30 protein-coding genes and 1 pseudogene are annotated in these 40,723 nt (G+C 72.8%); 20 read left to right on the forward strand and 11 right to left on the reverse strand.

Annotated elements, in window-relative coordinates:
* Nucleotides 1-198: 198 nt before the first annotated feature.
* The 6 genes and pseudogenes from ACL02U_RS28065 (at nt 199) to ACL02U_RS28090 (ending at nt 9,727) form a co-directional block, all read left to right on the forward strand.
* A pseudogene (locus ACL02U_RS28065) lies at nt 199-2,116 on the forward strand (glycogen debranching N-terminal domain-containing protein).
* 130 nt (nt 2,117-2,246) lie between these two features.
* Nucleotides 2,247-3,005 (forward strand): NUDIX hydrolase, encoded by a 759-nt coding sequence (locus ACL02U_RS28070; RefSeq protein WP_412793770.1) that lies wholly within the window; start codon nt 2,247-2,249, stop codon nt 3,003-3,005.
* 145 nt (nt 3,006-3,150) lie between these two features.
* Nucleotides 3,151-5,271, forward strand: a complete 2,121-nt coding sequence (locus ACL02U_RS28075; RefSeq protein ID WP_412793771.1) for an ATP-binding cassette domain-containing protein — start codon at nt 3,151-3,153, stop codon at nt 5,269-5,271.
* A 165-nt stretch (nt 5,272-5,436) separates the two neighbouring features.
* Nucleotides 5,437-6,327 carry a FadR/GntR family transcriptional regulator gene (locus ACL02U_RS28080; RefSeq protein WP_412793772.1) on the forward strand — a complete coding sequence of 297 codons (891 nt, stop codon included), beginning with the start codon at nt 5,437-5,439 and terminating at the stop codon, nt 6,325-6,327.
* Between the two features lie 504 nt (nt 6,328-6,831).
* On the forward strand, nt 6,832-8,376 hold the full coding sequence (locus ACL02U_RS28085; protein ID WP_412793773.1) for an RNA polymerase sigma factor: 1,545 nt from the start codon (nt 6,832-6,834) through the stop codon (nt 8,374-8,376).
* Between the two features lie 484 nt (nt 8,377-8,860).
* Complete coding sequence (locus ACL02U_RS28090) at nt 8,861-9,727, forward strand: S1 family peptidase (protein ID WP_412793774.1); 867 nt, start codon at nt 8,861-8,863, stop codon at nt 9,725-9,727.
* A 103-nt stretch (nt 9,728-9,830) separates the two neighbouring features.
* Here the strand turns inward: ACL02U_RS28090 and ACL02U_RS28095 are convergent, their stop codons facing one another.
* Nucleotides 9,831-10,061, reverse strand: a complete 231-nt coding sequence (locus ACL02U_RS28095; protein WP_412793775.1) for a hypothetical protein — start codon at nt 10,059-10,061, stop codon at nt 9,831-9,833.
* Between the two features lie 441 nt (nt 10,062-10,502).
* Here ACL02U_RS28095 and ACL02U_RS28100 point away from each other — a divergent pair, with 441 nt between their 5' ends.
* From ACL02U_RS28100 to ACL02U_RS28115, 4 genes are all read left to right on the forward strand, one after another.
* Nucleotides 10,503-12,626 carry a DNA gyrase/topoisomerase IV subunit B gene (locus ACL02U_RS28100; protein WP_412793776.1) on the forward strand — a complete coding sequence of 708 codons (2,124 nt, stop codon included), beginning with the start codon at nt 10,503-10,505 and terminating at the stop codon, nt 12,624-12,626.
* 195 nt (nt 12,627-12,821) lie between these two features.
* On the forward strand, nt 12,822-13,376 hold the full coding sequence (locus tag ACL02U_RS28105) for a DUF485 domain-containing protein (RefSeq protein WP_412793777.1): 555 nt from the start codon (nt 12,822-12,824) through the stop codon (nt 13,374-13,376).
* On the forward strand, nt 13,373-14,965 hold the full coding sequence (locus tag ACL02U_RS28110) for a cation acetate symporter (RefSeq protein ID WP_412793778.1): 1,593 nt from the start codon (nt 13,373-13,375) through the stop codon (nt 14,963-14,965). The genes ACL02U_RS28105 and ACL02U_RS28110 overlap by 4 nt, the downstream gene beginning before the upstream one ends.
* A gap of 584 nt (nt 14,966-15,549) precedes the next feature.
* Nucleotides 15,550-16,233 carry a maleylpyruvate isomerase family mycothiol-dependent enzyme gene (locus ACL02U_RS28115; RefSeq protein ID WP_412793779.1) on the forward strand — a complete coding sequence of 228 codons (684 nt, stop codon included), beginning with the start codon at nt 15,550-15,552 and terminating at the stop codon, nt 16,231-16,233.
* A 140-nt stretch (nt 16,234-16,373) separates the two neighbouring features.
* Here the strand turns inward: ACL02U_RS28115 and ACL02U_RS28120 are convergent, their stop codons facing one another.
* The 4 genes from ACL02U_RS28120 to ACL02U_RS28135 form a co-directional block, all read right to left on the reverse strand.
* Nucleotides 16,374-16,880, reverse strand: a complete 507-nt coding sequence (locus ACL02U_RS28120; protein ID WP_412793780.1) for a suppressor of fused domain protein — start codon at nt 16,878-16,880, stop codon at nt 16,374-16,376.
* A 257-nt stretch (nt 16,881-17,137) separates the two neighbouring features.
* A complete protein-coding gene (locus tag ACL02U_RS28125; RefSeq protein WP_412793781.1) occupies nt 17,138-19,030 on the reverse strand; it encodes an ATP-binding protein in 1,893 nt (630 codons plus the stop codon).
* 187 nt (nt 19,031-19,217) lie between these two features.
* On the reverse strand, nt 19,218-20,171 hold the full coding sequence (locus tag ACL02U_RS28130; protein ID WP_412793782.1) for a sucrase ferredoxin: 954 nt from the start codon (nt 20,169-20,171) through the stop codon (nt 19,218-19,220).
* A gap of 86 nt (nt 20,172-20,257) precedes the next feature.
* Nucleotides 20,258-21,658: a citrate/2-methylcitrate synthase gene (locus ACL02U_RS28135; protein WP_412793783.1), complete on the reverse strand. Its 1,401-nt coding sequence runs from the start codon at nt 21,656-21,658 to the stop codon at nt 20,258-20,260.
* 109 nt (nt 21,659-21,767) lie between these two features.
* On the opposite strand from ACL02U_RS28135, the gene ACL02U_RS28140 reads away from it, so the two are divergent.
* Entirely contained in the window at nt 21,768-22,946 is a 1,179-nt protein-coding gene (locus tag ACL02U_RS28140; protein WP_412793784.1) for a citrate synthase/methylcitrate synthase, read from the forward strand.
* Between the two features lie 153 nt (nt 22,947-23,099).
* Here ACL02U_RS28140 and ACL02U_RS28145 read toward each other — a convergent pair whose 3' ends face one another.
* Together ACL02U_RS28145 and ACL02U_RS28150 are read right to left on the reverse strand one after the other, a co-directional pair.
* Complete coding sequence (locus ACL02U_RS28145) at nt 23,100-23,339, reverse strand: hypothetical protein (RefSeq protein WP_412793785.1); 240 nt, start codon at nt 23,337-23,339, stop codon at nt 23,100-23,102.
* A gap of 359 nt (nt 23,340-23,698) precedes the next feature.
* The gene (locus ACL02U_RS28150) at nt 23,699-24,262 is read right to left on the reverse strand and encodes a DUF6082 family protein (protein ID WP_412793786.1); all 564 of its coding nucleotides are present in this window, start codon (nt 24,260-24,262) and stop codon (nt 23,699-23,701) included.
* 306 nt (nt 24,263-24,568) lie between these two features.
* Between ACL02U_RS28150 and ACL02U_RS28155 the strand changes: the two genes are divergently transcribed.
* The gene (locus ACL02U_RS28155) at nt 24,569-25,723 is read left to right on the forward strand and encodes a CobW family GTP-binding protein (RefSeq protein ID WP_412793787.1); all 1,155 of its coding nucleotides are present in this window, start codon (nt 24,569-24,571) and stop codon (nt 25,721-25,723) included.
* Between the two features lie 186 nt (nt 25,724-25,909).
* On the opposite strand, the gene ACL02U_RS28160 is transcribed toward ACL02U_RS28155, so the two are convergent.
* Nucleotides 25,910-28,360 carry a DNA gyrase/topoisomerase IV subunit A gene (locus ACL02U_RS28160; RefSeq protein ID WP_412793788.1) on the reverse strand — a complete coding sequence of 817 codons (2,451 nt, stop codon included), beginning with the start codon at nt 28,358-28,360 and terminating at the stop codon, nt 25,910-25,912.
* 342 nt (nt 28,361-28,702) lie between these two features.
* Here ACL02U_RS28160 and ACL02U_RS28165 point away from each other — a divergent pair, with 342 nt between their 5' ends.
* From ACL02U_RS28165 to ACL02U_RS28180, 4 genes are all read left to right on the forward strand, one after another.
* Complete coding sequence (locus ACL02U_RS28165) at nt 28,703-30,097, forward strand: M16 family metallopeptidase (protein WP_412793789.1); 1,395 nt, start codon at nt 28,703-28,705, stop codon at nt 30,095-30,097.
* Nucleotides 30,094-31,482: a M16 family metallopeptidase gene (locus ACL02U_RS28170; protein WP_412793790.1), complete on the forward strand. Its 1,389-nt coding sequence runs from the start codon at nt 30,094-30,096 to the stop codon at nt 31,480-31,482. Before ACL02U_RS28165 ends, ACL02U_RS28170 begins: the two co-directional genes overlap by 4 nt.
* Before the next feature lie 446 nt (nt 31,483-31,928).
* A complete protein-coding gene (locus ACL02U_RS28175; protein WP_412793791.1) occupies nt 31,929-32,681 on the forward strand; it encodes a M23 family metallopeptidase in 753 nt (250 codons plus the stop codon).
* 190 nt (nt 32,682-32,871) lie between these two features.
* On the forward strand, nt 32,872-33,558 hold the full coding sequence (locus tag ACL02U_RS28180; protein WP_412793792.1) for a GntR family transcriptional regulator: 687 nt from the start codon (nt 32,872-32,874) through the stop codon (nt 33,556-33,558).
* Between the two features lie 518 nt (nt 33,559-34,076).
* On the opposite strand, the gene ACL02U_RS28185 is transcribed toward ACL02U_RS28180, so the two are convergent.
* Nucleotides 34,077-34,358, reverse strand: a complete 282-nt coding sequence (locus tag ACL02U_RS28185; RefSeq protein WP_412793793.1) for an HPr family phosphocarrier protein — start codon at nt 34,356-34,358, stop codon at nt 34,077-34,079.
* Between the two features lie 225 nt (nt 34,359-34,583).
* Here ACL02U_RS28185 and ACL02U_RS28190 point away from each other — a divergent pair, with 225 nt between their 5' ends.
* The 4 genes from ACL02U_RS28190 (at nt 34,584) to ACL02U_RS28205 (ending at nt 39,967) form a co-directional block, all read left to right on the forward strand.
* Entirely contained in the window at nt 34,584-37,385 is a 2,802-nt protein-coding gene (locus ACL02U_RS28190; protein WP_412793794.1) for a GNAT family N-acetyltransferase, read from the forward strand.
* Between the two features lie 63 nt (nt 37,386-37,448).
* Nucleotides 37,449-38,045 (forward strand): DUF5998 family protein, encoded by a 597-nt coding sequence (locus tag ACL02U_RS28195; protein WP_412793795.1) that lies wholly within the window; start codon nt 37,449-37,451, stop codon nt 38,043-38,045.
* Nucleotides 38,045-39,238, forward strand: a complete 1,194-nt coding sequence (locus ACL02U_RS28200) for an alkaline phosphatase family protein (protein WP_412793796.1) — start codon at nt 38,045-38,047, stop codon at nt 39,236-39,238. The genes ACL02U_RS28195 and ACL02U_RS28200 overlap by 1 nt, the downstream gene beginning before the upstream one ends.
* A 78-nt stretch (nt 39,239-39,316) precedes the next feature.
* Entirely contained in the window at nt 39,317-39,967 is a 651-nt protein-coding gene (locus tag ACL02U_RS28205) for a thymidine kinase (RefSeq protein ID WP_412793797.1), read from the forward strand.
* Between the two features lie 259 nt (nt 39,968-40,226).
* On the opposite strand, the gene ACL02U_RS28210 is transcribed toward ACL02U_RS28205, so the two are convergent.
* Nucleotides 40,227-40,439, reverse strand: coding sequence for a DUF397 domain-containing protein (locus ACL02U_RS28210; protein ID WP_412793798.1), 213 nt, complete (start codon nt 40,437-40,439; stop codon nt 40,227-40,229).
* Nucleotides 40,436-40,723 (reverse strand): Scr1 family TA system antitoxin-like transcriptional regulator (locus ACL02U_RS28215; protein ID WP_412793799.1); only part of this gene is annotated, 288 nt, incomplete at its 5' end. The genes ACL02U_RS28215 and ACL02U_RS28210, both read right to left, overlap by 4 nt.

Below are 40,723 nucleotides of genomic sequence, written 5' to 3' on the forward strand. Positions count from 1 at the left end.
GTCCCTGAAGCAGCCGTCGCATGACCAGTCCAGGCTTGACGAAGGACATAGAGGCACCCCCGGCCCGCCGGGCCGGAACACCGAGCGCCGCTGCCGGGTCCCGCCGCACCCCTCGCACCGTCCGGCGCCCCGCGGCAAGAACCCCCGACAACACCTCCGCACCGCCCCGGCGAACCGCCCCCCGTCCACGCCGCCCTGATCTGCGTGGCGCTTCCGGACCTGGCGATCTCCACGGAGCACGCGCAACTCACCGGCCGGGGACCCGGAGGGTTCTACCACGCGGGGCGGCGGGTGCTCTCCCGCTGCCAGGTCCGGGTGGCCGGGCGTGAACCGCTCACCCTCCAGGCACGGATGGCCGGCCCCGACCGCGCCTGCTTCGTCGGCACTCTGCGGGTCTCTCCGGAACCCGGCCCCGACCCGGACCTCGTCGTGGAGCGGACCCGCTGCGCGGACGGGACCGAGCTGATCACACTGCGCAGCGCGTCCCGGCGTCCGCTGCGCCTGCCGGTCGAGGTGGCGCTCGGTACGGACCTCGCCGACCTCGCGTCGGTGGCGTCCGGACGTGAGGGGCCGGAACTGCCGGCCGTCGTTCACGGCGCGGGGCTGCGCTGGTCGGGATCCGGTACCCCCGCCTCGGTCACGGCCGAACCGGCGCCCGCGGACGCCGTGGTCTCGGCGGGACTGCTGCGCTGGGACATCACGGTGCCCCCCCGGCGGCAGCGCCGGAGTAAGGCTGCGGATGCGGCCCCACTGGGCCGGTCCGGCCCGGGCGGCGGGTCGGGGAGCGGCCTCCCCGCTGGCAGCGGCATGTGCCGAGGGCGACGATCCGCGCGCCCGCCCCCTGCTCCGCACGAGCATCGAGGACCTGCGTGCGCTGACCCTGCGCGATCCGGCGCACCCCCGCGACAGCCACCTCGCGGCCAGTGCTCCATGGCGCTGCGGGCCGGCCCCGGCGGAGGCGCTCGCCGCGGCCCGGATGGCACTGCCTCTGGGCCCCCGACTGGCGTCGGGCACGCTGCGCATCCTCGCCCGCACGCAGCTCGGTGGCCCGGGCCCGGAGACGGGCATGATTCCGGGACCGCTCCGGGACGCGGGTGTCCACCTGCCCCCGGCGTCCACCGGCACGGAGGCCACCCTCCTCTTCCCCGCGCTGCTGGCCGAGGCCCGCCGCTGGGGACTCCCGGACCGGGAACTGGAGGAACTGCTGCCCGCGGCCGAGCGGTCCCTGTTCTGGCTGCGGTCGGCCCTCGGCGACGGCCCGTACCTGAGCGACCCGCACCCCCGGGCGCCGGTCCGCTGCGAGACCCAGGCCCACGCCCACCGCGCCGCCCTCCTCGGCGCCGACCTGCTCGACGCCTGCGGCCGGCCGGGCGGCGCCGAGCTGCGGGAGCGGGCGCACCGGCTGCGGTCCGCGTTCCGGCGGGAGTTCTGGACCGACGACCCCGGCGGCGGCCGACCAGCCGCGGCGCGCACGCCGGACGGCAGAGTCGTCCCGCACCTGGGTGCGGCGGCCGTCCACCTGCTCGACACCGGTCTGCTCGGCGGTGGGGAGCAGGCACCCGGATTGCTGGACCGGGTGCAGACCGGGCGCCTCGCCCGGCTGCTCGGGAGCCCCGCCCTGGACAGCGGCTGGGGACTGCGCGGACTCGGCGCGAAGGAACCCGGATACAACCCCCTCGGCCACCGCGGCGGCGCCGTCCGGGTCCAGGAAACGGCACTCGCCGTCGCCGGCCTGGCCTCGTCCGGATACGAGCGCGAGGCGGCCGCTCTGCTGCGAGGCGTACTGGACGCCGCCGAGACCTTCGGTCATCGGCTCCCCGAGATGTACGCGGGTGAGCAGCGCTGCGAGGGCGGGGCGCCCCTGCCGCACCCGGCGGCCTGCCGGCCCGCGGCCGCAGCCGCCGCTGCGGGTGTGCTGCTGCTGACCACGCTCGCCGGTGTCCGCCCGGACGTCCCCGCCCGGTCCGTCACGCTGCGGCCGCTGTCCAGCGCCCCCCTGGGGGAGATCTCCCTGACCGGGCTGAGGGTGGCCGGCGCCCCCTTCTCGGTGCGGGTCAGCCGACTCGGCCTCGCCATGGTCGAGGAGGCGGCGGAGGGGCTGCGCCTACGGGTGTGACCTCGAGGGAAAGCGGGCGGACGTACGGACGGCGGACGCAGCGGGTGCGCGCGGGCGCGAAGGGGGATCAGCCATCGATCCGACCGGCGAAGGGAGTGTTTATCGTCAGGCAGACGACTATGATCGCGGCATGCCCTACGACCCGTCAGCCTTTCCACCCTTCGCCGTCACCGTGGACCTGGTCGTGCTGACCGTGCGCCGACACTCCCTGTGCGCGCTGGCGGTGCGCAGGGGTGAGTCCCCCTTCCAGGGGCGCTGGGCGCTTCCCGGGGGCTTCGTCCGCGACGACGAGGACCTCGCGCAGGCCGCCGCACGGGAGCTGTCCGAGGAGACCGGGCTGACGGCGCACGACCCCCACGTGCCCGCGCAGGAGCACGGCGCCCACCTCGAACAGCTCGCCACCTACGGTGACCCCAAGCGGGATCCGCGGATGCGCGTGGTCAGCGTCGCCCACCTCGCGCTGGCGCCCGACCTGCCCGCGCCCCGAGCCGGCGGCGACGCCAGCAACGCCCGCTGGGCGCCGGTGGAGGACCTCCTCCAGCAGGGCGGCTACGGCCGGGACGGGGAACCGGTCGCGCCACTCGCCTTCGACCACGCCCAGATCCTCGCCGACGGGGTGGAGCGCGCCCGCTCCAAGATCGAGTACTCCTCCCTGGCGACCGCGTTCTGCCCTCCGGAGTTCACCGTCGGTGAGCTGCGCCGCGTCTACGAGGCGGTCTGGGGTGTGGCTCTGGATCCGCGCAACTTCCACCGCAAGGTGACCGGAACCCCCGGCTTCCTGGTGCCCACCGGTGGTACCACCACACGTCAGGGCGGTCGCCCCGCGCAACTGTTCCGGGCCGGCGGCGCCACCCTGCTCAACCCGCCGATGCTGCGCCCCGAGGTGTGACGCCCGGAGCGGCCGCCGGACGTCCGCGGCTGCCCTGAGGAGCAGGCGACGCGCGCCGCCGGAACGGCGGCCGGTGCGCCCGCGTGTCCGATCGATAACTCGCAGATGCCCGAAAAGGGCGATTTGGCACGCTATCTTGCTGCGGGTGATCCAGGCCTTCGGACTGACCAGCACCTCCCGCAAGGACCTTCCGCCCGCCGTCGACGACGTCTCCTTCACGGCGCCGGCGGCGCGCGTCACCACGCTGCTCGGGTCGCCGGGCGCCGGCAAGAGCACGGCGTTCAGACTCATGCTGGGACTTCAACGGGGCCGGGGCCTCGCCCACTTCCGAGGCCGTCCGCTGCACCGCATCGCCCACCCGGCGCGGGAGGTCGGGGTGGTGCTGGGGGATGTCCCGGGACATCCGGCCCGTTCCGTGCGCGGCCATCTGCGCATGCTGTGCGCCGCGGTCGGCGTTCCGGTGCGCCGGGCCGACGAGATCCTTGACGCCGTCGACCTGGCCGGCCTGCGCGAAGAACGCCTGGGTACCCTCTCGCACGGCATGGACCGCCGCCTGGGCCTCGCCTGCGCTCTCCTCGCGGACCCCCACACGCTCGTCCTCGACGAACCGGCCCGAGGGCTGTCCGCGGCCGAGAGCCGCTGGCTCTACGGCATGCTGCGGACGCACGCCGCCCGGGGCGGCACCGTGCTGCTCTCCGTCGAGGACCCCAGGGAAGCCGCCCGAGAAGCGGACCGGGTCGTCACCCTCGCACGGGGCAGGCTGGTCGCCGACCAGGAGGTCGCGGACTTCGCCCGCACCCGACTCCGTCCCCGGGTGGCCGTCCGCAGCCCCCAGGCCGCCCGCCTGGCGGCGGTCCTCGCCCGGGAGGCCCGCGCCGCCCGCTGCTCCGTGGAGGTCGTCCCGGAGAGCGGCAACCGCCTCTCGGTGTACGGCAGCACCTGTGCCGACGTCGGCGAGACCGCGTTCCGGAACCGCATCCTCGTCCACCGACTCGCGGACGAGGTGGGCGACATGGGTCCCGGGGCCCCGGACCACCGTCCGCCCGCGCTGTGCGGCGCCGCGGAGGCCCTGACCGTGGAAGCGGGTCCACCGCCCTCCGGCGCCCCGGAGGATCCGGGCGGGCAGGGGGCGGAAACACCCCGGGAGGAACTCCAGGACACCGGCGGTGCGCCGGCGGAGCCGACCCGGCCTCACGCCGGCCGGGAGGACGAGGAACCCGCTCGCGGAGCGCACGACGCCGGCCGCGTTGCCGCTCCGCCCGTCGGGCACGGGGCGCAGGCGGCCGCTGCCGGGGCCACCGGTCCGTCGCCGGCCCCTGCCACGGGAGACGGGAGCGCGCACCCGGCGCCCGTGACGCCGGTACGCGACGCATGCGGCAGTACCGCCGACTTCGACGGGCACGCCTCCGGCTCCCGCTCACGCCGGTCCCATGGACAGCGGGCCCTCGGCTCCGGGGCCGTGCCGTCCGCCCTGCCGCCGATCTCCGTCCGTCCCGCCCCCGGTCCGCTGCGGCCGCTCCGCTACGAACTGCGACGGGCCGCCGGAGTCGGCACCGGATTCCTCACGTCTGCGGTCGTGCTGCTCCTGTCCGCGGTCACGGCCGTGGTGCTGGCGCACCTCGGCCACACGTCGCAGGGGCGGTTGCTGGCCGCCTGGCCCCGGGAGGTTCCGCTTCCCCCGGCCGCCCTCGGCGCCGGACTGCTCGGCGCATGGGCGTTCGGGGACGAGTTCCGCCACCCCGCACTGGCGACCGACCGCGGCACCGTCCCCCGCCGGCTCGGACTGCTGGCGGCCAAGCTCCTCGTCTCCGCTTTCACCGCCCTCGTGCTGGCGCTCCTCGCGGTGGGCTGCGACGCCGAAGTGCTCCACCTCGTCTACGGAGGTGAGGTCTCCCGGATTCCCGTTCAGTGGCCTGCGACGGCCGCGGCTTGGATCGGGCTGGTCATCGGCTGCGCCTGGGCCGGGGCGCTGGCGGCGGGGGTGTTCCGGTCCACCACCGCCGGGCTCGCCGCCGTCATCGCGGTCCCGATTCTCGTGGTGCCCCTGGTGCACAAGGGGCTTGAGGGAGTGGACGTGCGGACGGCGGCCGGACTGCCCGTCCGGGTGCGCGAGATGTTCCTGGGGTTCTGGCCGTTCGGCGGTGAGCGCTGGCTCACCGGCGTGGCGCGCCTGGTCGTCCAACCCGTGGGCGGGGCTCTGACGTTGTCACTGACCGCTCTGCTCTGCACGTATCTGCTCACCACCCTGCGCGGCCGGGTCCGATGACGGCCCCGGCCGGGCCCTGTCGGACCCCGGCCGCCCACAACTCCTCAAGGAATGCCCGATTCTTTCCGATAAGGCGTCAATTACGACGGGGTGAGCGATCACCCTTTCGTGTGCTTTTCACCAAAGCCCTCAAGGGAGTTGGCGGCAGCGCCGACAAACAATCCCGTGAGTACCCTTGCGCACACCATGATGACCGCCGCCCGTTCCGCAGACTCCGGTCTCGCCGCTCCGGGCGAACTCGACCGCTATCCGTACGCCGAGACGCCCGCCGCCGACCGCGTCGGACCTCCCTCCTGGGACGGCGCGGACCACTCGGAGCTGGGGCGTGTGGGCCGGCGTACGGCGGGCAGCCGCGGGCGCGGGCTGCACGGCCAACTCGTACAGCAGTTGGGACAGATGATCGTCTCCGGCGACCTGGGCGCCGACCGCCCCCTGGTGCCCGAGGAGATCGGGCAGCGCTTCGAGGTCTCCCGCACCGTCGTCCGCGAGTCGCTCCGGGTCCTGGAAGCCAAGGGGCTGGTCAGTGCCCGCCCGAACGTGGGCACGCGAGTGCGTCCGGTCAGCGACTGGAACCTCCTCGATCCGGACATCATCGAATGGCGCGCCTTCGGGCCGCAGCGCGACGATCAGCGGCGCGAGCTGACCGAGCTGCGCTGGACGATCGAACCGCTCGCGGCGCGTCTCGCCGCCGGTCACGGACGGGAGGAAGTGCAGCAGCGCCTGGCCGACATGGTCGAGATCATGGGCCATGCGCTGGGGCAGGGTGACGGTCTCACCTTCTCCCGTGCCGACAGCGAGTTCCATGCGCTGCTGATCCAGGTCGCGGGGAACCGCATGCTGGAACACCTCTCCGGGATCGTGTCCGCCGCCCTCCAGGTGTCGGGTGGGCCGGTCACGGGCTGTGACCGGCCGAGTGAGGCGAGCCTGGCGCACCACGGCAGGATCGTCGACGCCCTCGCCTCGGGTGACGGCGGGGCCGCCGAGTCGGCCATGCGGCAACTGCTCACGGTTCATCCCGAGGTGGAGCGCGTGGTTCCGGCCCCGCGCGAGCACTGACTGCGCACCGAGGCTGCCCGGTCGGAGTCGTCACCCCGCCCGTGGCGACGTCCCCCGGCCGTCCGTGGCGACGTCCGGCCGTGATCGTCGCCCGGTCGGGGCCCGCATCGCCGGTCAGGAGCTGCGGGCCCCGACCGCCACCGGTCGACGCCGTCGGGGTCGGTGATGTGGCCGTCCGGCGGCGCGGCGCGGCCCGGCGGGGTGCGGCGGGCGATCCGACGGTCCGTCCCCTCAGGACACCGGTGACCACATGTGTCCGCTTATGATTGTTTATGGATGCTTACGGGGTGTGACTCGGGCCACGCAGATTGGGCGTAACGCTCGTGGGAGCAGCGCGATGACCTAAGAGGTGACTGCCGCGAAGGGAATACGGACGCCGGTTTCGGTGCTGTGATCCTTCCCGGCCCCAGCCCGCGCCGTCGGCCCATCCCCAAGCCGGCGGTCGGCTCCTGTCCCCTGCGGACGGTGCCGGAAGCCGTTTTCCAACGTTCCGAGAGGTTGTTCGTGTCGGCCAGCACATCCCGTACGCTCCCGCCGGAGATCGCCGAGTCCGTCTCTGTCATGGCGCTCATTGAGCGGGGAAAGGCTGAGGGGCAGATCGCCGGCGACGATGTGCGGCGGGCCTTCGAAGCTGACCAGATTCCGGCCACTCAGTGGAAGAACGTACTGCGCAGCCTCAACCAGATCCTCGAGGAAGAGGGTGTGACGCTGATGGTCAGTGCCGCGGAGCCCAACAAGCGCACCCGAAAGAGCGTCGCAGCGAAGACCCCGGCCAAGCGCACCGCCACCAGGGCGGTCGCCGCGAAGGCGGTGACGTCGAGGAAGGCCACCGCCACCGCCCCGGCTGCCCCGGCCGCGCCCGCCGAGCCCGCCGTCGAACCCGCTGAGGAAGCCGCTCCCGCCAAGAAGGCGGCGGCCAAGAAGACGACCGCCAAGAAGACGGCGGCCAAGAAGACGACCGCCAAGAAGACGGCGGCCAAGAAGACGACCGCCAAGAAGGACGGCGCCGAGCTGGTCGAGGAAGAGGCGACCGAGGAGGCCAAGCCGGGCGAGGAGCCCGAGGGCACCGAGAACGCCGGCTTCGTGCTGTCCGACGAGGACGAGGACGACGCGCCCGCGCAGCAGGTCGCTGCAGCCGGCGCCACCGCCGACCCCGTCAAGGACTACCTCAAGCAGATCGGCAAGGTCCCGCTGCTCAACGCCGAGCAGGAGGTGGAGCTCGCCAAGCGCATCGAGGCGGGCCTGTTCGCCGAGGACAAGCTGGCCAATTCCGACAAGCTCGCGCCGAAGCTCAAGCGCGAGCTGGAGATCATCGCCGAGGACGGCCGCCGGGCCAAGAACCACCTGCTGGAGGCCAACCTCCGGCTGGTGGTGTCCCTGGCCAAGCGCTACACCGGCCGCGGCATGCTCTTCCTGGACCTCATCCAGGAAGGCAACCTCGGTCTGATCCGCGCGGTGGAGAAGTTCGACTACACCAAGGGCTACAAGTTCTCCACGTACGCCACCTGGTGGATCCGCCAGGCGATCACCCGCGCCATGGCCGACCAGGCCCGTACCATCCGCATCCCGGTGCACATGGTCGAGGTCATCAACAAGCTCGCCCGGGTGCAGCGCCAGATGCTCCAGGATCTGGGCCGCGAGCCCACCCCAGAGGAGCTGGCCAAGGAACTCGACATGACCCCGGAGAAGGTCATCGAGGTCCAGAAGTACGGTCGCGAGCCCATCTCGCTTCACACCCCGCTGGGTGAGGACGGCGACAGCGAGTTCGGTGACCTGATCGAGGACTCCGAGGCGGTCGTACCGGCCGACGCGGTCAGCTTCACACTGCTGCAGGAGCAGCTGCACTCCGTCCTGGACACCCTGTCCGAGCGTGAGGCGGGAGTCGTCTCCATGCGTTTCGGTCTCACCGACGGTCAGCCGAAGACCCTCGACGAGATCGGCAAGGTCTACGGCGTCACCCGTGAGCGCATCCGCCAGATCGAGTCCAAGACCATGTCCAAGCTGCGGCACCCCTCGCGTTCGCAGGTGCTCCGCGACTACCTCGACTGACCGCGACCGCCCCGGCGGCGTCGGAGGGCGTGGGGCGAGCCCCGTGCTTCCCCGGCGGCCGATGCAGGCCCCGGCTCCGGGCGCCGTCGGCGGGACCGGCCTCGTGCCTTGACCCGACCCCCGAGGACCCGACGGTCCTCGGGGGTCGGGTCTTTCCCGTCCGCCCGCACCGCCGAAGCCGATGCGGGCACGCGGTCCTCGCGAGGCGGCGGCAGCCGACGCTGCCGCAGACGCGAGACGCGAGACGCGAGACGCGAGACGCGAGACGCGAGACGCGAGACGCGAGACGCGAGACGCGAGACGCGAGACGCGAGACGCGAGACGCGAGACGCGAGACGCGAGACGCGAGACGCGGAACTGCACCGTGCGGCCCCCGCCCGCCGACTCTCGGGGCGCGATACGCCCGAAACGTACCCGGGTGCGGTACGGAGAGGGTTGAATCACTCTGGGTTCCTGGCAATCAACCCAGAGTGAGGTGCAAGGTATGCGACGTTCTCTTGCCCGGGTGCTGACCCGGCCGCTGGCCCTGGTGGCCATCGCACTGGCGATACCGCTGGTGTCCCCGGCGCCGGCGTCCGCCGGCAGCGTCGTCGTCGGAGGATTCCCGGTGGACGTGACGGAGAGTCCCTGGACGGTCGCGCTGTCCAGCCGTGACCGGTTCGGCGGTACCCGGGCGGGCCAGTTCTGCGGGGGCGCGGTGGTCGGTCCGAGCACCGTGCTGACCGCCGCCCACTGCATGGGTGAGGAGGTTCTGGGGGCTCCGCCGGGCGCGGCACGGGATCTGAAGGTCATCGAGGGGCGCACGCACCTGCTCTCGGGGCAGGGCCGGGAGGTCGCGGTGAGCGGGGTGTGGGTGAACCCCGACTACGACCCGGTCGGCAACGCCGGCGACTTCGCCGTCCTGACTCTCGCCGAGGACCTTCCGGCGGACTCCGTCATCGGGATGGCGGCCGAGGGCGACCCCGCCTACGCCGCGGGCACGGCCGCGATGGTCTACGGGTGGGGGGACACGACGGGCGGCGGCGACTACGCCACCCGCCTCCGGGCGGCACGCGTCCAGGTGCTGCCCGACGCGCTGTGCGAGCAGGCCTACCCGGGGAGCGCGGACGGCACCTATGCCGCCGCGAGCATGCTGTGCGCCGGGGAGCCCCAGGGGGGCCCGGACGCCTGCCAGGGGGACAGCGGCGGTCCGCTGGTGGCCCGGGGCCGGCTGGTAGGTCTGGTCTCCTGGGGGAGCGGGTGCGGCCGACCGGGGAAGCCCGGCGTCTACACGCGCGTCTCCGACGTCCTCAGGGTGCTCCAGCGCTACGGCGCCCCTTCCGGTGGCGCCGGGGCGTCAGGCGGCCGCTGAGGGGGTTCTGCGGTACGACGAGCGCGGGCGGCCGCCCCCGGGTCGGGGGTGGCCGCCCGTGTACCGACCGGTGCCGGAGTCGGCTCGTCGTGGGTACGAGGGGTCAGCGCTCTTCCTCTGTGGCGCTTGCCGGAACGGCCGTGAGCCGCTCCGTCTCGTCCTGTATCTCGGCGGCGATCTTCTTGAGTTCCGGCTCGAACTTGCGACCGTGGTGGGCGCAGAAGAGCAGTTCTCCGCCGCTCAGCAGGACGACGCGCAGGTATGCCTGGGCGCCGCAGCGGTCGCAGCGATCAGCGGCCGTCAGCGGGCTCGCGGGGGTCAGAACAGTAGTCACGTCGCCTCTTCTCTAGCTCGACGAGCTGTCGTACCAGGGTCAACATCCAACCAGCCCCAAAACGTTCCCGCTCGCGGCTTCTCCTCGGAAAATTCTCCGAAGTGGCTGGCTGCTGCCGGTTTGGCGGCGAATGTGCCGTATTGCGTGTCTGTCGTGTCTTACGGTTTCGCGCTGTCGGTCATGGTCCGCCCTCCCGGCCGGGTTGCCGGTTGTTCATGAGGACGTGCCCGGAGCCTAAATGGTTCATGCCCCCAAGGGAACGTGATATGTACTTCACCCCTTCGAGGGATCGAACGCGTATGCGAGTCTGGACTAGGCTGTGATTCTCGAGAGGGTGGCGTTACAACGGCTCTACCAGGCCTCGGTACGCTCTGTGCGGCTACCGAAGCCGTGCCCTTACCCACCAGGGCCCCATCTGAAATTCAGCGAGGAGCGAACCGCGTGACCGCCGAGACGTCCGTGCCGTCCACAGCGCTGCTGGCAGGAGCAGACCGGGACGGTTCCAACTACACCGCGCGGCATCTGCTCGTCCTCGAGGGGCTCGAGGCCGTGCGCAAACGCCCGGGGATGTACATCGGGTCGACCGACAGCCGCGGTCTGATGCACTGCCTGTGGGAGATCATCGACAACGCCGTGGACGAGGCCCTGGGCGGCTACGGCGACCGCATCGAGGTGATCCTCCACGACGACGGCTCCGTGGAGGTCCGCGACAACGGCCGCGGCATCCCGGTCGACGTCGAGCCCAAGACCGGACTCTCCGGTGTCGAGGTCGTCATGACCAAACTGCACGCCGGCGGCAAGTTCGGAGGCGGTTCGTACGCTGCCTCCGGCGGTCTGCACGGCGTGGGCGCCTCCGTGGTGAACGCGCTGTCGGCACGCCTGGACGTCGAGGTCGACCGCGGTGGGCACACGCACACGATCAGTTTCCGCCGCGGCGTGCCCGGCGCCTTCGACTCGGCGGGACCCGATGCCCGCTTCGAGGCGAAGAGCGGTCTGCGCAAGGTCAGGAAGGTCCCCAAGACCCGTTCCGGCACGCGGGTGCGCTACTGGGCCGACCGGCAGATCTTCCTCAAGGACGCCAGGCTGTCCCTGGACACCCTGCACCAGCGGGCCCGGCAGACCGCCTTCCTGGTGCCGGGCCTGACCATCGTCGTCCGCGACGAGTTCGGGCTCGGCGACGGCGGAAGCAAGGGGGAGGAGTCCTTCCGCTTCGACGGAGGCATCAGCGAGTTCTGCGAGTACCTGGCCACCGATAAGGCCGTCTGCGACATCCTCCGCTTCACCGGGCAGGGCTCCTTCAAGGAGACCGTCCCGGTCCTCGACGACCACGGGCAGATGACGCCCACGGAGGTCACCCGCGAGCTGGGGGTCGACGTCGCGCTGCGCTGGGGGACCGGCTACGACACGACGACCAGGTCGTTCGTCAACATCATCGCCACGCCCAAGGGCGGCACCCATGTCGCCGGCTTCGAGCAGGCCGTCACCAAGACGATGAACGAGGTCCTGCGCGCCAAGAAGCTGCTGCGCGTCGCCGAGGACGACATCGTCAAGGACGACGCCCTGGAGGGGCTCACCGCCGTCGTCACCGTCCGGCTGGCCGAGCCGCAGTTCGAGGGCCAGACCAAGGAGGTGCTGGGCACCTCGGCCGCCCGCCGCATCGTGAACAACGTGGTCTCCAAGGAGCTCAAGGCCTTCCTGACCTCGGCGAAGCGGGATGCCGCCGCTCAGGCGCGCGTGGTGCTGGAGAAGGCGGTCGCCGCCGCTCGCACCCGCATCGCCGCGCGTCAGCACAAGGACGCCCAGCGCCGGAAGACCGCTCTGGAGTCCTCCTCGCTGCCGGCCAAGCTCGCCGACTGCCGAAGCGACGACGTCGAGCGCAGCGAGCTGTTCATCGTCGAGGGCGACTCCGCGCTCGGTACCGCCAAGCTCGCCCGCAACTCCGAGTTCCAGGCGCTGCTGCCGATCCGCGGCAAGATCCTCAACGTACAGAAGTCGTCCGTCACGGACATGCTCAAGAACGCCGAGTGCGGCGCGATCATCCAGGTGATAGGAGCCGGCTCGGGCCGGACCTTCGACGTCGACGCCGCCCGGTACGGCAAGATCATCATGATGACGGACGCCGACGTGGACGGCTCGCACATCCGCTGCCTGCTGCTGACGCTGTTCCAGCGCTACATGCGGCCCATGGTCCAGGCCGGCCGCGTCTTCGCCGCGGTGCCGCCGCTGCACCGCCTCGAGCTGATCCAGCCGAAGAAGGGCCAGGACAAGTACGTCTACACGTACTCGGACCGCGAGCTGCGCGACAAGCTCATGGAGTTCCAGAGCAAGGGGATCCGCTACAAGGACTCCATCCAGCGGTACAAGGGTCTCGGTGAGATGGACGCCGACCAGCTGGCCGAGACCACGATGGACCCCCGCCACCGCACACTGCGCCGCATCAACCTGTCCGACCTCGAAGCGGCCGAGCAGGTGTTCGACCTGCTGATGGGGAACGAGGTCGCTCCGCGCAAGGAGTTCATCTCGGGCTCGGCGGCGACCCTGGACCGGTCGCGCATCGACGCCTGAGGCCCGTCCGGCGACCCGGGCTGCGCGAGCGGCCCGGGTCGCGCGAGACCTCGGGCGGGTATCGGGCAGACCTCGGGACGTTCGGTCACGCGTACGCGCAGGGGGGCACGGCCACCGGCACGCTCAGTCACCTGATGGGGTGAAGAGGGCGGGGAAGGGAAGCCGGGGATCTTCCCGTTCTGTCCATCCTTGGGCATGCAGCCAAGCAATCGTCGCCCACACGCACATGAGGGCGGCCCCGACAACCCCGAAGCACCGGGCGAACGGTCCGTGCCGACCACTGCCGGAGCCCCCGGCCACCCGCGGTACGAGGACCCTTGGTACGACGCGCTCGCCTCTGGCTGGGGTGAGTCGGCCGAGGGAGACGCGCCGGTGGCCGCCGTTCCCGCGATGCGCGGGGACCGGGAGGGCGTCGCAGCCGCGGACGTCTACCTCGAAGTGCAGCGCAGCGCCGCCTTCCAGGAGGTGCGCCGCCGCTACCGGCGCTTCGTGATTCCGGCCTTCGCGGGGTTCTTCGCCTGGTACATCGCGTACGTCCTGGCCGCGACGACCGTGCCCGGGCTCATGGCGCGCCCGGTGGCGGGCGCGGTGAACGTGGCGCTGCTCGCGGGGCTCGGACAGTTCCTGAGTACCTTCCTGCTGACCTGGGCGTACTCCCGACATGCACGGTTGCGTCGGGACCGGGCCGCACTCGACCTGCGCTGGGACACCCAGGAACTGACGCGGGGTGCCCGCGGTGGTGCCTTGTGAGCGGGAACCACCAGTCGCTGGCACTGCTCCTGTTCAGCGTGTTCGTCGCGATCACACTGGCCATCACCACCTGGGTGAGCCGTCACCGGCAGGGCTCCGCGGAGGAGTTCTACGCGGGCGGTCGGCTCTTCTCACCCATGGAGAACGGATTTGCCATCGCCGGCGACTACATGTCCGCCGCCTCCTTCCTCGGCATCTCCGGAGTGATCGCGCTGTTCGGCTACGACGGGCTGCTCTACTCGGTGGGGTTCCTCGTGGCCTGGCTGGTGGTGCTGTTCCTGGTCGCCGAACTGGTGCGCAACTGCGGCAGGTTCACGCTCGCCGACGTGGTCGCGGCCCGGATGCGGGAGAGGCCCGTGCGGATCGCGGCCGGCACCTCCTCGGTGACGGTGTCGGTCCTGTACCTGGTGGCACAGATGGTCGGGGCGGGCAGCCTGGTCGCGCTGCTCCTCGGGAACTCCGGCAGAACCGCTCAGGCCTGGGCCGTCATCGGCGTGGGGGCGCTGATGGTCCTCTACGTCTCGCTCGGAGGGATGCGGGCCACCACCTGGATCCAGATCGTCAAGGCGGTGCTGCTGCTCGGCGGTACGGTCGCCCTCACCGCACTGGTGCTGCTGCGCTTCCACGGCGACGTCGACCGGTTGCTCACCACGGCCGCCGAGCGCAGCGGCCACGGTCGCGCCTTCCTGGCACCGGGACTGAAGTACGGCGGCGGCTGGACGGCACGCCTCGACTTCATCAGCCTGGGGCTCGCGCTCGTCCTGGGCACGGCCGGACTGCCGCACATCCTCTCGCGCTTCTACACCGTGCCCACCGCGCGGGCCGCCCGGCGCTCGGTGGTCTGGTCGATCGGACTCATCGGCGGCTTCTACCTGATGACGATCGTCCTCGGGTTCGGTGCCGCGGCGCTCGTCGGGCCGGACGCCGTACGCCGGTCCAACCCGGCCGGCAACACGGCGGTGCCGCTGCTCGCCCTCGATCTGGGTGGCGGGCCCGACTCCACCGGCGGAACGGTTCTGTTCGCGGTGGTCACCGCGGTGGCCTTCGCGACCATCCTCGCGGTCGTCGCGGGGATCACCCTCGCCTCCTCCGCGTCCGTGGCGCACGATCTGTACGCGTCCCTGCGGAGCAGGCGCGGTAAGCCCCGCAGCGAGGTGGCGGTGGCACGAGTCGCGGCGGTCGGCATCGGAGTCCTCGCCATCGCCCTCGGCCTGCTGGCCCGCGAACTCAACGTCGCCTTCCTGGTGGGCCTCGCCTTCGCGGTCGCCGCCTCCGCGAACCTCCCGGTGCTGCTGTACTCGCTGTTCTGGCGTGGCTTCACCACTCGCGGCGCAGTGTGGTCCGTGTACGGCGGCCTGGTTCCCGCGGTCGTGCTGGTCGTGCTGTCCCCGGTGGTGTCGGGGAGTCCCCAGTCACTGTTCCCGGGAGTCGACTTCCAGTACTTCCCGCTGCGCAACCCGGGCCTGGTGTCGATCCCGCTCGGTTTCGTCGCGGGCTGGCTCGGCACCGTCACCTCGGCGGAGATCCCCGACGAGGCCAGGCACGCGGAGGTCGAGGTGCGGTCGCTCACGGGCGCCGGCGCGGTCTAGCGCCGCCGGTACCTCACCGCCACCGATCTCGCACCGCTTCCTGCACCTCAGGGCCGCGGGCTCCACGGGCGCGCTTCGCGTCCGCAGCCCGCGGGACTCGCCGGTCGCGGGGGTCCCTCGTCGGGCGGCCGAGGCCCCGCGCGGGTCGTGGAGCCCGGCCCGGATCCGGGTGGGTGCAGCCGAGGTACCGAAAGCGCCGCTGAGAACGATTCAACGGTCCGTTCCATCGGCCGGTTCCCGGGCGGGTACCCACCCGTGGTGCTGTTGGGGGGGAGTACCCGGCCGGGCAACGCGGGATCACTGCGACTCCTGTGGGAAGCGGCATCCGGAGCGTCGTAGGGCGCAGTACGAGCCCATCGACGATCCAGCAGCGGTTCCGCAGTGGTGATCCGGCTCGCCGACAATCGGTCGGGGGCGAGCTGTCGCGGTGCCCGAAGCGGCGGGACCCAGATCATCGTGGACCCGGCCCTGACGGGACGATGCATATCGGCGGACGGGCCTGCGCCGTTGAGATCCCCGCGTGCCGAGCCCAGGTCGTGGCCGAACCGGGTCCCCGATTGCGTCCGGTTGGTAGCGTCACCGGAATGGATCAGGACCGTGTGCTCGAAGCGTTTCGCCGCGAATCCGGGGCGCTCACCGATGCGGTGTCAGGGCTGTCCGAGGCTGAGTGGAACTTCCCTACACGCTGCACCCCCTGGAGCGTACGCGACCTGCTCGGGCACATCTGCGTCGTGATCGACTGGCTTCCGGGCATACTGGACGCGTCGGCCCCGGATGAGGCCGGGATCTCCGCTGCGGAGTACTACCGCCCGGACGACCGCTTCTCACCCCGGACCGACAGAGCCCGGATCGCTCTGGCTCAGGACCGGGCAGCAGAGCCGACCGACGGTGCCGCCTTCGCCGAGGTCTTCGCCGCGACCTGGCGGCGGGTCGACCGGCTGTGCCGGGCCCAGCCGGCCGACCGTACCGTCCGGACACGTCATGGCGACGCCATGCTCCTGTCGGAGTTCCTGCTCACTCGAGTCGTCGAAGTCGCTGTCCACGGCCTCGACCTGGCTGACGCACTCGGATGCGCACCCTGGCTCACCTCGTCGGCCGGAGACGCCGTGCTGGGGCTGCTCCTCGGCGCAGAGCAGATGGCGGCCGCCGACACACTGGGGTGGAGCCGGCCGCGTTTCCTGCGCAAAGCCACCGGCCGCGAGCCGTTGGCGGAACCGGAGACCACGCAGATCGAACAGCTCGGCATCCGATGGCTCGCCCTGGGCTGACACCCGCATGGCTCTGTTCGTGATTCGAACGGTCATGCTCTACGCCGCGGGTTGCGCTTCGGCCGGCGGTGGAATCACAAGCGAACCTGGAGCGATATGCCCCTGGCGACCACAGTCGGTGACCGTCGGGGGACGAAGACTCAGACAACCGACGCCCTGAAAGGATCGGTGGGGATGATCTCCGCCTCGTCGAAGAGCTGCTCCAACGCCTCGTGTCCGTGACGCCTGCGGAACTCGATCTCGGCCGTCGTTACGGGCAGGGTCCACAGGATGCGGGCGTGGCCCTCGGGAACGGGACAGTGTTCAAGGCCTGGTCCGTGGAGACATGGCAGGCTGATCAGCAGGTGGTCGCAGGTCGACCCCGGCACCCACGGTTCACCGATCGGCATGCTGTGCTCCAGGTCGAGCTGATGCCCGCCGCAGTGGTAGTAGGCGATCCTCGCCATGAGCTCGATGAACCGCTGGTCGCGGACGTGTGCGGTCATGACGAACTCGAGGCCGTGGCCGTCCTTCTCCATCGCCGCCCAGCAGCCGGCGGTCACGTACGCCCAGCCGTCGCTGCGGGGACCGGCCCCCACGACGAGAACTCGCAGATCGGGCGCCACCTCTCGCCGTCCCGGCCCGAGCTCCAAGTCGACGACCTCCACCGGGTGTCCTTCGAAGAACGCTCGGACATGTGACTCGACTGCCTCCGCAGCCAACACGCTCGCATTGCCCATCGCGCGATCATCGCACCGCGATCGACCGCCCCTGAGGGCTCACTCAGCGTCACGAGACTGCCGACGTCAGCCACGAGCACACGACACCCCAACATGCGGGCCAGGCCAAGGGGCCAAGGACGGTGAGGCCCGCGACCGGGCCCGGGACGGTCGAGGAGGTGCTTTGGGCGGGCGGCCCGGCTCCGTCACGGGGAGTCCTCCGGGCCGGCGGTCCGCGCGGGCGCCTCCAGGACGTCCGGCGCCCCCGGCCCGGCTAGCGGCTGCTTCGCCCCGGGCGGTGCCGCTGCCCCGGGCGGTGCCGCTGCCCCGGCCGCTGCCGCTGCCCCGGCCGCTGCCGCTGCCGCGGCAGCCGTCTCGGGCCGGGCCCGGTCCGCCGCAGCGGCGGCCCCCTCCGGCCCGGGCGCTGCTTCCGGCCCGGGCGCTGCTTCCGGCTCGGGCGGCTCCTCCTGCGCCGTCGCCCCCTCCGGCTCGGTCAGTGCCTCCGGCAGGACGACGGTGAACTCCGCGCCGCCGCCCTCGGCCTCTCCGGCGATGGCCCGTCCGCCGTGCCGCTCGGCCAGGCGGCGCACCAGCGACAGGCCCAGGCCCCGCTTGCCGTGCGGGGGCGGCTCCTTCGTCGACCACCCCGCGGTGAAGACCGACTCGCGGTGCTCGGCGGGGATGCCGGGGCCGGTGTCGCGCACCCGCAGCACGGCGGCACGGCCTTCGGCGCGCAGTTCGACCTCCACGCGGGCGTGCGGGGTGGCGGCGACGGCGTCGAACGCGTTGTCGACGAGGTTGCCGACGACGGTGACCAGTCCCCGGGGATCCACCAGCCGGTCCGGAAGCCGGGTGCGGTCCGAGATCCACAGGACGACGCCGCGTTCGGCGGCGACGGTCGCCTTGCCGACGAGCAGCGCGGCCAGCAGCGGGTCCCGGATCTGCTCGGTGATCCGGTCCGCGGTGGCCCGCCGGTCCCCGACCACCTCACCGATGAACTCCACGGCATCCTCGTACATCTCCAGTTCGAGCAGGCCGAGCAGGGTGTGCATGCGGTTGGCGTGCTCGTGGTCCTGCGCGCGCATGGCGTCGATCAGCCCGTGTGTGGCGTCGAGTTCGCGGCCGAGCTGCTCCAGCTCGGTGCGGTCGCGCAGCGTGGCCACGGCGCCGCCGTCGTCGGTGGGCATCCGGTTGGCGACCAGCACCCGGTGCCCGCGTACGGTCAGCAGGTCGGTGCCGGTGACCCGGCCGGCCAGCACGTCGGCCGTGCGTCCCGGTCCCAGTGCCTCGTCGGGTGACCGGCCGACGGATTCCTCGCCGTCGACGGCCAGCAGCCGCTGCGCCTCGTCGTTCAGGAGGCGCACCCGTCCGGTCCGGTCGAGGGCGACGACACCCTCGCGGATGCCGTGCAGCATCGCCTCGCGTTCCGCGAGCAGTGCGGAGATGTCGGAGAACGCGAGGTCGCGGGTCTGCCGCTGGACCCGCCGGGAGATGAGCCAGGCGGCCAGGGTGCCGACGGCCAGCGCACCGCCCGCGTAGGCGAGCAGTCCGGGGATCGCGCTGATCAGACGTGCCCGGACGCTGTCGTAGGCGATGCCGACGGAAACCGCGCCGACGATGTGCCCGTCGGCGTCCCGCAGGGGCACCTTGCCGCGGGCGGTGCGGCCGAGGGTGCCGGTGTTGATCGCCATGACCTCCTGGCCCGACAGCGGTAGCCGGGGTGAGGTCGACACGTGATGGCCGATCTCCGCCGGGTTGGTGTGCGACCAGCGCGTTCCCGCAAGGTTCATGATCACGACGTATTCGGCGCCGGTCGCGTGCCGGATGCGTTCCGCCTCCCGCTGCACCGGTCCGTCAGGGGTGGGGTCGGTGTGCTGGAGGTCCTCGGCGATCTGCGGCTGCTCGGCGGTGGTCTGCGCGATGGCCAGCGCCCGGTGCATGGCCTGGTCGTCCAGCTGGTGGCTGAGCGGGGCCAGGAACAGACCGGTCACCAGTACGGCGACTCCCGCCGCGATCACCACCTGCATCAGCAGCACCTGCGAGAACACCCGTCGAGGCAGGCCGAGGCGCCGGCGGCGGGCGGGGGGAGTGGGACGCATGGCCACGACGGTACGTGGACGCGGGGCCGCGGCGGCAGGGGGTGTGGAGCGTCCTGTCGGCCCGCGCGCGGTGAGCGGGTCCCCAACCTCCCGACGAAACTCCGGCCCAAGGCGGGTCCCGTCCCGCGCGCGGCGAGCGGGCCCCGTTCGGAGCCGATCGGCCCGGTCCGGGGCCGTGGGGACCGGTTCAGAAGGGGAGCGTCGGTGCCGCGGACGCCGACTCCAGCACCGCTCGCACGTCCATCCGTGCGGGCGCGCCCGGCAGGGCGGCGCCGCAACTCTCAGGCCGGGGCGGCAGCGAGGCGCCTTCGCGGACGAGCACCCGCCAGCGGCGGCCGTCGGTGTGGGCGACGGTCACCCGCCAGTTCGGTGCCGCGCCCTCGGTGCGCAGCACGCTCAGCGCCTCCGCACGGTGCTCGCCGGCCGTCCGGCGCACCGCCAGTTCGGCCGCCTGGCCGGGCCGCTCCCAGGCGGACGCACCCCGGCAGCCCTCCAGGACGATCCGGCCCTCCCCGGCCGCGTGCAGCACGTCCTTGACGGCATGGGCCTGGGCGCGTCCGTAGGCGTATCCGTAGGGCAGGACCAGCACGGTCGGCGCGAAGCGGTGTCCGCCCAGATGAGTGACCTCCCAGACCCCCGGTACGCCGGACGCGACGAGCTCGTTCGCCAGCGGGCGGCCGAGGAGGGCGCAGCAGCGGTCCCGCTTGCCGTTGGTGCACACCATTGCCAGCGGGTGGCCCGTGTGGGGGCCTCCGAGCAGGGCGGTGTCGAAGGACGCGGGGTCGCCCGCGCCCAGCGCGGCGAAGTCGAGGTCGAGGAGGCGGCGGGGGGCGTCGGTGGTGGCGGTGTGCAGCCAGGCCCGGCCGGGCAGGATGTGGGCCGCGTACACCCGGCGCTGCGCCGGTTTGCCGGCGTCCACATCGGCGTGCCGGCCGGGACGCCTGATGAGCGCCAGGCGCACTCCGGTACCGAGCGCGGCGGCCTCCAGCGCGCGGCCCAGCGAGGGGTCCAGGTGGCTCGAAGTGAGTGCCCTGTCGCCCCACGGGCCGGGCTGCTCCAGCAGGAGCCAGGTCCTCGCCGTCGCCGCGGTCCCCGGCAGCGGCTCTCCGAGGTTCCGGGATGCGGTCGCGCAGATACTCACACAGGCGAGCCTAACCTGACTCTCCGCAAGGCGAATTTCGGCCGGGTCCTGAGCTGTTCGGGGATGCCGCCGGGGCCGGGCGCGCGTTACCCGGGCATCGGCTGCGGTGGTCGCGGGCCCACGTAGTGGCCGCTGGGACGCATGCGCAGCGGGCGCTCGCCGTACTCCTCCAGCGCGTGCGCGATCCAGCCGGCCGTGCGGGCCACCGCGAAGATCGTCTCGCCCGCCGTCGGCCGCATGCCGGTGGCGGCGGTGAGCACTGCGAGGGCCAGGTCGACGTTGGCGTGCAGCGAGGTGTGGCGGGCGGTGGTGGCCACGATGTCCCGGGCGGCCGCGAGCGCGGGTTCGGCGCGCGGGATCTGCTCCAGCAGACCGAAGAGGACACGCGCACGGGGGTCCTCGCCCGGGTAGAGCCGGTGGCCCAGTCCCGGGATGCGGCGCCCTGCCCGCAGTTCCTCGGCGATCACCGGCCCGGCGGATCCCTGTTCCAGGACCTGCAGCAGGAGGCGGTGGGCGAGCCCGCTGGCGGCCCCGTGCAGCGGTCCCTCGATCACGCCGAGTCCGGCGGAGACCGCAGCATAGGCGTGCGCGCGGGCCGACGCGGCCACGCGCACCGCCAGGGTGGAGGCGGCCAGGTCGTGGTCCGCCAGCAGCCCGAGCGCCGTGTCCAGCACCCGCACGCCGGTCTCGTCGGCCCGGTTCGCGGTGAGCCGGCTCCAGAGGCGGCGGGCGATCGGGCCCTCGTCGCCGTCGTCCGGCGGTGCGGGCACGCCGTCGTCCGGTTCCGGGCCGGCGCCGCGGCCCTGCTGCGCGACATCGCCGTGGTGCGGTTCCGTCCGAGCCGCGCGGTGCCGTTCCGTGCCGCCTCCGCCGCCCGGCCCCGGGGGAGTGCGGTCCTCCGGCGGGGCCGGAGGCAGTGCGGCGACGAGCGTGGGGATGAGTACGCGTGCGGTACCCAGCACCGCCTGTTCGGACAGGTCGAACCGCAGCGGGTCCGCCGCGGCGGCGGCGACGGCCGCGACGCGGAGCCGGTCGGTGGGGCCGCTGTGCGCGGGCAGGGCGTTCACCGCCCGCCGGGCCGTCGCCACGGACGCCTCGGGCGCGGTGAAGGCGGCGCCGGGGTGCGGGCTGCCCGTCCACAGCCACTCGGCGATCTCCTCGTAGGAGCGGTGGGAGGCCAGTTCGGTGGCGTCGACCCCGCGGAAGTAGTAGCGGTCCTTCTCGATCAGCGTGATGCGGGTGCGCACGGACAGCTCGCCGCCGGAGGCCGGTCCCGCCGCGCTCTCCCGCCTGGTCCGCCGGGCCAGCGCCGCCAGCTCACCGGGGTCGAAGGTGCTGCCCCGACCGCCGGGGGTGCGCCGGCTGCTGAGCTGGCCGCGGCTCACGTAGGCGTAGACCGTCTCGGGCTTCACTCCGAGGAACTCGGCGGCCTCCCGGGTGCTCAGCCGCCGCTCCGGCTGCCCCGAAACCGGTTCTTGATCGTGCATGGAGCCACCGTAGTCGTCCCGTCGGACGTTGACATGAGATTGATTGAATCAATGTTGACAACATTGAAGTCAACCATGGACAGTTTCATCAAGTGCAAGGAGGCAGAACATGTCCGTCACACGGTCCGCACCCGCCCGTCTCGACGTCCCGCTCGACGTCCCGCGCGGCCTCGCCGGTGTCGTCGTCACCGACACCGAACTCGGCGACGTCCGCGGCGGCGAGGGCTTCTACCACTACCGGCAGTACTCCGCCGTCGACCTCGCCCGGGGCCGCGGTTTCGAGGACGTCTGGTACCTCCTCGTCCACGGCGAACTCCCGGACGGCGCACGGAGTACCGCCTTCGGCAGGCGCACCGCCGGCCTGCGGCGGCTGCCCGACGAGGTGCGCGGAGCGCTGCCCGCGATAGCCGCGGCCGCCGGCCCCTCCGGGCCGCTCGCCGGCATGCGCACGGCCCTGTCGCTGCTGGGCGCGGCCCGCGGCTTCCGTCCGGTCTACGACATCGATGCCGACCGGCGCAGGGCGGACGCCCTCGCCGCGGCCGCGGCCGTGCCGACGCTGCTCACCGCGCTGTACCGGCTGGGCAGGGGACTGGAACCGGTCGAGCCGCGCGAGGACCTGCCGTACGCCGCGAACTACCTCTACATGCTGACCGGCGAGGAGCCGGAACCGGAGCGCGCGCGAGCGGTCGAGCAGTACCTGATCTCCACCGTCGACCACGGCTTCAACGCCTCGACGTTCACCGCCCGGGTCATCGCCTCGACCGGCGCGGACCTGGCCGCCTGCCTGGTCGGAGCGGTGGGGGCGCTGTCGGGACCCCTGCACGGCGGTGCGCCGAGCCGCGCCCTCGACACACTCGACGCGATCGGCGCTCCGGACCGGATCGACCCCTGGATCCGCGCCCGGGTCCTGGCGGGGGAGCGGATCATGGGCTTTGGTCACGCGGTCTACCGCACCGAGGACCCCCGCTCGCGCCTGCTGCGCGAGATCGCCCGGCGGTTCGGGGGACCTCGGGTGGAGTTCGCCGTCGAGGTCGAGCGCCGGGTCGAGGCGATCCTCGCCGAACTCAAGCCGGGCCGGGAACTCCACACCAACGTCGAGTTCTACGCGGGAGTGGTCATGGAACTGTGCGGTCTGCCCCGCGAGATGTTCACGCCGACCTTCGCGGCGGCGCGGGTGGTGGGCTGGAGCGCCAACATCCTGGAGCAGGCCGAGGACCCCAAGATCATCCGCCCGCTGGCGCGGTACGTGGGACCCGCGGCCCCGGTGCGGGTGCCGGACGCGCGGTGACCCGCCCGCTCCCGGTGGCGCGGGCCGACGCGGAGCGGCCGCCCGCCCCGGCGGTCCGGGACGGGCGGCCGCGGTGCGACTGCGGGGGCCGCCGCGAGGTCGGCCCCGAAGGCGTGTGCGCCGCCGACGTGCGACGCGCCCGGCCTCTGCGGATCAGAGGTCGGGGATGTCGTTCCTGGCTCGCAGGAGCGTTTCCCGGGTGATCACCACGATTCTCTCGTGCTCACCGCGGGAGGCGTCCGCGGGCAGACCCCCGTCGAGCTTCTCGGTCACGTCGGTGCCGATCACGGCGAAGTTTCCGTCGGCCAGTTCGAAGATGTCGGGGCAGTTCCCTCCGCCGACGCTTCCCCGGGCACGGGGGGAGGCACCGATCCGACGGATGATCTCACTCACTGCGGTTTCCTCTGGTCTCACGTCTGAAGAACTTGCGCAGAACGATCGCGGGGTGGAGGCGGCCCTGTGGGGTGCGCTCGTCATCCGGCGGCGTGAGCGACGGTCTTGTGGAGTCGCTCGACGCGGTCTGGCGTGAGTCAACTCCATTGGCGACAGACACAACTGGGGTTTTCATCCGTTACGGCCGCAGAGGGGAGTTTCCGGTGCGGAGGCGGGCGCGGTCGTGTCCGCGGAGCGCCGGAAGCCGCCCTTCCGCCGGGACGGCCCCTCGGGCGCCCCGCGTGAACCGGTTCGCGGGGAACCGGTTCGCGGGTGACCGGTTCCGGCGGACGAGCGGGAGGCGGGCCGGTGTTCGCCGGTCAGTCGACCGGAGGGTCCCCCACCACCCACCACTCGTCGGTCTCCGCCTCCTGGAGCTGCCGAAGCAGTTCGTCGACCATGCGCCCGAGTTCTGCTTCGTCCGAGCCCTCGGCGAGTGTCGCCCGCTGCCCGCGCGTCGCGTGCCGGTACTCCCTCACCACGGGGTTCTGCAGCAGACCCCGCAGATAGCCGAAGAACTCGTCCCGGTCGATGTTGCCGATCCGGTAGTAGAGCAGCGCGTTGGTGTAGAGCGCGTTGGCGAAGAGGTACTGGCGCAGACGGTGCGGGGACGCCGGCACCTCGAAGATGTCGAGCACCTCCGCCAGTTCCGGGCTGTCCATCGCCTTGCTCAGCAACTGCCAGTGCAGATGCTGCTGATTGGCCAGGTCGGCGTGGCGATGGCCGTGCCTCACCTGTTCCTCGAGGCGGTCGAGCCGCAGGCGCAGTGCGGACAGCGTGCGGTGCCGGACCGTCAGTACGGTCAGGGCGCCCGTCAGCAGCCCCAGACCGGCGGCGACGGCGTGTCCAGCCTCCGGCCCCAGACTTCTGTGTGGCCATGTCAACCTGCGAGTCGGGCGACCGCCCGCCCGCCCGTCACCGGCAGCAGGCCGGCTGACACGGACCGTCGAGCGGCGCTTGCCGCCTCCAGGGTGCCGAGCGGCTCTGATCGGCCGGGAGGCGGAGAGAGGGCACCCGGAGGGAAGCAGGTCGCAGTCCGGCGCCCTTCCCGACGTCTGCCCAGCCCGTGCCGCCCACAATCGTCCGCCGGGCCGGGATTCCCACCGCTCGTATCCTTGAGCGGCATTCAGTCCTCGTACGTACACCGGAGTGCGCGCTGGTGTACGCATCGGTGTGAGAGAGGTCGCGCGTTGAGGCACAGCAGCAGTCCGCAGATCCCGGTCGTCGTCCTCGCCGGATTCCTGGGCTCCGGCAAGACCACCCTGCTCAACCACCTCCTGCACCGCAGCGGCGGCAGCCGCATCGGCGCGATCGTGAACGACTTCGGGGCCATCGAGATCGACGCGATGGCCGTCGCCGGAGCGCTCGGTGACTCCACCGTCTCGCTCGGGAACGGCTGCCTGTGCTGTGCCGTGGACGCGAGCGAACTCGACCGGTACCTCGACCGGCTGGTCGAACCCCCGCTGGGTATCGACGTGATCGTCGTCGAGGCCAGCGGTCTCGCCGAGCCGCAGGAACTGGTGCGCATGGTGCTGGCCAGCGAGAACCCCCGGATCGTGTACGGCGGTCTCGTCGAGGTCGTCGACGCAGCCGAGTTCGACGCCACCCGGGCCGCGCATCCGGAGATCGACCGGCACCTGGGCCTCGCCGACCTCGTCGTGGTCAACAAGCTCGACCGGGCCGAGGACGGCGAGCGCGTACTCGCCCTGGCCCGCTCCCTCACGGACCGCGCCGCCGTCGTCCCCGCCACCTACGGCCGGATCGACCCGGAGTTCCTCTTCGACTGCCGGCCCGGCGAGGAGCGCATCGGCCAGCTCTCGTTCGACGACCTGCACGTCCACGGCGAGGACGACGCGCCCACCGGCGACCCGCGGCCGGGCGACCGGTGCGCGGGCGATCCTCGTGCGGGCGGTCCCCGGACCGGCGAAGTGCACGCCGGGCACCTGCACGCCGGGTACGACAGCCTGTCCTTCACCTCCGACGTCCCCCTCGAACCGCGCCGGCTGATGGACTTCCTCGACAGTCGGCCCGAGGGGCTGTATCGGATCAAGGGCTACGTCGACTTCGGCCCGCACGACCCCCGCAACCGGTACGCCGTCCACGCCGTCGGCCGGTTCCTGCGCTTCTACCCGGAGCCCTGGACGGCCGCCGACGCCCGTCTCAGCCAGTTGGTGCTCATCGGGGCGGGCATCGCCACCGGCGCCCTCGACGAGGCGCTGGCGGCCTGCCGGAACGAGGCCCCGCACACCGCCGACGAACACGGTATGTGGGGTGTCCTGCGCTACGTACCCGCCCCCGGCGACGGGCCGCAAGCCGGGCCGGAGGGCGAGCCCGCCGCCGGATAGCGCGGCGGGCGGCGCAACCTTCTCTCCGGCCGCCCGCCGGGTCCGCCGCCCGCCGGGTCTGCCGCCCGCCGGGTCCGCGGCGGGCCGAGCCCACGGCAGACCCGGTGCGCGGCAGACCCGGTGCGCGGCAGACCCGGTGCGCGGCAGACCCGGTGCGCGGCAGACCCGGTCCACGGCAGGCCGGGCCTACGCCGGACCGGCCACCACCGCCACCGTCTTCGCCAGCGGCACCCCGGAGCCGTCCCGGCGCGGGTCGGCTTCCGGCAACTCCGCCGGTGAGCCGTTCCGCTGCGCGGCCCGCGCCGGAGCGGGGCCCGCCCAGGCCACGGACAGGCAGTCCTCGCCCTTCAGGAAGCGCTGGCAGCGCACGCCGCCGGTGGCCCGACCCTTGCGCGGGAACTGGTCGAACGGGGTGAGCTTCGCCGTCGTCTGCACGGAGTCGTCCAGCGTCCCGCGGGAACCGGCGACCGTGAACACCACCGCGTCCGCGGCCGGATCCACCACCGTGAAGGAGATCACCTTGGAGCCGTCCGCGAGCTTGACGCCCGCCACCCCGCCCGCCGGCCGGCCCTGGGGGCGGACCTGGGAGGCCTGGTAGCGCAGCAACTGCGCGTCGTCCGTGATGAAGACGAGGTCCTCCTCGCCGCTGCGCAACTCGGCCGCGCCGACGATCCGGTCGCCCTCCTTGAGGGTGATGACCTCCAACTCCTCCTTGTTCGACGGATAGTCGGCCACCACCCGCTTCACCACCCCCTGGGCGGTGCCGAGGGCGAGGCCCGGCGAGGACTCGTCGAGCGTGGTCAGGCAGACCACCGCCTCCTGTTCCGCCAGGGAGACGAACTCCGCCAGCGGCGCACCGCCGGACAGGTTCGGTGACGGCATCGTCTCCGGCAGTTGCGGCAGGTCGATCACGTTCACCCGGAGCAGGCGACCCGCGGAGGTGACCACGCCGATCTCGCCGCGCGTCGTCGCCGGGACCGCGGAGACGATCACATCGTGCTTCACCCGTCTGCCGCGGCCGTCCTCGAACGGGTCGCCGTCGGCCGTGCGGGCCAGCAGCCCGGTGGAGGACAGCAGCACCCGGCAGGGTTCGTCCGCGACCTGCAGCGGCACCGCGGCCGGCGCGCCCGACGACTCCAGCAGCGCGGTGCGCCGCTCCGTACCGAACTTCTTCGCCACCGCGGCCAGTTCGGAGGAGACCAGCTTGCGCAGCTCCGCGTCCGAATCCAGGATCCGGGTCAGCTCCGCGATCTCCGCGGTGAGCTTGTCCTTCTCCGCCTCCAGCTCGATGCGGTCGTACTTGGTCAGCCGGCGCAGGGGGGTGTCCAGGATGTACTGCGTCTGGACCTCGCTCAGCGAGAACCGCTCCATCAGCAGCTGCTTCGCCTGCGCGGAGTTCTCGCTGGACCGGATCAGCCGGATGACCTCGTCGATGTCGACGAGAGCGGTGAGCAGGCCCTCGACCAGGTGCAGCCGGTCGCGCCGCTTGCCGCGCCGGAACTCGCTGCGCCGGCGGACGACCTCGAAGCGGTGGTCGAGATAGACCTCCAGCAGTTCCTTCAGGCCCAGGGTGAGCGGCTGGCCGTCGACCAGGGCGACGTTGTTGATGCCGAAGGACTCCTCCATCGGCGTCAGCTTGTACAGCTGCTCCAGGACCGCCTCCGGCACGAAACCGTTCTTGATCTCGATGACCAGCCGCAGTCCGTGCTCGCGGTCGGTGAGGTCCTTGACGTCGGCGATGCCCTGGAGCTTCTTCGAGCCGACCAGATCCTTGATCTTGGAGATCACCTTCTCCGGGCCGACGGCGAACGGCAGCTCCGTGACGACCAGGCCCTTGCGGCGCGCCGTCACGGTCTCCACGGAAGTCGTCGCGCGGATCTTGAAGCTGCCGCGGCCCGTCTCGTACGCGTCCCGGATGCCCGACAGGCCGACGATGCGGCCACCGGTGGGCAGGTCGGGCCCGGGGACGTGCTTCATCAGCGCGTCGAGGTCGGCGTTCGGGTGCCTGATCAGGTGGCGGGCGGCCGCGACCACCTCGCGCAGGTTGTGCGGCGGCATGTTGGTGGCCATGCCGACGGCGATCCCGGAGGTGCCGTTGACCAGCAGGTTGGGGAAGGCGGCGGGCAGCGCCACCGGTTCCTCTTCCTGGCCGTCGTAGTTGGGCGCGAAGTCGACGGTGTCCTCTTCGATGGACTCCGTCATCAGGCTGGTCGCCTCGGTCATCCGGCACTCGGTGTACCGCATGGCGGCCGGCGGGTCGTCGTTGCCCAGGGAGCCGAAGTTGCCGTGCCCGTCGACCAGCGGCACCCGCATGGAGAAGGACTGGGCCATGCGCACCAGCGCGTCGTAGATCGACGCGTCGCCGTGCGGGTGCAGCTTGCCCATCACCTCGCCCACCACGCGGGCGCACTTCACGTAGCTGCGCTCGGGGCGCAGCCCCATCTCGTTCATCTGGTAGACGATGCGCCGGTGTACCGGCTTCAGGCCGTCCCGGGCGTCCGGCAGGGCGCGCGAGTAGATGACCGAGTACGCGTACTCGAGGTACGAGCCCTTCATCTCGTCCACGACGTCGATGTCGAGGATCTTCTCCTCGTACGCGTCGGCGGGCGGCGGGGTCTTCGTGCTGCGGCGGGCCATCGCTGCCGGCTCCTCCTGTGTGCTGATCGCTCGCCTGCGGGGCGCGCCCCTCCGGCTCACTCGTACTGAGGCGTGAACGGATCTGACGCGGACCATTGTGGACCGCGGCACTGACAGCGACCGAGGAGGATCCCGTTCCGGCGACCAGGCCCGGCGCTGGACCGTGCCGCCGGGGAGGCCGCTGCCGCCCCGGGGACACGACTGCCCGCAGGCTACGCGATCCGCCCGCAGCGTACGTCGCACGGGAACTGCGCCGCTGCTCCGCGCGCTTGCATACAGTGGCAGGATCGGCAGGAAACGCGCGGTTTTCGACGGCCGCGCACCGCGATCGAAGGGACGTACATGCCCATGGGTCACACGGCCACAGCCGAGGCAGGCTCCGGCGGCCTGACAGCGACCGAGCACCGGCTGGCCAACGGTCTGCGCGTGGTGCTCTCCGAGGACCACCTGACCCCGGTCGCGGCGGTGTGCCTCTGGTACGACGTCGGCTCCCGCCACGAAGTCAAGGGGCGAACCGGCCTGGCGCACCTCTTCGAGCACCTGATGTTCCAGGGTTCCGCCCAGGTCAAGGGCAACGGCCACTTCGAGCTGGTGCAGGGCGCCGGCGGCTCGCTCAACGGCACCACCAGCTTCGAGCGGACCAACTACTTCGAGACCATGCCCGCCCACGAGCTGGAGCTGGCGCTCTGGCTGGAGGCCGACCGCATGGGCTCCCTGCTCACCGCCCTCGACGAGGAGTCGATGGAGAACCAGCGGGACGTCGTCAAGAACGAGCGCCGCCAGCGCTACGACAACGTCCCCTACGGCACCGCCTTCGAGCGGCTGACCGCCCTCGCGTACCCGGAGGGCCACCCCTACCACCACACGCCCATCGGGTCGATGGCCGACCTGGACGCGGCCACCCTGGAGGACGCCCGCCGGTTCTTCCGCACCTACTACGCCCCCAACAACGCCGTCCTGTCGGTCGTCGGCGACATCGACCCGGAGCGGACGCTCGCCTGGGTGGAGAGGTACTTCGGCTCCATCCCCGCCCACGACGGCAAGCCGGAGCCGCGTGACGGCACCCTGCCCGACGTCCTCGGCCGCGAGCTGCGCGAGGTCGTGGAGGAGGAGGTGCCGGCGCGCGCCCTGATGGCCGCCTACCGGCTGCCGCAGGACGGCGTGCGCGCCTGCGACGCCGCCGACCTGGCGCTGACCGTCCTCGGCGGCGGTGAGTCCTCCCGCCTCTACAACCGCCTGGTGCGCCGCGACCGTACGGCGGTGGCGGCCGGCTTCGGCCTGCTGCGGCTGGCCGGGGCGCCCTCGCTGGGCTGGCTCGACGTGAAGACCTCCGGCGACGTCGAGGTGCCGGTGATCGAGTCCGCCATCGACGAGGAGCTCGCCCGGTTCGCCGAGGAGGGGCCCACCCCCGAGGAGATGGAGCGCGCCCAGGCGCAACTGGAGCGCGAGTGGCTGGACCGGCTCGGCACGGTCGCCGGCCGGGCCGACGAACTGTGCCGCTACGCGGTCCTGTTCGGCGACCCGCAGCTCGCCCTGACCGCCGTGCGGCGGGTGCTGGAGGTGACGCCCGAGGAGGTCCGGGAGGTCGCGGCGGCGCGACTGCGGCCCGACAACCGGGCGGTGCTCGTGTACGAGCCGATCGCCCCGGAGCACGCCGAGGACGTGGAAGGCACCGAGGACCCCGAATCCGCGGCCACCGTGGAGGCCACCGACGACAACGAGGAGGCGGCCCAGTGACCGCGCTCGCCCAGATGGACTTCCACCCGCGGCCGCAGGCGGGCGAACCCCGGCCGTGGGCCTTCCCCGCCCCGGAGCGCGCCACGCTCGGCAACGGTCTGACGGTGCTGCGCTGCCACCGCCCCGGCCAGCAGGTCGTCGCCGTCGAGATGCTGCTGGACGCCCCCCTGGACGCCGAACCGGCCGGACTCGACGGCGTCGCCACCATCATGGCGCGCGCCTTCTCGGAGGGCACCGACAAGCACAGCGCCGAGGAGTTCGCAGCCGAACTGGAGCGCTGCGGCGCCACCCTCGACGCGCACGCCGACCACCCCGGCGTCCGGGTCAGCCTGGAAGTGCCCGCCTCCCGCCTCGGCAAGGCGCTCGGGCTGGTCGCCGACGCGCTGCGGGCGCCGGCGTTCGCCGACAGCGAGGTGGAGCGGCTGGTCCGCAACCGCCTCGACGAGATCCCGCACGAGCTGGCCAACCCCTCCCGCCGGGCCGCCAAGGAGCTCTCCCGGGAGCTCTTCCCGGCCGACTCGCGCATGTCCCGTCCGCGCCAGGGCACCGAGGAGACCGTCGCCGCCGTCGACGCCGCGGCGGTGCGCGCCTTCTACGAGCGGCACGTGCGTCCCGCGACCGCCACCGCCGTCGTCGTCGGCGACCTGACCGGGATCGACCTCGACGCGCTGCTCGGCGACACCCTCGGCTCCTGGACCGGCCCGCAGGCCCGGCTCCGGCCGGTGCCGCCGGTGACCGCCGACGACACCGGCCGGGTGGTCATCGTGGACCGTCCGGGCGCCGTCCAGACGCAGCTGCTGATCGGCCGCGTCGGGCCCGACCGGCACGAGGCCGTGTGGCCCGCGCAGGTGCTCGGCACCTACTGCCTGGGCGGCACCCTCACCTCCCGGCTGGACCGGGTGCTGCGCGAGGAGAAGGGCTACACCTACGGTGTGCGCTCCTTCGGCCAGGTGCTGCGTTCGGCACCGGACGGCTCGGGCGCCGCCATGCTCGCCATCAGCGGTTCCGTCGACACCCCGAACACCGGTCCGGCGCTGGCCGACCTCTTCACGGTGCTGCGCACCCTCGCCGCCGATGGCCTGACCGACGCCGAGCGCGACGTCGCGGTGCAGAACCTGGTCGGTGTGGCGCCGCTGAAGTACGAGACCGCCGCGGCCGTCGCGAGCACCCTGGCCGACCAGGTCGAGCAGCACCTGCCGGACGACTACCAGGCCGCCTTGTACCGGCAGTTGGCGGCCACCGGCACGGTGGAGGCCACCGCGGCGGTCGTCAGCGCCTTCCCGGTGGACCGCCTGGTCACCGTTCTCGTCGGTGACGCGGCGCAGATCAGGGAGCCCGTCGAAGCCCTGGGCATCGGCCCGGTCGGCGTGGTCTCCGCCGAGTAGCCCCGCGCCGGAGCGTCCCCGTGCGGGTCCCGGTGGCGGCGAGCCGCCGGGGCCCGCACCCCGTCCGTCGCCCTCTATGTCGGAATTGGTGCGGAGACGCCTGGTCCGGCCTGTGGTGTGCGCTACAAAACCCTTTCTCGGTTGGGGGATCGAAAGTCCCTCCCCGTACCTTCTTCCGGGCTGTCCGTCAGGCAGTGCGCCGCACCCGCGGCACCGGACGGCCATCGCCGAGTCCCCGCACGGCGCGAGCCGGGGGGAGCCGGGGACCCGCCTTCCCGCCGCGGCAGTCGCGGCAGGGGGCAGCACGGTCCCGGGGGTGGGTCGGGCGAGGGAGCCCGTAGGGGACCTTCCTGCTCCGAGCCCTCCCTCAGAGCCTGAACAACGGCCTGGGGGGACCCCCACCGCCGACCCGGTAGGCGAGAGGGAAGGAAAGGACCAGCCACCACATGGCGCTCAGCTACGCCACCGGGAAGCACCGCCGCCCCGGCCGGGTGAAGCGGACCACCGCCCGGGCGGCGGGTGCCGCCGCAGTCACCGCCACCGGCGTGATCGGCGCCCTGACGAGCCCCGCGCTCGCCGCCGGGGCACCCTCCGAGCAGACCGGCCTGCTCCCCCTCATCGGTATCGACGACCTGCTCGCCGCCCGGATCGACGCCCAGGCCGAAGCGCAGCGGGAGGCCGCCGAGCGCAAGGCCGCGGAGGAGGCCGCGCACCGGATGGCCGCCGAGCGGGCCGAGAAGCAGCGCGAGGCGAGCGAGCGCGCCGCCCGGGAGGCCGAGCGCAGTCGCCTGCTCGCGTTCGTGGCGCCGGTCGCCCACTCGTACGTCTCCACCGGGTACCGCGTCGGCGGCTCCCGGTGGTCCTCCGGCAGCCACACCGGCATCGACTTCCACGCCGCGTCCGGCACCACGGTCCGCGCCGTCGGGCACGGGACCGTCGTCGAGGCGGGCTGGGGCGGGGCCTACGGCAACCAGATCGTCCTCCGGATGGACGACGGCACGTACACCCAGTACGGCCACCTGTCGTCCATCGGCGTCTCCGTGGGCCGGGCGGTCGCCGCCGGGCAGCGGATCGGCCTGTCCGGCGCGACCGGCAACGTGACCGGCCCGCACCTGCACTTCGAGGCCCGCAGGACGGCGGAGTACGGCTCGGACATCGATCCGGTCGCCTACCTGCGCGGGCACGGCGTCTCCCTCTGACACCCGGCGGCGACGCCACCGCACGGCCCCGGCTCCCCGAGCCGGGGCTTTCGTCGTTTCATCCGGTCCCGCTGTCCAAAAAATATCCATGGATTCCGGCCCGCCGTCGGAAATTCGGCCCCGTTGCCATAGAGTCACTGAACACACGTCAATCGTCGACGTTTCACGGGGATTAAGACGGAGGTCGGTCATGCGTGTTCCGGCGCATTCGGTATGCACGGCGATCCGGGACGACATCGTCGCGGGCGTCCACGAGCGCGGGGGCCGCCTCACCGAGGAACTCCTGGCGCGCCGCTACGGCGTCTCACGCGTCCCCGTGCGCGAGGCGCTGCGCACGCTGGAGGCGGAGGGCTTCGTGGTGACGCGGCGGCACGCGGGTGCCTGTGTGGCCGAACCCACCGAGCAGGAGGCGGCCGACGTGCTGGAGATGCGGCTGCTGCTGGAGCCGCTCGGCGCGCTGCGGGCCGCCCACCGCAGGTCCGAGGCCCACCTGAAGGTGTTGCGCGGACTGGTCCGCCTCGGTCAGGAGCGTGCCCGCCGCGGCAGCAGCGACGACCTGCGCTCCCTGGGCGGATGGTTCCACGAGACGCTCGCCCAGGCGGCCGGCAGCCACGCGCTGGCCTCCACGCTCACCCGGCTCCGGCAGAAGATCGCCTGGATGTACGCGGTCGAGCCGCCGGCGGACCCGGTCGAGTACTGGGCGGAGCACGGTGCGATCGTCGACGCGGTGGCCCGCGGCGACGGCGAGCGCGCCCGGGCGGTCACGGCCGCGCACACCGAGCGCTCCGGGCCCGCCCACCGGCTGCGCTTCGCCGGCGGAGCCGACCAGGTGAGGACTTCGCAACATCCCGTCAACATGACGGGCCTGCGCTATTAACACGGGCGCCGTATACAAAGAAGAGGTATTCGCAGGAGCGGTATTTCTGCTGCCCTCTTTTCCCGTTACCGGGAATTCGGTACCGCCGCGCTCACGCATGGTCAAGGGGTGCCGGGTTCTGATTCGTGCGGCGCTTGCGGGCACCCGCCGGTGTTTTCGTCGGCCTTTCCGTAAAAACGCCGGACCCCTGCCCCGTCCGGAATCCGTGCCGTCCGCCGGCCGCCCCGCGCACGGGGGCGGCGGCCCGGTGGCCCGGTGGAGGTCACCCCGCACCACGAGGGAGGGGTCGCCCACCCGTGCCGCGGTGAGCGGCGGTCCTCCCGGGTTCCGCGCCGCGGTGAGCGGCGGCCCGTCCGCACTCCGCACCGGAGGGGGTGCGGGCCCGCCTGCGGCCCCGCACCCCCTCCGGTGCGGGGTGGTGCGGGGTCGGACCCGGTGGCCGGTGTGCTGTCCCGGAGGGTCACGGAGCCGTCCGCCCGCACGGGCGCGGCGCGGCTCCGTGGCGTTCCGGGACCGTCTCAGACGGTCTCGGGAAGCTCCTCGAGCCCCTCGGCGACCAGCTTCGCCAGCCGGTCGAGGGCGACCTCCGCGTCCTCGGCCTCGGATGCGAGCACGATCGTCTCGCCGCCCTGCGCGCCGAGGCCGAGGACCGCCAGCATGGAGGCCGCGTTGACGGGGGTGCCGTCGGTCTTGGCGATCGTCACCGGGACGCCTGCGGCGGTGGCGGCTCGGACGAAGATGGAAGCGGGGCGGGCGTGGAGGCCCTCGGCCCAGCCGACGTTGACGCGGCGCTCAGCCATGTGATGCTGCCCTTCAGTCTCGCGGAGTTGTCTAGACCAGTTTCACACATCGTGCGGCATGCCCGGAGCGGGCCTTCCCCCCGCTCCCCGCGGCCCGGGCCGCGGGCACGTTCCGGCACACCGGACGGCACACCGGACGGCACACCGGCCGGTGCCCCGTGCGCGGCGGACCGCCTCCGCCGTCCGCCCCGCGCCATTGTCGTACCCGAGCCCTACTCTGGGCCCATGCAGAACGCGTCGGACCGGCAGGAGTACCCCGCCCACTGGGAGGCCGACGTCGTGCTGCGCGACGGCGGCACCGCCCGGATCCGCCCCATCACCGCAGCCGACGCGGACCGCCTGGTCAGCTTCTACGAGCAGGTCTCGGACGAGTCGAAGTACTACCGCTTCTTCGCGCCGTACCCGCGGCTGTCCGCCAAGGACGTCCACCGCTTCACCCACCACGACTTCGTGGACCGCGTCGGCCTCGCGGCCACCGTGGGCGGCGAGTTCATCGCCACCGTCCGCTACGACCGGATCGGCGCCGACGGGACGCCCGCCTCGGCGCCGGCCGACGAGGCCGAGGTCGCCTTCCTGGTGCAGGACGCCCACCAGGGCCGCGGCGTCGCCTCCGCCCTGCTGGAGCACATCGCCGCCGTGGCCCGCGAACGCGGTATCCGGCGCTTCGCCGCCGAGGTGCTGCCCGCCAACAACAAAATGATCAAGGTGTTCACGGACGCCGGGTACACCCAGAAGCGCAGCTTCGAGGACGGAGTCGTCCACCTGGAGTTCGGCCTCGAACCCACCGAACGCTCGCTGGCCGTGCAGTACGCACGCGAGCAGCGGGCCGAGGCGCGCTCCGTGCAGCGCCTCCTCGCGCCCGGATCGGTCGCGGTCGTCGGCGCCGGACGCACCCCCGGCGGGGTCGGCCGCAGCGTCCTGGACAACATCCTCGAGGCCGGCTTCACCGGCGGCCTGTACGCCGTGAACAGGGCCCTGCCCGAAGGGGCGGCCGCACTCGACGGCGTGCCCGCCCACCGGTCGGTGCGCGACATCGAGGGCCCGGTCGACCTCGCCGTCGTCGCCGTCCCCGCGGACCACGTCCCCGAGGTCGTCGACGAGTGCGGGGCGCACGGCGTCCAGGGACTCGTCGTGCTCTCCGCGGGCTACGCGGAGAGCGGGCCGGAGGGCCGCGAGCGCCAGCGGGAGCTGGTGCGGCAGGCCCGTGCGTACGGCATGCGGCTCATCGGCCCCAACGCCTTCGGGATCATCAACACCTCGGCGGGCGTCCGGCTCAACGCCTCCCTGGCCCCCGAGCCGCCGCGCCCCGGCCGGATCGGCCTGTTCGCCCAGTCCGGCGCCATCGGCATCGCCCTGCTGTCCCGGCTGCACCGGCGCGGCGGCGGCGTCACCGGGGTCACCGGCGTCTCGACCTTCGTCTCCTCCGGAAACCGCGCCGACGTCTCCGGAAACGACGTCCTGCAGTACTGGTACGACGACCCGGACACCGACGTCGTCCTGATGTACCTGGAGTCCCTCGGCAACCCGCGCAAGTTCACCCGCCTGGCCCGGCGCACCGCCGCCGCCAAACCGCTCGTCGTGGTGCAGGGCGCCGGCTCCGCACCGCAGGGGCACGCCGTCCGCGCCACCCGCCTGCCGCACGACACCGTCTCCGCGCTGCTGCGGCAGGCCGGCGTCATCCGCGTGGACACCATCACGGAACTCGTCGACACCGGCCTGCTGCTCGCCCGACAGCCGCTGCCGGCCGGCCCGCGGGTGGCCATCCTGGGCAACTCCGAGTCGCTCGGCGTGCTCACCTACGACCAGTGCCTCGCCGCCGGACTGCGCCCCCACCGCCCGCTCGACCTGACCACGGCGGCGTCGGCGGAGGACTTCCGCGCGGCGCTGTCCCGGGCGCTGGCCGACGACACCAGCGACGCGGTCGTCGTCACCGCCATCCCGGCGATCGGCGAGGACTCCACCGGCGACGCCGAACTGGCCGAGGCCCTGCGCTCCGCCGCCGCGGCGACCCCGTCGAAGCCGGTCCTGGTGGTCCACGTCGAACTGGGCGGGCTGGCCGAGGCGCTGTCCGCGGCGGCGAGCACCGCGCCGCAGACCGGCGCGGCCGTGCGGGTCCCCGACGCGGCCGCACGGCCGCCCGCGGGCGTCGCGGCTCCCGAGGGCGCTCACCTCATCCCCGCCTACCCGGCCGCCGAGCGCGCCGTCCGCGCACTCGGCGAGGCCGTGCAGTACGCCCGGTGGCGCCGGGAGGCCGCCGAGCCGGGGCGGGTCCCCGAGTACGACGACATCGACGAGAAGGGCGCCGCGCGGCTCATCGAAGGCCTCCTCGCGCGCGGGCAGGGCCTCACCCTCGGCACGGACGAGACCTGCGAGCTGCTCAGCCGGTACGGCGTCCCCGTGCGCCGCGCCGTCCCCGCCCCCACCCCGGAGGAGGCCGCCCGGGCCGCCCGGGCCCTCGGCTACCCCGTGGCCCTCAAGGCCACCGCCCCGCATCTGAGACACCGCGCCGACCTCGGCGGGGTCCGCCTCGACCTCACCGACGAGGAGCAGCTCCGGCGGGCGTACGCCGAGCTGGTCGAGCTGTTCGGCCGGCCGGAGGAGCTGCGGCCGGTCGTGCAGACGATGGCGCCGCGCGGTGTCGACACGGTCGTCCGCGCGGTCATCGACCCGGCGGCCGGAGCGGTGCTGTCCTTCGGCCTCGCCGGGGCCGCCTCCCAGCTCCTCGGCGACATGGCCCACCGGCTCGTCCCGGTCACCGACCGGGACGCGACGTCCCTGGTGCGGTCGGTCCGCACGGCACCGCTGCTGTTCGGCTGGCGCGGCTCCACCCCCGTGGACACGCCCGCGCTGGAGGAACTGCTGCTGCGCGTGTCCCGGCTGGTGGACGACCACCCGGAGGTCGTCGCGGTCACCCTGGAACCGGTCGTCGTGGCGCCCCGCGGCCTCAGTGTCCTGGGTGCCACGGTGCGCCTCGCCCCGCCGCCCGCCCGGGACGATCTCGGCCCGCGGACCCTGCCCACCTACTGAGCCCCGCCCGACGGCGACGGGGCGCACGCGAGCGGTGCCTCGCAGTCAGTGGGTCCCCGTAGGATGGAGGACATGGCCAAGACCAGTACGACGACCCAGGGGCTGCGAGCGGCGATCGAGCGCAGCGGCTACTACCCGGCCCTCGTGGCCGAGGCGGTGGAGGCCGCCGTGGGCGGCGAGCCCATCCGGTCGTACCTGGTCCATCAGGAGACCACGTTCGACCAGAACGAGGTGCGCAGGCACGTGACCGTGCTGGTGCTGACCGCGCACCGCTTCCTCGTCAGCCACACCGACGAGCAGGCCGCCGACAGCACCTCCCCGACGCCCTACGCGACCACCTCCACCGAGTCGGTCAAGCTGGACCGGATCTCCTCCGTGGTGATCAGCCGCGTGGTCGCCAACCCGGAGTCCTACGCGCCGGGGACGCTGCCGCGGGAGGTCGTGCTGACCATCGGCTGGGGCGCCGTCTCCCGCATCGACCTGGAGCCCGCCGCCTGCGGCGACCCGAACTGCGAGGCCGACCACGGCTACACCGGCAACTCCACCGCCGACGACCTCAGCCTGCGGGTCAGCGAGGCCGGCGACGGCCCGGAGACGGTCCGCCAGGCCCTCGCCTTCGCGCAGGCCATCTCCGAGGCGACCGCGGACGTCTCCCACTGATGGCCCAGCCCACCGCCTGGGACCAGCACCCGGAGCCACTCGCCATCACCTCCGCTCCCGTACCCCGGTACGGCGACGGCTCGCTCGCCGACCTGCTGCCCACCCTCGCCGCCGGTATGGGAGTGCCGGGCACCGTCGCCTCCCTCCCCGAGCTGGCGCCCGCGGACCGCAACTGCGTGTTCCTGGTCGACGGCCTCGGCTGGGAGCAGCTCAGGCAGCACCCCGACGAGGCACCCTTCCTCACCTCGCTCCTCCCCACCTCCCGCGGCGCCACGGGCCGCCCGCTCACCACCGGCTACCCGGCGACCACCGCGACCTCGCTGGCGTCCGTCGGCACCGGGCTGCCCCCGGGCGCGCACGGCCTGCCCGGCTACACGGTGCGCGATCCCGCCACCGGCGAGCTGATGAACCAGCTGCGCTGGCGGCCGTGGACGGAGCCGCACGCCTGGCAGCCGTACCCGACGGTCTTCGAGCTCGCCGACCGGGCGGGCGTGCACGCCGCCCAGGTGTCCTCGCCGACCTTCGAGAACACCCCGCTCACCAGGGTCGCCCTCAGTGGGGGGACGTTCCACGGGCGGCTCACCGGCGAGGACCGCATGGACCTCGCCGCCGAGCAACTGGCCGCAGGCGAGCGGTCCCTGGTCTACACGTACTACGCCGAACTCGACGGCGCGGGCCACCGCTACGGCGTCGCCTCGGACACCTGGCGCGGACAGCTGATGTACGTCGACCGGCTGGTCCAGCGCCTGGCCGAGCAGCTCCCGCCGCGCAGCGCGCTGTACGTCACCGCCGACCACGGCATGATCGACGTCCCCTTCGACGAGCAGCACCGCATCGACTTCGACGAGGACTGGGAGCTGCAGGCAGGCGTGGCACTGCTGGGCGGCGAGGGCCGCGCCCGCCATGTGTACGCGCGGCCCGGAGCCGCCGGCGACGTGCTCGCCGTCTGGCGCGAGGTGCTGGGGGAGCAGTTCTGGGTGGCCTCCCGGGACGAGGCGATCGAGGCGGGCTGGTTCGGCCCGCGCGTCGACGACCGCGTGTACGCCCGCCTCGGCGACGTGCTCGCGGCCGCCCACGACGACGTGCTGGTCATCGCTTCGCAGCGGGAGCCGAAGGAGTCGGCCATGGTCGGCAACCACGGTTCCATGACCCCCGCCGAGCAGCTGGTGCCCCTGCTCGAAGTACGCTCCTGATTCCCCGCTCCCCGCAACCGACCCCTCGACCGACCCGCGGCACGACGCCCCGACGCCCCGAAAGGCCTCCGCCCCCTCATGCCCGAGCTGGTGTTCTTCTCCGGAACCATGGACTGCGGGAAGTCGACACTGGCTCTCCAGATCGAGCACAACCGGTCCGCACGCGGACTCCAGGGCGTGATCTTCACCCGGGACGACCGCGCGGGCGAGGGCAAGCTGTCCTCCCGGCTCGGCCTGGTCACGAACGCGGTGGAGGCCGCGGACGGCATGGACCTGTACGGCCACCTCGTCGACCACCTCTCCCGGGGCGGCCGGGCGGACTACGTCATCGCGGACGAGGCGCAGTTCCTGGCCCCCGCGCAGATCGACCAGCTCGCCCGCGTGGTCGACGACCTGGATCTCGACGTCTACGCCTTCGGCATCACCACGGACTTCCGGACCAAGCTGTTCCCCGGCTCGCAACGGCTCGTCGAACTGGCCGACCGGGTGGAGGTGCTGCAGGTGGAGGCCCTGTGCTGGTGCGGGTCCCGGGCCACGCACAACGCCCGCACGGTGGGCGGCGTGATGGTCGTCGAGGGTGCCCAGGTCGTCGTCGGCGACGTCAACCGCTCCGCGGACGAGGTCGGTTACGAGGTGCTGTGCCGCCGCCACCACCGGCGCCGGATGACGGCGGCCGCGGCCCGCGCGGCCGCACTGTCCCCGGACGTCCTTCCCGTCACCTCCGCCTGACCCCGTTCCGGCGGCGCCCCCACGTGCGGCGCTGTCGTGCCTCCCCTCCGGCCTGCGCGGGAAAGCCCTCCGTGCCCGCGGAACGGTCGCCCGCGACAACTACCCGCCGGACCAGCAGAAGCAGGCCACCGACCCGGTCCTCCGCCAGATGGAACACTTCGTCAACGGGCGGTCAGTGAACGGGGTCCCGCAGGACGGAGCGGAAGAGCCCTGCCGCCCGGGCACTCGGACCGGCAGGGCTTTTATGACCGTACGAGCGTCAGACGCGCCGCTCCGACGAGGCGAGCCCGACGAATCCCGCCCACGCCTCATGCGAGACCGTGAGCACGGGACCGGCGGCCTTCGAGTCGCGGACGTGAACAGCAGCCGAACCGGCCGCGGCCTCTACACATTCGCCGCCCTCGGTGCCGCTGTAGCTGCTCTTGAACCAGGCGAGGCCGGAGGCGACGGTCGAGGACTCAGCGTTGTTCATGGCGATCCCAGCAACCTTTCGATGAACTCCGTTGACTCTCGCGGACTGAGAGCCTGTGATCGGATAATCCCATAGAGTGCGGCCGCCAGAACCCCTTGCTCCGGGTCGGTCTGCAGAGAACCGATGCCCCTGGCCTCGGCGTACACGAACTTCTTGCCGTCCTTGCGTGTGACGACCGTGAACGGCCCGTTCACGCCCGCGTTGTCCTCACGGTCGAGCGGCATCACCTGAATCTCGACGTTGCGCTTCCGTCCGATCAGCAACAGGTGCTCCAACTGGCCGCG

The organism is Streptomyces sp. MS06 (assembly GCF_047200655.1).
Classification (GTDB): Bacteria; Actinomycetota; Actinomycetes; order Streptomycetales; family Streptomycetaceae; genus Streptomyces.

Bases quoted from the DNA above. Each gene is read 5' to 3' on its own strand.
- ACL02U_RS28135 (WP_412793783.1), bottom strand. From the start codon at position 21,658: ATGCACGATCAAGAACCGGTTTCGGGGCAGCCGGAGCGGCGGCTGAGC.
- ACL02U_RS28185 (WP_412793793.1), bottom strand. From the start codon at position 34,358: ATGGCTGAGCGCCGCGTCAACGTCGGCTGGGCCGAGGGCCTCCACGCC.
- ACL02U_RS28210 (WP_412793798.1), bottom strand. From the start codon at position 40,439: ATGAACAACGCTGAGTCCTCGACCGTCGCCTCCGGCCTCGCCTGGTTC.
- ACL02U_RS28180 (WP_412793792.1), top strand. From the start codon at position 32,872: ATGCGTGTTCCGGCGCATTCGGTATGCACGGCGATCCGGGACGACATC.
- ACL02U_RS28070 (WP_412793770.1), top strand. From the start codon at position 2,247: ATGCCCTACGACCCGTCAGCCTTTCCACCCTTCGCCGTCACCGTGGAC.
- ACL02U_RS28175 (WP_412793791.1), top strand. From the start codon at position 31,929: ATGGCGCTCAGCTACGCCACCGGGAAGCACCGCCGCCCCGGCCGGGTG.
- ACL02U_RS28195 (WP_412793795.1), top strand. From the start codon at position 37,449: ATGGAGGACATGGCCAAGACCAGTACGACGACCCAGGGGCTGCGAGCG.
- ACL02U_RS28165 (WP_412793789.1), top strand. From the start codon at position 28,703: ATGCCCATGGGTCACACGGCCACAGCCGAGGCAGGCTCCGGCGGCCTG.
- ACL02U_RS28125 (WP_412793781.1), bottom strand. From the start codon at position 19,030: ATGCGTCCCACTCCCCCCGCCCGCCGCCGGCGCCTCGGCCTGCCTCGA.
- ACL02U_RS28105 (WP_412793777.1), top strand. From the start codon at position 12,822: ATGCAGCCAAGCAATCGTCGCCCACACGCACATGAGGGCGGCCCCGAC.
- ACL02U_RS28140 (WP_412793784.1), top strand. From the start codon at position 21,768: ATGTCCGTCACACGGTCCGCACCCGCCCGTCTCGACGTCCCGCTCGAC.
- ACL02U_RS28090 (WP_412793774.1), top strand. From the start codon at position 8,861: ATGCGACGTTCTCTTGCCCGGGTGCTGACCCGGCCGCTGGCCCTGGTG.
- ACL02U_RS28115 (WP_412793779.1), top strand. From the start codon at position 15,550: ATGGATCAGGACCGTGTGCTCGAAGCGTTTCGCCGCGAATCCGGGGCG.
- ACL02U_RS28200 (WP_412793796.1), top strand. From the start codon at position 38,045: ATGGCCCAGCCCACCGCCTGGGACCAGCACCCGGAGCCACTCGCCATC.
- ACL02U_RS28160 (WP_412793788.1), bottom strand. From the start codon at position 28,360: ATGGCCCGCCGCAGCACGAAGACCCCGCCGCCCGCCGACGCGTACGAG.
- ACL02U_RS28190 (WP_412793794.1), top strand. From the start codon at position 34,584: ATGCAGAACGCGTCGGACCGGCAGGAGTACCCCGCCCACTGGGAGGCC.
- ACL02U_RS28205 (WP_412793797.1), top strand. From the start codon at position 39,317: ATGCCCGAGCTGGTGTTCTTCTCCGGAACCATGGACTGCGGGAAGTCG.